The following is a 57,229-nucleotide window of genomic DNA, read 5'->3' on the forward strand; positions in this document are numbered from 1 at the left end:
GACGATCGAATGAAGTCGCCTCGCGATGCCCTTCGTGCCGGTCGCTGCCATGGTCGGTCTCCCGATGTCCGGTGTGCGTTCACCAACCCGGCCCGCCGCGACGGTGAACCGGGCACAAGGCGCCCACGCCGGCAGTATGCCGGAAGAGCCTGCGCGCGCCAAGCGCATTTCGCTGGTTTTTGGCCTCAGAACGGCAGACCCTGCTACCTCACGGCATCACCCGGCACGCGAGGTGGGGGGCGGTCTCGGATGTCGGCTGCGGTTGGGGGTTCGGATTCCGCGCCGGCGGCGAAGCGGAGGTCGGTGGGAATGCCGTAGGCGCGTACGCGGAAGGGTGGTTTGAAGAGGGCGAGTTCGTAGGCGTCGCCTGTGCCGCGGGGAGTGATGGGGGCGACGAGGACGCGGACGCGCGGGCCTTGCCAGTCGGGGTCGATGGGGGCTTCGAGGGGGACGGAGATGGAGCCGCCTGGGCCGACGAGGGGGGCGTCGAGGGTGGTGGTGTCGCTCTGGCCTTCGTAGACGCGGAGGGCGAGGTCGGCGGTGGAGTCGTTGAGGAAGGTGAACTGGGGGTGCGACGTGCCGCAGGCGGCGAGGAGGAGAGAGACGGAACCGAGAATCGTCGCGGCGTGGCGCATCATGGGGCCTGCTCCTTGGGCGTGGGGGGGGGCGGCTCGATGCGCATCTCTTCGACGACGGTGCGCCGGAGCGTGACACGCCCGGCGGGGGTGTCGCGGGTCTGCTCCTGCGTTTCGCGGCGGAGGGTTTCGGTCTTCGGCGCGGCGGGGTCGTGGCGGACGCCCTTCCAGACCTCGCCGAGGAACTCGCCGAGGGAGCGCATGAGGGTCTTGCGGGGGGCGCCGGGCATCGGAGAAGGATAGTGCGCAGCGTGCGTGTGCGCGGCTATCGCTTCTTTCCCTTCTTCTTTTCAGGTTCCTCGACGGTGACGCGTGTGCGCATCGACTTTCCGGTCTCGGTGTTGAAGCCGCACTGCACGCAGACGACGCCGCCGGGGGGGATGGGGCTGTTGCACTGGGGGCAGGGCGTGGACTTCACGGCGACGGAGCCTTCGACAAGTCGCGCCATCACGGGGTCCGTGCCGCCGGTCTGCGGTTGGGGGGGCGCTTTCGCGGCGGCCCTGGCCTGCTGCTTCTCGATGCAGGCGCGGCAGGCGTATCGGCCCTGCCTGTCCTTGACGTGCGGACGGGCGGAGCAGTCCTGCTTGCAGATGACGCAGACTTTGGGCTGTCCCTCGGCCATCGCCGGCTCCGGTCGCGTGGGTCAGTGCCCGTGGGTGCGCTTCGCCTCGGCGAGGAGGCGGGGCACGTCGGCGGGCTTGAGGTTCTCGTGGAGGGTGTGGTCGATGAGGGCGGCCGGCGCGGTGCCGCAGGAGCCGAGGCACTCGAGCTCGATGAGGGTGAACTCGCCGTCGTCGGTGGTCTCGCCGACGTCGATGCCGAGGGCTTCGCGGACGGCGTCGGTGATGGCCTGCTGGCCGCAGAACTCGCAGGCGATGGACCGGCAGACGGCGACGACGTGCCTGCCCTTGGGTCGGAGCCAGTACTCCTCGTAGAAACTGGCGGTGTCGAGGACTTCGGCGGGGGAGAGGCCGAGGTGGCGGGCGATCTCCATCATCGCCTGGTGGGGGATCCAGCCGTAGCGCTCCTGCACCATGTGAAGCGCGGGAAGGAGCGCGCCGGCCTTGCGCTCGTAGCGCGGGAGGATGCGCTCGTCGAGATCGCGGCGCATGTCGGCGGTCAGATACGGCTCGTCGCGGCGTTCGACCTGCGCGCCGGCGGAGTCCTTGGTGATCCACGCCATCGTCAGCGGCCCTCGTCGGTCGGTGCGCTCGCCTGCCGGCCGCCCGGCGGGGTGCCGGGGCTGAACCGTAGGCCGCCGACGGTGGGGTGCGCCGTAAAGGGTGAGCCTGCAAGAGGCTGCGTCCGCTGCACGCTGCCGGCGGAGGCGTTCGGGGCGCGCTCGACGACGGAGTCGGGGAATGGGGGCGGCGTGTCGGTCTTGCCCCAGGTGACGCAGGAGACCGGCTCGCCCTTGGCGTCCAGGAGCACGACCCAGTCGCCGTCGTTGGCGAGGCCGGTGCTCTTCGAGGTGTTGCTCATGGTGAAGACCCATGCGCCGTCGAAGTCGTCGTGGGGCTTGTCGGGGGCCTTGGTGGAGTCGCCGACGGGGCCGGTCCAGGTCTGATTCACGCCGTTGAAGACGACGACGACGGCGCGAGGGGGGAGTTCGAACCTGGGGAAGACGAAGGAGACCTGGTTGCTGCCGGGGGGGTTTCGGTCGTTGATGGTGTAGCCGTCGAGGCGGATGGGCTTGTCGTGCGGGTTGTAGAGTTCGACGAACTCGTCGCCGAGGGCGTCGCGGAGGCCGTCGCGGTTGGCGTCGCCCTCCGGCCCGCGCGGGACGGCGTAGAGGACTTCGGTGATGATGGGGTGGAGCGGCGCGCCGGCGGGAGTGCGCGCGGGCTGCTGCTGCGGCTGCTGCGCCTGGGCGGGCACGAGCAAGGCGATGAGCGCGAGTGGGAGCATCGGGTTCTCCTTCGGCGATCAGTCCGGGATCACGGTGAAGCGAGGCGAGCCGTAGGTCGCGTCGCCGTCGGCGACGACTTCGATGCGCTGGTAGCCGCGGCGGACGTAGAACTTGCTCGGCGGGAGTCCTGCCTCGTCGGCCTGCACAACATAGAGGCGCATGGGGTCGGTCCACGGGGCTTCGACGGGGCCGAGGGCCGCGCTCTCGCCGGGGGCGAGTCGCGTCGAGGCGAGGCGGACCGGCTCGTCGACGAGGCGGTCCTGCGAGAGCCAGGCGGTGATCGGGACACTCATGCGGTTGGTGAGGTCCACGGTGTAGGTGGTGTTGCAGGCGCCGAGCGTGAGCGCGCCCGCGGCGGCGACGCCCGAGCACGCCGCGAGGCGCGTGGCGAACCGTGGGAATGCACGTCGCGGCATGGTCGGCTCTCCTGCCCTCCGGCGCGGCGGGCGTGCCGCGGGCGGGAGGGCAGGATACTCACTCCGGGGAGGTTCCCGCCAGTTCGGCCTTGAGCCATTCCTTGGCGGCTTCCCAGTCTCGCTTGACGGTGCGGGGGGAGCAGTCCATGGCTTCGGCGATCTGCTCGATGCGCAGGCCGACGAAGAAGCGGAGCATGACGACGCGGAAGATGCGCGCGTCGGTGCGTTCGAGTTTGTCGAGGGCCTCGTTGAGGGCGAGGAGTTCGCCGGCGGACTCGGGGCGCGAGGAGAAGCCGGTGTCGAGCGGGACGCGCTTTCGCCCCCCCCCGTGCTTGAGGGCGTGGCGCCGCCGGGCGTCGTCGATGAGGATGCGTCGCATGGTCTGGGCGACGGCGGCGAAGAAGTGGCCTCGGCTCTCCCACTCGGCCTCGGGCGTGGAGAGGACCTTGAGGTAGGCCTCGTGGACGAGGGCGGTCGGCTGGAGGATGCCGCTGGCGCGCTCGAACTTCATCTGGGAGTGGGCGTACCGGCGCAGGTCGGCGTAGAGGCGGTCGAACATCTCTTCGGAGCGGGCGCGCGCGGCATCGGCGGGATCGCGGCCGTCCGACGGCGGCAGCGGTGCGGTAGTCCCCTCCATGCCCTGCAACCTTAGCCCCCCGCGGCACTCGGCGCGGCGCGGACGAGCGGCGAGCGTGCGGGGGGTACGATGCACGCACGGGACGCGGGGTGCGCCCGGGCATTTGCACACGGGGATCGCATGGGGCGGGCTGACGCACGGGCAGGCATGGCGCTTCGGATGGTCGTCGCGCTGGTGGCGTGGTGCGTGGTCGGGCTGCCGGTGATGGCGCAGCCGACGCCGCCGCCCGAGGCGCCGCGGCTCGACGAGGTGGAGCGTCGCCTTGCGGCGGTGGGCGAACGGACGGACCTGCCGGAGTCGGCGCGGGTGGAGCTGGCGGGGCTGCTGCAGCAGACGATCGAGGCGTTGCGTGCGGCGCAGGGGTTCGAGGTGCAGATCGCGGAGTATGACCGGCTGATCGCGGAGTCGCCAGCGTTGCTGGAGCGCATCCGTGCGGAGCTGGCGGAGCCGGCGCCCGCGCCGGTGGTGGACCTGCCGGCGGGGGCGACGGTGCAGGACGCGGAGCAGCGGCTCGCGGAGTCGCAGGCGGAACTGGCCGCGGCGCGGGAGGAACTGGCGCGGCTGGAGGCGGAGCCTGAGCGTCGCTCGCAGCGGCGGACGGAGATCGCGCAGCTGGTGGCGCAGGGGCGGGCGAGGCTGGCGGAACTGGACGAGCGGATCAGCCTCGCGCCCGCGCCGGCGGACGAGGTCGAGCGAGCGCGGCTGGACCTGCTGCTGGCGCAGCGGCGCGCGCTGGCGTCGGAGATCACGAGTTACGAGAAGGAGCGTGGGCGGTACGACGCGCGGCGCGAGGTGCTGCCGGAGCAGCGCAACCGTGCGGCGCGCCGTGTCGCCACGCTCGAGGCGACGGTTGCGGCGTGGCAGGCGGAGGCGCAGGAGCGGCGGCGCAGGCAGGCCGAGGAGCAGGCGCGCGAGGCGCAGCGGCTTCGGCGCGAGGCGGCCGCGCTGACGCCGGCGCTGCGCGAGCTGGCGGAGCAGAACCAGGAGATCGCGGACGCGAGGACGGGTCGGGACGGCATCGCGGAGCGGCTGGCCAAGGCGAGGGCGGAGCTCAATGCGTTGCCGCAGGAGATCGTGCGGTTGCAGCGCGAGTTCGCGTCGGTGAGCCGGAAGGTGGACGCGGCGGGGCTGACGAGCGCGGTGGGTCAGTTGCTGCGTCGGCAGTTGGAGCGGCTTCCGGACGAGTCGCTGCTGCGGCAGCGGTCGCGTGAGCGTCGGGCGGCGGTGGCGGACAGCCAGGTGCGTCTGCTGCAGGCCGAGGAACTGGCGGCGAGCGTGCGCGACGAGGACGCGTTCATCGCGGACCTGATCGCGGGGCTGTCGCCCCCGCCCGGGGAGGCGGAGGCGCAGGCGATCCGGGAGTTGGCGCGGGAGCTGCTGGCGCAGCGTCGGGCGTTGCTGGCCGCGCTGACGGACGACCACGAGTTGTACGTGGAGCGGATCGCGCCGGAGCTGGACGCGCTGAGCAGGCAACTGCTGCTGGCGACGGAGCAGTTCCGGGGGTACGTGGAGCGGCGCATCCTGTGGCTGCGGAGCGTTCGGGGGGGGGCATTGCCTGACCCTGTGCAGGCGGCGCAGGCGGCGCGGTGGCTGGTGGCGTCGCCGGATTGGCCGGAGGCGGTGCGGCGTGCGTGGGTCCGGTCGGCGACGGACACGCTGGCGTCGGGGCTGTCGGCGCTGCTGCTGGTGATGCTTGGGGGCGCGTCGCCGTGGGCGTCGCGTCGGCTGGCGAAGCTGGCGGAGTCGTGCCGGCGTTTCACGACGGACTCGTACCGGCTGACGATCAGGGCGCTGGGGTTGACCGCGTTGAAGGCCGCGCCGGTTCCGGCGGCGTTGCTGCTGCTGGGGTGGTGGATCGCGGCGCCGACGGACCAGGTGGAGATCGCGCGTGCGGCGGGACCGGCGTTGCGGCGCGCGGGGTACGTGCTGTTCGCGCTGCTGATGGCGTGGCACGCGTTGAAGCCGAACGGTCTTGCGGAGGCGCACTTCCGGTGGCCCTCGGCGACGGTGCGGCGAGTGCGCCGGCACATGCTCTGGTTCCTGTGCGCGGCGGGGCCGATCGTGTTCGTGGTGGGCACGATCGACCGGCAGACGGTGAGCGAGGCGTGGAACGAATCGCTGGGCCGGATGGCGTTCATCGCGGGGCTGGTGGCCCTGGCGGCGGTCGTCCAGAGGCTCTTCCGTCCGTCGGGGCCGATCGGCGTCTACTTCACGACGAGCAACCGTGGCGGCTGGATGGACCGGCTGAAGTGGGTGTGGTACCCGTTGCTGGTGGGCGCGCCACTCGCGCTGTGCGTGCTGTCGCTGGCGGGGTTCCACTACACGGCCCACGAGCTGGCGGTGCGGCTGGTCGATTCGATCCTGCTGCTGCTGGTCCTGGTGCTGGTGTACGCGATGCTGCTGCGCTGGTTGTTCGTGGAGCGCCGGCGGCTGGCGATCGCGCGGGCGAAGGAGCGGCGCGCCGCGGCGCAGGAACAGGCGGAGAGCGGCGTCGAGGCGGTCCCGCTGGCCGACGAGCGCGAGCTCGAAGTGCCGGTGATCGACGCGCAGACGCGGCAGTTGATCCGGGCGGTGGTCGCGGTGTCGGTGGTGCTGGGGTTGTACTCGGTGTGGGCTGGGACGCTCCCGGCGTTGCGCGTGCTGGACCGCGTGCAGGTGTGGCCGACGGTGCGGATGCTGGACTCGATGTACGTGGACGACGTGTCCGCGCTGGTCGCTCCCGTCGCGGTGGATGCCGCGCCCGCGGCGCCCGCGGCTGCTGCGCCCGGGTCGGCTGGGGCGGGTGCATCTTCGCCGAGCATCCCCGGCGTGCCGCCGCTGACGCCGACGCGGGGCGCTTCGGAGAGCGAGTCCGGGGCGGCGATTCCGGCCTCGGTGACGCTGGCGGACCTCGGCGCGGCGGCGCTGCTGATCCTGCTGACGACGGTGCTGGCCCGCAACGTTCCGGGCCTGCTGGAGATCACGCTGCTCAAGCGGCTGCCGATGGACGCCGGCTCGCGGTACGCGGTGAGCACGGTTGCCCGCTACCTGATTCTCATCGTGGGAGTGACGGCGGTGTGCACCGCGCTGGGGATCGGGTGGTCGAAGGTTCAGTGGCTTGCGGCCGCGCTGACGTTCGGGCTGGCGTTCGGGCTGCAGGAGATCTTCGCGAACTTCATCTCGGGCCTGATCATCCTGGCCGAGCGGCCCGTGCGCGTGGGCGACGTCGTGACGATCGGGAACGTGTCGGGGACGGTCGCGCGCATTCGGATGCGAGCGACGACCATCCTCGACTGGGACCGGAAGGAGCTGATCGTTCCGAACAAGGCGTTCATCACGGACCAGATCATCAACTGGTCGCTGTCGGACCCGACGCTGCGGCTGACGACGACGATCGGCGTGGCGTACGGGTCGGACACCGCGCTGGTCGAGCGCACGCTGCTCGCGGTCGCGAACGCGAACGAGAACGTGCTGAAGGACCCCGCGCCGACGGTCGTCTTCCAGCGCTTCGGCGAGAGCAGCCTGGACTTCGAGTTGCGCGTCTTCCTGCCGGCGATCGACCGGCTGGTGCCGACGCGACACCAGCTGCACCTGGCGATCGACGCGGCCTTCCGTGCGGCGGGGATCGAGATCGCCTTCCCGCAGCGCGACCTGCACATCCGATCGGTCGATGGCGTGTTCACGGTGGCCCAGGACGGCTCGGTGCGTCGCGCGGCGGGCGGCGATGCGTCATGATCGCGGGGCGCGCTCGGGCGGGTCGTCGTCGGGCAGCATCCGCGCGGCTGGGGTTTCGAGGTCGTCGAACTGACCCTGGCGCGCGGCCCGGATGAACGCCCACACACCGAGCGCGGCGAGCGCGATCGCCAGCGGGAGAACGAGGTAGATCACGCTCATGCGTCGCCCCCGAAGGTCCGCGACCGGTAGGAGAGGAAGACGACGGTGAGGGAACTGAGGGGCATGAGCACGGCGGCGAGGAGCGAGGAGATCAGCCCTGCCATGCAGAGCGCGACGGCGACGGCGTTGTAGGCGAGCGAGGCGGCGAGGTTGCGCCGGATGACGCCGACGGTGCGGCGCGAGCCGCGGCAGAGTTCGACGATGGGCGCGAGGCCGGGGGTGCGGAGGTAGGCGTCGGCGGCGGCGAGGCTGGCCTCCGCGCCGCCGCTGACGGCGACGCCGACGGTTGCACGGGCGAGCGCGGCGGCGTCGTTGACGCCGTCGCCGACCATGACGACATGGCCGCGGGCGAGTTCTTCCTCGACGACGCGGAGTTTGTGCTCGGGAGTTGCACCGCCGAGGCAGTCGCGTTCTTCAAGCCCGAGCGAGCGACCGACGGCGCGGACGACCTCCGGGTGGTCGCCGGAGAGGAGGCGCACGCGCCAGCCGTCGGCGCGGAGCGCGTCGATGGAGGCTCGGGCGTCCTCGCGGAGGGGATCGCCGAGGGCGGCGAGCGCGACGGCGCGGCCGTCCACGGCGACGAGGACGGGCGAGAGCGCGTCGGCGGTCGCTCGTTGGATCGCGTCGGTGAGCCATGCGGGCCGATCGGTGATGAACGCGACGGAGCCGACCTCGACGCGGCGTCCGCACACCGTGCCGAGAACGCCTGAGCCGAGAGTCTGCGAGACGCCGCTCGCCGCCGTGGCGATCTCGTCGCCGGCGTGCGCGATGATGGCACGCGCGACGGGGTGCGAGGAGTCTCGCTCGACGGCGGCGGCGAGGGCGAGGGCGTCGGAGTCGCCCTCCCAGCGGACGACGGCGAGCCGGCCCTGGGTGACGGTGCCGGTCTTGTCGAGGAGCATGACGCCCGGTCGGGCGAGGCGTTCGATGGCGGCCCCCCCCTTGATGAGGATGCCGCGGCGCGAGGCCCGCCCGACGGCCGCGGTGATCGCGAGGGGGGTGGCGAGTCCGAGCGCGCACGGGCACGTGACGATGAGCAGCGCGAGGGCGGACTCCATCGCCCTTGCGGGGTCGTGGCGCACCCAGAGGGAGAAGGTGATCGCGGCGAGCGTGGTGACGACGAGGACGAACCACCCCGCGATGCGGTCGGTGAGGGCGACGATGGGGGCGCGGCGTCGTGCGGCGTCCTCGACGCCGGCCATCAGGCGGCCGACGCGGGTTTCAGCGCCGGTCGCCTGCACGCGCACGAGCACGCGGCCGGCGAGGCTGGTGGTCGCGGCGTGGACGCGGTCGCCGGGTCCGGCGGCGATGGGGCGTGACTCGCCGGTGAGGAGGGAGGCGTCGATCTCGGTGCGGCCGGATTCGATGACACCGTCGGCCGGGAAGGCTTCCTCGGCGCGGACCTCGACGGTGTCGCCGGGGCGGAGGCTCGCTGCGCTGACGCGGCGCGAAGTGCCGTCGGGGCCTACAAGGCGCGCCCAGGCGGGGGCGAGCGAGTAGAGGAGTTCGACGGCGTCGGCCGCGGAGCGCTGCTGGCGGTGCTGGAGCCATCGTCCGGAAAGGAGGAGAAAGACGAGCACGGTGAGCGCGTCGAAATAGACGTCGCCCTCGCCGCGCAGGACGTTGACGACGCCGACGAGGCCCGCGGCGGCGAGGCCAATGGCGATTGGCAGGTCGAGGCGCGGGGCGCGTGCCCGGATGGAGGCGATCGCGCCGCGGAAGAAGACGCGGCCGGGCCAGGCGAGCGAGAGGAGGCCCAGGCCGAGGCTCGTCCATCGGAAGAACTGGCGGAACTCGGCCTCGATGCCGCTGACCATGCCGCTGTAGAGGGCGAGCGCGAGGAGCATGCAGTTGCCGGCGATCGCGCCGGCGACGGCGATGCGGACGAGAAAGCGGCGGTCCTCGCGCCTGGCGGCCTCGCGCGATCGCGCGTCGCGTGCGGGGTGCGGGGCGTAGCCGAGGCGGTCAAGCGTGCGGGCGATTTCGCCGAGGCGCACGCGGGACGGATCCCACGCGACGCGCACGAGTGAGCGGCCGAGGTCGAGGCGCGCCTCGGCGACGCCGGGCAGGAGGCGCGGGAGGCGTTCGACGAGCCAGACGCAGGCCGCGCAGTGGACGCCCTCGAGGAAGAGTTCCGCGGTGCGCAGGCCGCCGTGGCGTTCGCGGACGAAGGCGCGGGTGAAGGCGTCGTCGTCGAACTCCTCGTAGTGTGCGCCGGTGGAGCGTGCGGGGCCGCCGGTTGCTTGTGCGAGCGATTCGCGCAGGGCGTAGTAGCGTTCGAGGCCGCAGCCGTGGATGACTGCGTAGACGGTGCGGCATGCCTCGCAGCAGAACTGGCGCTGGGCGTCCGGCTCGACCAGCCCGGCGGGGACAGGGAGGTGGCAGTGTGCGCAGTGCGGTGCGGGCGCGCTCGCCGCTTTCACGGTCTCGCGTTCGGCGATCGCCGGGGTCACGGCTCGTCCCCCGACTCAGCGCAGCACGGCAGGTCTTGATGGTCCGTGGCGCGTACGTGGTCGATCGCACCCGCGACGCCGACGACATTCGTGTCGCTTGTGTGCATCGTGGGCAGTGTGACGCGACCAAGGACGGAACCGAGGCCGACGGCGACGAGCAGCATCGGCATGAGGACGGGGAGGCGGCGTCCGAGCGGGCCGGTGATGGTGCGCACGCCGACGCCGACGGCGACCATCATCGGGAGGGTGCCGAGCCAGAACGCGCCCATCGCTGCGGCGCCGAGGAAGGAGTCGCCCGTGCCGGCGGCGGCGATGACGAAGGCGTAGAGCCAGCCGCAGGGGAGGAGCGTGGTGAGGAGTCCGATCGCGCTCGCACGGGCGATTGGCGGCAGGGCGAACGCGCCGCGGTGGGCCGTGGTGAGGATGCGCCGGAGGGGCGCGGGCGGTTTGAACCACGGGACGCGCACGCCTCGGAGGTGGAGGAGTTGGCCGACGCCGAAGACGACCATGAGCGTGCCTGCGAGCGCTGCGGCTGCGCGCTGCACACCGACGGCCGACGCGCCGAGGTCGAGGGCGGAGCCGGCGAATCCGGCGATCGCGCCGAGGGTGAGGTAGGTCGCCAGCCGTCCGCCGTTGTACGCGGCGTGGAGGAGGGAACGCGGCACGGTCCTGGCGTCGTCCGCGCCGACGGCGAGGGCGACGAACGCGCCGCACATGCCCGCGCAGTGAGCGCTGCCGAGCAGGCTGGCGGCGAGCACCGCGCCGATGAGGGCAAGGCTCATCGTGGTTGCCCTCCCGCGACGCGCACCTCGGCGGAACCGATGAAGGCTTCGCCCGCGCGCCGGACTTCGTATCGGACTTCCCAGGCGCCGGCACGCGCGATCGGCGCTGGGCCGACGAGCACGCCCGGCGCGGACTCGGTGAGGGTTGCGACGATGCGTTGCGACGAGCGTGCGTGGTGGAACATCTCGACGCTCGCGGCGGCTCCTTCGATCGGGCGACCGTCGGCGTCGAGGGCGGTCAGGCGCACCTCGCGGTTGCCGAGCGGGTCCGGCGAGGCCGAGACCTCGACCTCGATTCGCCAGCCGAGTTCCTCGTTGCGGGAGGCCTGCGCGCGGCGTTCGTCCCAGCGGAGGGCCTTGTCGTAGTAGTCCGGCTCGACGGCGAAGGAGGGGTCGGTGAGCGCGACGAAGGCGGTGACGCCGGCGAAGCAGAGGCTGATGGAGATGAGGGCGACGACCATGCCGGGCCAGAAGAGCCGGGCGGGGATGCCGCCGACGCGGCCGTCGTCGCGGTTGGTGGCGTGTGCGCTCATCGCCTGGTTCCTGCCTCTCTGCCTGCGCTGAAGAAGGGGAATGCGGTCTCGGTGGTGTAGCCGTCGGTGCCCGTGACGCGGAGGGTGATGTCGGTCCGGCGTTGCGTGACGGCGTCGGCGGGCAGGACGATGGAGACGGCCTCGCTCCGCAGCGCGCCGGCCGCGACGCGGAGAGGGCTTTCGACGGCGATGACGCGCGCACCCTCAACGCCCGGCACGCCGACCTCGTAGCCGACTTCAGCCCGGGTGCGGTTCCGCACGCGGACGATCGCCTGGTTCGAGACCTCGCCTGTCGGCAGGACGTTGAACGGCAGGCCCGGCCCTCGCAGGACGGTGACGTCCGCGGCCTCGATGCGCGAGAGTGAGACGAGGATGCCCGCGACGACCGCAGTGAGGAGGCACGGGTAGATGAGCAGGCGTGGGCGGAATCGCCGGGCGCGTTCGCCCTCGATGCCGGCCTGCGAGCCGTAGCGGATCAGCCCTCGGGGTCGGCCGAGGCGTTCCATGACTTCGTCGCAGGCGTCGATGCACTGGGTGCAGTGGATGCACTCCATCTGGAGGCCGTCGCGGATGTCGATGCCGGTGGGGCAGGTGGCGACGCACTTGAAGCAATCGACGCAGTCGCCCGTGGTGCGTTCGGCGGGCTTGCCGTTCGCGCTGACGACGGGGAGGGCGATGGTGGTCGCGGCGCGTTTCGCCTTGCCGCGCGGCTCGCCGCGCCTCGGGTCGTACGCGACGACGAGCGAACGTCGGTCGAGGAGGACGGACTGGAATCGGCCGTAGGGGCAGGCGACGATGCAGGTCTGCTCGCGGAAGAAGCAGAAGTCGAACATCATCAGGGCGGTGACGGAGGCCATGATGAGGAAGGAGGCGGGGTGCTCGGCTGGCGATCGGCGGACCCATCGCGCGAGTTCCTCGACGCCGACGAAGTAGGCGAGGAAGGTGTGCGCGAGGAACATGGAAACGAGGAGATAGACCGCGTACTTGGCGGGGGTGCGCCACGCGCCGCGCTTGCGTGTGCGTCCCGGCTCGCCCTCGAAGAAGCGCTCGATGGGGCGGTAGACGAACTCCATGTAGACGGTCTGTGGGCAGGCCCACCCGCACCAGACGCGTCCGAAGAGGGCGGTGAGCAGGAAGACCGTAAGGAAGACGCCGACGACGAAGAGGGCGAGGAGCAGCGTGTCGGTCGGGTAGAAGAGGCCGCCGAAGAGGGAGAACTCGCGGCGTGCGACGTCGAGCAGGATGACGGGCCTGTTGTTGATCTTCAGATAGGGCAGGAGCGTGAAGAGGCCGATGAGGAGCCATGCGGCGGCCCTGCGCCTGCGCCAGAAGCGTCCGCGCGACGGCTTGGGCTTCAGCCAGCGTCGGCTCCCGTCGGCGTTGAGGGTCGAGAGCACCCGCTCATGCTGTCGATCGACGGCGGTCATCGGACTCTCCCCGGAACTCTCGCCGCCCCCTTACGGCGTGCTTCCCTCGATGCTTGGCCATGGCGGGATGGCGTCTCCCTCTGGGCCTCGCGGGCCTGGGAGGTTCTGGCCGCGCAGGCGCGCGACGTAGGACGCCACGAGGATCATTTCGTTGGTTGAGAGGCGCTTGTCCCAGGCGGGCATGGCGCCTGCGGCCGCGCCGTTGGCGACGACGCCGTAGACGTCTTCGACGCGTTTGACCCACTTGTAGTGGTCGTCGGTGAGGTTGGGTCCGACGAGTCCCTCGCCGCGCTGGCCGTGGCACTGGGCGCAGTTGGCGGTGTAGACGCCGGAGGCGACGGCGCGCCAGCGGTCGTCGGTGGTGACGGTGAGCAGCGTGTGCTGGTCGGGGGTCAGTTCGCCGAGGTCGGCGAAGAGGCGTTTGAACTCGCGCGTGACGGCGGCCTGGTGCGCCTCGTGGACCGTGTACGCCATGGGGCTGAAGTGCCAGAAGGTGAAATAGACGATCGAGAACAGGACGGTGCCGATGAAGATGGCGTGCCACCAGCCCGGCGTCGGGTTGTCGTACTCCCGGATGCCGTCGTACTCGTGCTCCATCAGCCGGTCTTGGTGGCTCATCGGTTCTCTCCGGGTCCGGGGTCGTCGAGGGGGATGAAGGCGTGGCGGCGCATCTCGTCGCGTGGTCGCGTGAGGACGCGCAGCGCGACGAGGACGAACGCGCCGAAGAAGATGACGAGGCCGGCCTCGGCCCAGACGGCGAGCCCCGCGTTGCCGACGACGTCCGAGAGGCTCACGGCGCGGCTCCTTCCTCGGGGTCGCGTGAGATATCGGTGCCGAGCCGCTGGAGGTACGCGATGAGCGCGATGACCTTCTTCGTCTGCATGCCCTCGGGGCCGCCCTGCTGGACGAGCTCTTCGGCGATGCGAGAGGCCTGCTCGCGCGCCATGGCCGGGGCGCGCTGCACCGCCTCGCCGTAGGGCACGCCGAGCATCGCCATTGCGTCCACGCGGGCCTGGATGCCCTCGAAGTCGATCTCGGCCTCGAGCAGCCAGGGGTAGCGGGGCATGACGGACTGCGGGACGAGCTGCTGCGGGTTCTCGAAGTGGAGCAGGTGCCAGAGGTGCGACTGCTTGCCGCCCACGCGGGCGAGGTCCGGCCCGATGCGCCTGCTGCCCCACTGGAAGGGTCGGTCGTAGACGAACTCGCCGGGCTTGCTGTACTCGCCGTAGCGCTTGGTCTCGGCGAAGATGGGGCGGATCATCTGCGAGTGGCAGTTGTAGCAGCCCTCGGAGACGTAGATGTCGCGCCCGGCGAGTTCGAGGGGCGTGTACGGGCGCACGGACGCGATCGTCGGCACGTTCGAGCGGATGAGGAACGTCGGGATGATCTCGAAGAGCGACGCGACCACGACCGCGATGACGACCCAGACCGTGAAGCGCAGCGGCATTCGCTCCCAGCGCCGGTGCCACGCGCCCTGCATGAAGCGGTCGATGGCGTGCCCGGCGGCGATCACGTTCGTCAGGCGCTGCGGGGGGGGAGGCTCGTCCTGGTAGTCGCGGGTGAGGCGCGGGGCGTGCTGCACCGCGTCCTCGTAGACGGCGGGGCGTGCCTTCCAGGTCATCAGGACGTTGACGGCCATCATCACGAAGCCGGCGATGAAGAGCAGGCCGCCGGCGACCCGGATCCAGTAGAAGGGCATGAGGCGGGCGACGGTCTCGGCGAAGTCGGGGTAGGCGAGTCGGCCGGTCTCGTCAAAGGCGCGCCACATGAGTCCCTGGGTGATGCCGGCCGTGTACATGGAGATGACGTAGAGGAGGATGCCGACGGTGCCGGTCCAGAAGTGGGCGGTGGCGAGGCGTCTGGACCAGAGTTCGGCGCGGAAGAGTCGGGGGGCGAGCCAGTAGATCATGCCGAAGGTCATGAAGCCGTTCCAGCCGAGGGCGCCGGAGTGGACGTGGGCGATGGTCCAGTCGGTGTAGTGGCTGAGGGCGTTGACGCTCTTGATGCTGAGCATGGGGCCTTCGAATGTGGCCATCATGTAGAAGGTGATGCCGACGACGAAGAACTTGAGGACGGGGTCGGTGGTGACCTTGTTCCACGCGCCGCGGAGGGTGAGCAGGCCGTTGATGCCCCCGCCCCAGCTGGGCATCCAGAGCATGAGGGAGAAGAGCATCCCGAGGCTGCTGGCCCAGGCGGGCAGGGCGGTGTAGTGGAGGTGGTGCGGCCCGGCCCAGATGTAGATGAAGACGAGCGACCAGAAGTGGACGATGCTGAGCCGGTACGAGAAGACGGGGCGGTTGGCGGCCTTGGGCATGAAGTAGTACATGAGGCCGAGGAAGGGGGTTGTGAGGAAGAAGGCGACGGCGTTGTGCCCGTACCACCACTGCATGAAGGCGTCCTGCACGCCGGCGTAGAGCGGGTAGCTCTTCAGCAGCAGGGCGGCGGAGGGCATCTCGCCGGACCTGATCCAGTGCGTCAGGCCGACGGGCAGCCAGAGGTTGTTGAAGACGTGGAGGAGGGCGACGGTGACGATGGTGGCGATGTAGAACCAGAGGGCGACGTACATGTGCCGCTCGCGTCGGCGGGCGAGCGTGCCGAAGAAGTTCACGCCGAAAAAGCCGACCCAGACGACGGCGATCGCCAGGTCGATGGGCCACTCGAGTTCGGCGTACTCCTTGCTCTGCGTGATGCCCAGGGGCAAGGTGAGTGCCGCGGCGACGATGATGAGTTGCCAGCCCCAGAAGTGGAGCGCGCTGAGCATGTCGCTGAACATGCGGGCCTTGCAGAGGCGCTGCGTCGAGTAGTAGACGGCGGCGAAGATGGCGTTGCCCGCGAAGGCGAAGATCGCGGCGTTGGTGTGCAACGGGCGCAGGCGGCCGAAGGTGAGCCAGGGCAGGCCGAGGTTCAGGGCCGGCAGGGCGAGTTGGACGGCGAGGATCAGGCCGACGAGCGTGGCGACCAGCCCCCAGACGATGGTGGCGAGCATGAACTTGCGGACGATGGCATCGTCATAGACGAACGACTCCATGATGCCCGCGTGGCCTGCCCCATCGGCTGGCCCCCGATCCGCACTGGCCGTCTCGCTCATACAAACAAACCCCTTTCGGATGGGGATGATTGGCAATCCCCCCGAAATCTCGGTGCAGGGAGGCCGATACAGCGGATATACTTATCGTCAAATGCGATATAGTCAACCGGTGTTGTCCGCGATTTGAGCGAGGTTCTGTCCTGAGGCGGTGCGATCTCGCGATGCTCTCCAGAACGACCGAATACGCGCTGCGAGCCGTGCTTTACCTGGCCAAGTCGGGCGGGAGGCCGCACACGACGCAGGCGATCGCCGAGGCGGTGCAGGTGCCGGAGGGGTATCTGGCGAAGGTTCTGAGCACGCTGGCGAAGGCTGGGGTGCTGCATGCGCAGCGCGGGCCGTCGGGTGGGTTCACGCTCGCGCGGCCTCCGGAGCGGGTGACAATGCTGGACGTTGTGGATGCGTTGGACGCGTTGCCTGAGATCAAGGAGTGTCCGCTTCGGCTTCCGGAGCACACGCCGGTGTTGTGCCCGCTGCATCGTCGGCTGGACGAGATGGTGACGACGATGCGTCGCACGCTGGCGGCGACGACGGTGGCGGAGCTGCTGGCGGAGTCGTTGGAGCCGCGCGGATGCGAGTTTCCGCCGCTGGCGAGGCCGACGGTGCGTGGTCGGGTGTGATCAGGCGGAGCGTGTGTTCCAGGGCATCCTGGCGAGGAGCGCGGCCATGCCGCAGGTGTTGGTGACGCCGGCGAAGACCAGCCCCGCGCCGACGAAGGCGCTGAGCAGGTAGAACCAGGGCGAGACGAGATAGCCGAGCGCCGCGCCCGCGACGACGAGCGAGCCGGCGGTGATCTGGACCTGCCGCTGGATGCTGATGGTCGCGCCCGGGGATCGTTCGACGGGGAGTCCCGCCTTTTTCCACGCCTCGATGCCGCCCTCGAGTTGCGTGACTTCGGGCCACCCGCAGGCGAGGAGGCGTGTGGCGGCGTCGGTGGATCGCTTGCCGCTGCGGCAATGGAGGACGACGCGCTTGCCGTCGGGCGTGGGGACTCGTGCTGGATCGAAGGAGGAGAGCGGGACGCAGATGGAGCCGCGGAGGTGCGCCTCGCGGTGCTCGTCCGGCTCGCGGACGTCGACCACGACGGCCTCGCCGCGCTCGACCCACGAGCGGAGGGTCTGCGCGTCGACGTTTCGGATCGAACCCGGGCGTGCTTCCGGCTGTGCCGTCGTCATGGTTCGGCTCCTTGTTGGTTGTATGGCGCGAGATTGTTGGCCGGTTGGGCGGTCCAGTCTCGGATGGCGTGGGGGGCTTCACGGTAGAGGACGAACGCGGCCATGGCGAGGAGGAAGAGTCCGAAGGTTTTGCGGAGCGTGGTCTGCTTGAGGCGTCCCGCGATCGCGCTGCCCGCGAAGGTTCCGGCCGCGCCGACGGCGATGAACAGGCCGATGGTCGTCCAGTCGGTTTCGATGCCGAGTGTGGGGAGGACGCGCTGGTGCTTGACGAATCCGACGGCGCAGTTCATGACGATGACAGCGAGGCTGGTGCCGACGGCGTGCCCCATGGGGAGTTGCATGAGCAGGACCATGGCGGGAACGATGAGGAACCCTCCACCGACGCCGACGAAGCCGGTCAGCGCGCCGACGGCGAGGCCCGCGGCGACGGTGAGAGCGGCGGCGCGGAGGCCGCGCCTCGGTTCCGTCCCCGGGGCCGGCACTCGCGAGGCGATGCCGACGCCGCGGACCATGAGCGTGGCGGCGACGAGCATGACGCCGGCGAAGATGGTGAGTTGCACCGCGCCGCTGACGTACTTGGAGCCGAACGCACCGAGGAACGACCCGATCATGCCCGGGAGGCCGAAGAGGATCGCGCTGTTCCATCGGACCGCGCCGCGGCGTGCGTGCAGGGCGGCGCCCGCGGCGGCGATGCCGCCGACGATGGCGAGCGACTCGGCGATGGCGGCCTTCTCGGGTCGGCCGAGGAGGTAGACGAGGACGGGGACGGTGAGGATGGACCCGCCCGAGCCGAGCAGCCCGAGGCTGACGCCGACCGCGAGCGCGCCGAGCAGTGCGTAGATCACGCGTTCATCTCGGGGCCATCCGGCCCGGGGTGATGGTCTCGCCGCCGGACTTTTCCCATGCGCTCATGCCGCCCGCGAGGTTGGTCACGTCGTGGCCGAGTCGCTGGAGGAAGGAGCAGGCGGAAGCGGAGCGCACGCCCCCGGCGCAGTGGACGACCATCGGCCCGCGGGGGAGTTCGTCGAGGCGTGCCGGGAGGCGTGTGTGCGCGACGTTGACCGCGCCGGCGATCGCGCGGGTCTCATGCTCCGCGGCGCGGCGGACGTCGAGCACGGCGCGGCTGTTGATCTCGCCGGAGTGCAGCCACTCGCGTAGTGTCGGCGCATCGATTTCCGGTGTCGTTGCGAGGTTGCGCAGGCCGGCGAGGTCTTCCGGCACGACCCATCCCTCGACGCGGTCCAGGCCGATGCGGACGAGGTCGCGGGTCAGCTCCTCGACGCGGCCAGGCTCGCAGACGAGCACGATCGGTTCCTCGGGCTTGATGTACGAGCCGGTGACCATGGGGAACTGGCTGTTGGTGGGCGTCCACATCGAGCCTGCGAGGTGGCCGTCTCGGAAGGCGGGCCAGGGGCGCACGTCGATGACCGCGGTCGAGCGGCCGTCGATGCGAGAGAGTTCGTCGGTGGTGAGCCTGCACGGCCTGGGGACTTCGCCGAGGAAGGGAACGCCGTCGCGGTTCTGGACCTTCATGCGTGCGAAGTAGAGGGGCGGCTCGGGCTGTCCTTCGAGGATGAACTCGACGAACTTCGACTCGTCGCCCGCGAAACTCAGGGCCGGGTTGAATCGGCGTTCGTAGCCGACGGTGCTCTGGGGGACCGCACCGAGGGCCTTGCCGCACGCGCTACCCGCGCCGTGCGCGGGCCAGACCTGGAGGTAGTCGGGCAAGGCGGTGAACTTGCGGAGCGATGCGAAGAGGGTGTGCGCGGAGGCTTCCTTGACGCCTGCGACACCGGCGGCGGTTTCGAGCAGGTCGGGCCGGCCGAGGTCGCCGACGAAGACGAAGTCGCCGGTGAGGATGCCCATGGGTTCGGACGCGCCGCCGCCGTGGTCGGTGACAAGGAAGCAGAGGTGCTCTGGGGTGTGGCCGGGGGTGTGGAGGGCGCGCAGTTCGATGTTGCCTACGCGGAAGGATGAGCCGTCTTTGAGCAGCACGGCGTCGTAGCGGCCGCCGCCCCGCTTGCTGTCGAGCCAGCCGTACTTCCAGTCGGGTCCGCCCTCGTCGGAGAGGTAGAGGCGTGCCCCGGTGCGTTCGGCCATCTCGCGTGAGCCGGAAAGGAAGTCGGCGTGGATGTGGGTCTCCGTGACGGCGGTGATCCGCAGGCCGTTGGCCCGCGCGAGCGCGACGTAACGGTCCACGTCGCGCTCGGGATCGACGACGACGGCTTCGCCGGTGCGCTGACAGCCGATGACGTAGGCGGCCTGCGCAAGTTTCTCGTCATAGACCATTCGCATGAACATGCCGCGCTCCTCTCGTCGCCCTGGGACGAAGTGTTCGGCGGGGGCGGGGCCTTGCACGCCCCATCTCCTTCCCATTTCGCCGGCCGCGCCCCGGACGCTCAGCGTTGGAACAGGGTAGGTACCATCCTCACCAACCGGCCCCGGAGGCGTTCGATGGCGCTCGGCATTCTCGGCGGCGGACAACTCGGCCGGATGATCGCGCTGGCCGCGCACCCGCTGGGCGTGCGCTGCCGGTTCCTCGACCCCGCGCCGGACGCGTGCGCCGCTTCGGTGGGCGAGCACCTGGTCGCCCCGTTCGACGACGAGGGCGCGCTGGCGCGCCTGGCGGAGGGCGCGGAGGCGGTGACGTGGGAGTTCGAGAACGTGCCGGTGGCCGCGCTTCACCGGCTCGGCGGGCGTGTGCCCGTGCGGCCGGGGCCGACGAGCCTGGCCGTTTCGCAGGACCGCTTCGAGGAGAAGCAGGCGTTCGAGCAGGCGGGCTACGCTGTCGCGCCCTACCACGCGGCGTCGTCGCTCGAGGAGGTGCGCGTGGCGGTCGAGCGTGTCGGCGCGCCGGGCCTGCTCAAGACCCGCACGGGGGGCTATGACGGACGCGGGCAGGCGCGCGTGGATTCGCCGGACGATGCCGAACGCGCGTGGCGGGCGTTGGGGGGCGCACCGGCGATCTACGAGCGGCGCATCGCGTTCCGGCGCGAACTCGCGTTGGTCGGGACGCGGGCGGAAGACGGGACCATCGTGTTCTACGCGCCCGTGGAGACGGTCCACCGCGAGGGCATCCTGCACACGGCCCGCGCCCCCGCGCCGGACATCGATCGCGCCACGCTGCTGCGGGCGGAGCGGCACGCGGCCGCGCTGCTCGAATCGCTCGGGCACGTGGGCACGTTCGCCATCGAGCTCTTCGACGACGGCGAGGCGCTTCTGGCGAGCGAGATGGCTGCCCGCGTCCACAACAGCGGGCACTGGACGATCGAGGGGGCGGAGACGAGCCAGTTCGAGAACCACGTCCGGGCGGCGCTCGGGATGCCGCTGGGCGAAACGGCGACGCGGGGGCACGCCGTCACGGTCAACCTCGTCGGCGAGACGCCTGCGAGCGAGGACGTGCTCGCCATTCCCGGCGCGCACCTGCACCTCTACGGCAAGCAGCCTCGCCCGCGCCGGAAACTCGGGCACGTGACGCTGCGGGCGGACACGACGGACGAACTCGAAGACCGCCTCGCGCGCCTGCTGCGATTGCTCCGGCTCTGACGCTCCGGGTCGGGCGACCCACCCTCGTCCTTCTTCCCGGGCGAGACGTTGCAGGCCCGTCCGCCAACTCTTCCGCGTCTTCAGCCGACCGCGACGCGCGCCCCGTCGGCCGCCTTGACCACCATCCACCGCGCGCGCGCGCCGACGCGCAGCCGGTACTTATCGACGATGGCGCTGCCCGCCGCTTCGACGTGGCGCGGCTCGACGAGGGCGACGACGCACCCGCCGAAGCCGCCGCCGGTCATGCGCGCGCCGAAGACGCCCTGCGTCGTGGCGGCGATCTCGACGAGGGCATCGACCTCGGAGCACGAGACCTCGTAGTCGTCGCGGAGACTGGCGTGGGATTCGAGCATGAGCCGACCGACGCCTGGGGCGTCGCCCGCTTCGAGCAGGCGGGCGGCTTCGAGCGTCCGGGCGTTCTCGCGGAGGACGTGGAGGGCGCGCCGGCGGAGCGTCGGCTCCAAACGCGCCCGCTCGATCGCTTCTTCCGTGGCGTCGCGGAGCGAGCGCACCGCCGCATCGTGCTGCGCCAACTCGGCGACGGCGCGCTCACACTCGCGGCGGCGTTTCGCGTACTCGCCGGACGCGAGTTCGTGGCGCACGCCCGAGTCCACGACGAGGACGCTCACCCGGGCCTGATCGATCGGCACGGGACGGACTTCGACGGTGCGGCAGTCGATGAGCAGGGCGTGGCCGCGCCGTCCGAAGACGGACGCGAGCTGGTCCATCATGCCGCAGGGCACGCGGGCGAACTCGTGCTCGGCCCGCTGGCAGAGGCGGGCGAGCGACATGGGGTCGAGCGTTTCGCCGGCGAGCGAGCAGAGCGCAACGGCGAAGGCGACCTCGACGGCAGCGGAACTGCTCAGCCCGCCGCCAGGGGGCACGCTGGAGGCGAGTGCGGCGTCGAACATGGGGACGCCGACGCCGCGCGCCCGCAGGAGGGAGACGACGCCCTCGGCGTAGCGCGCCCAGGGGGGGGTTGAGGCGTTGCGACCGCGGCCCTCGAAGGAAGCGGCCTCGCCGCCGCGGTCCAGCGCGACGACGCGGCAGCGGCCCTCGGTGTTCGGTGCGACGGCGACCGCCGCCGAGCGGTCGATCGCCATGGGCAGGACGAAGCCGTCGTTGTAGTCGGTGTGCTCGCCGATGAGGTTGACGCGGCCGGGCGCGCGCGCGAGGGCGGCGGGTTCGCGCCCGAACGCCGCGCGCAGGCCGGCCCGCGCTCGCTCGGCCGGTTCACCGGGCGTGTCCTGAGGATCAGTAACCTTGGGCATCGCGTGCCGCCGCCGCCTCGACGACCCCGTCATCCATCACGTAGAGACCGACGAGGAAGTCGTTGACGAGGTACGGGTCCACGGAGAAGGCGCCGCGGATGGAGCCGTAGTTGATCGCCTGACGGGTGAGGTCGAGCGGGACGCCGAGTTTCACTTCGACGGCGTCGTAGGGCGTTGGGGGGACGCCGATGCAGCAGCCGTCCCACTGGTTCAGCATGAGGAGGCACTCGCTGGCGGCGTCGGCGACGAAGGGGAAGGCGATGAAGCCGGTGATGCGGACCTGCTTGCCGTTGAGGAGCGCGGCCCACTCGGGCAGTTCGAGTTTGCCCTGCTTGGGGCGGTAGACGCGCGAGGCGGAGATGAGCATCTCCCAGCTGATTTCATAGGGCTTCTCGACGGTGCCCTCGCCCGTGACGACGTGCTTTCCCCCGATGAGGAAGGAGCCGTCCTCGCGCCGCTCGACCGCGTCGGGGCGAACTTCCGGCTCGGCCGGCGCGGCGTCCCCCGTCGGCGGCTTCCGCGGAGTCAGGTCCTCGCGGGTCGTTACGGCGACGGCAGGCGAAGGCGCTTCGGGTGGCGTGTTCGTTTCGTCGGCGGCCGCCACGGCATCGTTCGTTGCTTCCGGCGCGGCGACTTCCACGACAAGGACTTCCGAGACCTCCGCGACCGCGTGCTCCTCAGCGACGACCTCGATCGGCGGTTCGACCACGGTCGCCTCCGCATCGGGTGCCTCCGCGGACACGGCGAGGGCTTCTTGTTGTGCCTGGGGCGTGGGAGTGGCGTTCTCAATATCGGCATCCCGCGTCGAGGACGCATCGGGCGATGTCGCGCGGTCCTGGACTTCCGGCGCCGGGCGCGCAGCGGTCTCGGCGACCTTTGCTCCGCCGCTCGCGGCAGGGCGATCGCGCATGAAGAGGACCGCGCCGCCGGCCAGGAACAACGCCGCCATCAACGCCCAGAAGACCCGCATCGTCGCCTCCTGTTCCGCCTTGAGATACTCCCCCGCGGCACGGCCCGTTGCGTCCCAATCGTAGGTTCGTTCGTGGATTCTTCCTCTCGAAGGAGCCGTGACCGTCAGGGGGCGGTTTCTCCCCTCGGATCAGCCGATCGGCCGCAGGTTGCGGGCGACGCTGGTCCGATACGCCATGACGGCGGGGACGAGGCCAGCGAGCGAGGCGAGAAGGACGGTGGCGGCGGCCATGACGATCATCCAGTCGAGGGGGAGCGAGGGCTGGACGACGAGGCCGAGGCGCTCCTTCATCGCGCCCGCGGCGGCCTGTGCGCCGATGAGTCCCAGGCCGAGTCCGGCGGCAGCGCCGAGCGCGCCGAGCACGGCCGACTCGGTGAGCACGAGTCCGAAGATGCGGGGCCGGCTGGCGCCGAGGACGCGCAGGACGGCGATCTGGCGCCGGCGCTGCTCCATGGAGTTGTAGAGCGCGAGCATGATGCCGATGCCGCTGGAGACCATGACGACAGCCGCCATCGCCAGCAGCACCTGGTCCACGTTCGAGACGATGGCGAAGAGCCTGTCGATCTCGGCCTTCGGCTCGGCGACGACGATGGAGGGGTCGCGGCGGAGTTCGCTCGCCACCACCGGCACGAGCGGGGAGGTCGCGGCTCCCCCCCTGGTGATGCAGCGGAGGTAGATGCCCGTCACCAGGCGGTCGGCGTCGGTCAGGTCCGCCTCGGTCGGGCGCGGGGAGTTCGGGTCTTCGGCGCGTCGGCGGTCGTGGGCGTGGATGATCCACGAGGCACGGAGATCGGAGAAGAGGGCGCGGTCGTGCGCGCTGCCGGTCGGTTCGAGGATGCCGGCGACGCGGTAGGTGAAGTCGTAGTGGACGTGGGCGGGCGCGCCGCCGGCGCGGGCGTCGCTGCGGCCGTGGGTGAGGTGGATTTCGTCGCCGACGCGCAGACCGGTCGCGCGGGCCGCCCGCGCCCCGAGCACAAGGTCGAACGGCCCTTCGAAGTACGTGCCCTGGGACAGGCGCCACGGCTCGCCGGGCGCGGGGGTGAAGTGCGTGAAGAACTGGGGCGTGGTCGCCAGGACGGGGAGGCCCTGGAAGGAATCGCCCTGCTGGTTGGGGATGGCCCACTCGACGCGGCCGTCGTCGGCGATCTGCTGGAATCGCTGCCAGGGGATCGGGCGTGCCGGCGCGTTGGCGTAGAAGACGCCGTTGAGGACGGAGACGAGCGGGCTGGCGTCCGCGCTGATGATGAGGTGCATGTTGCCGGAGCCGCGCTCGAACGCCTGCCGGCCCGCGTCGCGCAGGCTGAGGAGGACGAACATCAGCCCGACGGCAACAGCGACCGTGACGACCGTGGTCACGGTGGAGAACATGCGCCCGGTGAGGCTTCGGCAGATGATGGTCAGGTCGCTCATGGCCATCGTGCGTGATCCTCTTGAACGCGAAAGCCGCGGTGGTCGCGGCGTGCTTCGGAGTCTTTTCCCCGGCCCTGCGCTTCGTGCGTTTTTCGCCCTTCGCGTTCGATCTCTTCGATCATGTCCGCACCGCCGCTGAGAGTTCATCCCATGAGGCCCGTCGCTCGAAGCGTTCGGCCATCGAGGGGTCGTGGCTGACGCACAGCAGGGCCGCGCCTGCGTCGCGGCAGGCGTGCTGGATCAGGTCCATCGCGTTGGCGGCGTTCTCGGGGTCGAGGCTGGCGGTCGGCTCGTCGGCGAGCACGAGCGCGGGGCCGCAGGCGACCGCCCGCGCCACCGCGACGCGCTGCTGCTGCCCGACGCTCAACTCCTCGGGTCTGGCGTTCACCCGCTCGACGCCGAGGCGTTGGAGCAGCGTGCCGGCGCGTTCGCGGTGCTCGACCCTGGGGACGGTCGAGAACATGAGGGCGGCCATGACGTTTTCGAGCGCGCTGAAGCCGTGGAGGAGGTTGAAGGTCTGGAAGATCATGCCGATGGCTCGGCCGCGGAAGAGGTCGCGCCTGGCGCCGTGGAGGTCGTGCACGACCTGACCGTCGACGACGACGCGGCCTGCGTTCGGCTCCATGAGCCCGGCGATGAGCATGAGGAGGGTGCTCTTGCCGCGTCCGGAGCCGCCGGTGAGGAGCATCTGCTCGCCGGGTGCGAGGACGAGCGACCCCACGTCCACGACAGCCGGCCCGCCCGTCCCGTACGCGAACCGCAGGCCGTCGATCCGCAGGGCAGGTGTTTCACCCATCGACCGGAGTCTCCCGTTGCAGAGGGGGTGATCGTAGACTAGGACGAACAAGTCGCCGCGGATGAGGACGGAAGCACCCGGATCGGGAGTGAAGTCCCAAGCCAAGCCTGCTCCAACCGTGTTCATCCGTGGCGAGGTTCCTTTCGGTGCAGCAGGGGTGAAACGTCACCGGAGTCGAGCATGAGCATGGTCATTGCCGCAGTCGGGAGCCTGGTCATGGCCGCGCAGCCTGCGGGCGCTTCGGGGTATCGTCTCGAGCCGGTGCCGTTCACGAGCGTTCACGTCGCGGACGGGTTCTGGTCGCCGCGGCTGGAGACGAACCGTGTCGTGACGATCCCGTTCGCGTTCGAGCAGTGCGAGGCGACGGGTCGGCTGGCGAACTTCGACCGTGCGTCCGGGGCGCCCGGCGAGCACGAGGGCTTCTTCTTCAACGATTCGGACGTGTACAAGGTGATCGAGGGAGCGTCGTACTCGCTGGCGATCCACCCGGACGCGGAACTGGAAGCCTACCTCGACGCGCTGGTCGAGCGCATCGCGGCGGCGCAGCTGCCGGACGGCTACCTCAACACGTACTACACGCTCAAGGAGCCGGGCAAGCGCTGGACGAACCTGCGGGTGATGCACGAGCTGTATTGCGCGGGGCACCTGTTCGAGGCGGCGGTGGCGCACCACCAGGCGACGGGCAAGCGCACGCTGCTGGACGTGGCGACGCGATTCGCGGACCACATCGACGCGACGTTCGGGCCCGGCAAGCTGGGCGGCACGCCGGGGCACCAGGAGATCGAGATCGGGCTGATGCGGCTGGCGCGGCATACGGGGGAGAAGCGGTACGCGGAGCTGGCGCGGTACTTCCTTGAATCGCGCGGTCGTGGCGAGGGGCGCGCCGAGCCGCTCTACGGTCCGTACGCGCAGGACCACCAGCCGGTGGCGCGGCAGCGCGAGGCGGTCGGGCACGCGGTGCGCGCCGGGTACCAGTACGCGGCGATGGCGGACGCTGCGGCGTACCTGGGCATGGACGACTACCTGCCCGCGCTGGACTCGCTGTGGACGGACGTGGTGTCGTCGAAGATGTACGTGACGGGGGGACTCGGGGCGCGCCGGTCGGGCGAGGCGTTCGGCGAGGCGTTCGAGTTGCCGAACGACTCGGCGTACGCCGAGACCTGCGCCGCGATCGCGGGCGCGCTGTGGGCGCACCGGATGGCGCTGCTGCACGCCGACGCACGCTACGCCGACGTGCTGGAGCGCATCATCTACAACGCGTTCCTCGCGGGCGTGTCGCTCTCGGGCGACCGCTTCTTCTATCCGAACCCGCTCGCCTGCGACGGGCACACGAACTTCAACCAGGGCACGCCCGACCGCGCCCCGTGGTTCGCGTGCGCCTGCTGTCCGGTGAACGTCGCGCGGTTCATCCCGTCGATCCCCGGCTACGTCTACGCCACGTCAAGGGACGCGGTGTTCGTGAACCTCTACATGGGCGGGACGGCCGAGGTGCGCGTGGGCGGCACGCCGGCGAGCATCACGCAGCAGACGGACTACCCGTGGGACGGCGTGATCCGCCTGACGATCAGCCCGGAGCGCGAGAGCGAGTTCACGGTCATGCTGCGGTTCCCGGGCTGGGTGTACGACAGGCCCGTGCCGAGCGACCTGTACCGCTACGCGGACGAGCGGGAGGGCGTTCCCGAGTTGCTGGTGAACAACTCGACGACACCGATATCGCTCGACCGCGGATACGTGCCGATCCGGCGGGTCTGGAGGTCGGGTGACACGATCGAACTGCGCCTGCCCATGCCGGTTCGGCGCGTGGTGGCCGACGAGCGGGTCGGGCCGAACCGAGGGCGGGTCGCGCTGGAGCGGGGGCCGATCGTCTACTGCGTCGAGGGCGCGGACAACGAGGGGCGTGCGCTGCACCTCGTGCTGCCGGACGATGCTCCGCTGAGCGTGCAGCCGCGCCGCGACCTGCTCGGCGGGGTCGTTGCGATTACGGCTCCCGCGCGCATCGCGTACTACGACGAGGCGACCGACACCATCGCGACGCGCGAGCACGCGCTCACCGCGATTCCCTACTACGCCTGGAACCACCGCGGCCCGAACGAGATGGCGGTATGGATCGCCCGGGAGGCGGGCGTCGTGCCGAAGCCGCTCAAGCCCACGATCGCCTCGACGGCGCGGGCGTCGGCCTCGCACACGTGGTCGTCGGACACGGTGCGCGCGTTGAACGACCAGGCGGAGCCGAAGCACTCGAACGACGGCTCGATCCAGCGGCATACGTGGTGGCCGCGGCGCGGGAGCACGGAGTGGGTGCAGTACGACTTCCCGCGCGCCGCGACGGTTTGCGCCGTGGAGGTGTACTGGTTTGACGACACGGGGATGGGGCAGTGCCGACCGCCGCGGTCGTGGCGGTTGCTCTACCGCGAGGACGGGCGGTGGAAGCCGGTCGAGGCGACGACCCCATACGCCGCCCAGACCGACCGCTGGAACACGGTGGAGTTCCGGCCGGTGACGACGGACGGGCTGCGGCTCGAGGCGGACCTGCAGCCGGAGTTCTCCGCGGGCATTCTTGAATGGCGGGTTCGGTGATGAGCCGAGAGGACGAGCCACGACTGTCAGGGAGCGGTTTGCGTTCTTTCCGCTCCGCGCATCCTCTCGGATTTCGGCTTGACATGCCCGCCGGTTTGTGCAACACTACAGCCGTCCATGAGCACCCCAAGCCTCGGTTTGCAGCACCATCCCCATCACCATCGCGTCCCCCACGCGAACCGGTGACGGTGCCGCCGAACTGAGGCCCGCCGATCGACGCCGGTTCCCCCCGGCGTCGATTCCTTTTTGGCGGGATCGGCGTCGGAGGGACGGCAGACAAGGAGCCGCCCGTGACCGAGACCGCCGCCGGTGACCCCCCCCCCACAACCCTCCGCCTGGGTCTGCCCAAGGGCCGGATGCACGACGGAGTTCTCGCGCTGCTCGCGGACGCGGGCATCCGCGTGGCCGTCTCGCCGCGCGGGTATCGGCCCGTCGTCTCGCTGCCGGCGGTGGAGGCGAAGATTCTCAAGCCGCAGAACGTGGTCGAGATGCTGCACGCCGGGACGCGCGACCTTGGCTTCGCGGGGGCGGACTGGGTGGCGGAACTCGGCGCGGACATCGTCGAAGTGCTGGACACGAGCCTCGACCCGGTGCGGCTGGTGGCGGCCGCGCCGCGGGCGATTCTTGAGGACGGGCGGTTGCCGGCGCGGCGGCTGGTCGTCGCGGCGGAGTACGAGCGACTGGCGACGCGCTGGATCGCCGCTCGCGGGCTCGACGCGGCGTTCGTGCGCTCGTATGGGGCGACGGAGGTCTTTCCGCCGGAGGACGCCGACTGCATCATCGACGTGACGGCGACCGGCTCGACGCTCCAGGCGAACGACCTCGTGATCGTGGACGAGGTGATGCGCTCCTCGACGCGGCTGTACGCGAGCCGGTCGGCATGGGACGACCCGGCGCGTCGCGGGCGGATCGACGACCTCGCGCTGCTGCTGCGGAGCGTGCTGGACGCGCGCCGGCGGGTCATGCTGGAGCTGAACGTGCCGCGCGAGAGGCTCGAAGAGGTGTGCGCCGCGCTCCCGTGCATGAGGGAGCCGACGATCTCGCCGCTGCACGCGGACTCGGGGTACGCGGTGAAGGCGGCCGTGCCCCGTGCGGACCTGCCGCACCTGATCCCGGCGTTGCGAGCGCGCGGGGGGACGGACATCGTGATCTCGCCGATCGCGCAGGTGGTGCCGTGAGCGATTCGCCGCGACCAGCACCGGCCGCTCGTGTCCGCGCCGTCGCACCGTATGCGCCGCCCGCCGCTGCTTCACGTCCACGGTCCGCTGTCCACAGTCCGCTGTGGCTGCACGCGAACGAGGGGCGCGCGCCGGACGCGGCGATTCTCGATCGCCTTCGCGCCCTCGACGCGGAGACGCTGCGTCGCTACGCGAAGCCGACCGCGCTCGAAGCGATTCTCGCGGCGCACTTCGGCGTCGAGCCGGAGCGGGTCGTGGTGACCGCGGGCGCGGACGACGCGCTCGAACGGCTGTGCCGGGCGATGCTGGAGCCGGGTCGTACGGCCGTGCTGACCGATCCCACCTTCGAGATGCTGCCGCGGTACGTGCGGCTGGCGGGCGGGTTGCCGGTGGAGGTGCCGTGGCTCGACAGGGCGTTTCCGGCGGAGGAGTTCGAGCGTGCGATCGACGCGAGGACCCGGGCGGCGTTCATCGTGTCGCCGAACAACCCGACCGGGGCGGCCGTTTCCCCCGCCGACATGCTGGGCATTGCGGGGCGCAACCCCTCGTGCCTCGTCGTGGCCGACCTGGCGTACGTCGAGTTCGCGGACGAGGATCCGACGGCCGAGTTGCTCCGGCTGCCGAACGCGGTCGTGACGCGCACGTTCAGCAAGGCGTGGGGCCTGGCGGGGCTGCGCGTGGGCTACGCGATCGGCCCGGCGGAAGCGATCGGGTGGCTGCGGACCGTCGGGCATCCGTTCCCGACGTCGGGCGTGAGCCTCGCGCTGGCGGCGGCTGCGCTGGAGGCCGATCAGGCCGGCACGAGCGCGGCTCCGGTCGATGGGGGCGGACGCGCCGCCGTCGCAGGGGAACTTTGTGCTTGCGCGGTTCACGGACGCCTGGGCGGTCGCGGATGCGCTGGGCGAGCGGGGGATCCGCGTCCGGCGCTTCGAGCGGGGCACGCCGCTGGGCGATCGGCTGCGCATCACCTGCCCGGGGAACAAAGAGGAGTTCGAGCGGCTTGTCGGGGCTTTGGGAGAGATTCTCCGATGAACGCTGAGTGCACGGGGATGAACGCGGAGGGCGCGGAGGGCAACGATGATCCGCGCAGCGTGTCCGCGGGGTGTGCACTCCGCGAGACCTCGGCGTGTTCTGAGTTTGAGCTTGCTGAAGGAACCTGTCGATGAGCCGCACCGCCACGATCCATCGGAAGACGCGCGAGACAGAGATCGCCGTGACGCTGAGCCTCGACGGTGTCGGTGCGGTCACGGTGTCTACCGGCGTCGGGTTTCTCGACCACCTGCTGACGGCGCTGGCCACGCACGCGGGTTTCGACCTGTCGCTGACCTGCACGGGCGACCTGCACGTGGACGACCACCATACGGCGGAGGACTGCGCGATCGCGATTGGGCAGGCGATCGACGCCGCGCTCGGCGACCGCACCGGCATCGCGCGGTTCGGGTCGGCGTATGCCCCGCTGGACGAAGCGCTGGCGCGGGGGGTGGTTGATCTGGTCACGCGGGCGCATGCGACGGTGAACCTGCCGCTGAACTACGACCGCATCGGCGGGCTGGCGTGCGAGAACATCCCGCACGTGCTGGCGTCGCTGGCGACGGCGGCGCGTCTGTGCCTGCACGCGGACCTGATCCGCGGGGAGAACGACCACCACAAGGCCGAGGCGACCTTCAAGGCGGCCGCCCTCGCGCTGCGGCAGGCCGTCACCCGCACGGGGGCGGCCGGCGCGCCGAGCACGAAGGGTGTGATGTGAGGGGAAAGCGACGAAGAGGCGAAGACGCCGATCGTATGGGCATATCCCGGATGACGACACGTTTGCGGTCCTTGGTATCTTCGCGTTCGTTCGAGTGAGCCATCCATGAGCGAAGTCGTCGTCATCCGCACGGGCACAGCGAACCTCGCCTCCGTTCTTGCTGCGCTGGGGCGCGCGGGTGTCGATGCTCGTGTGTCTGACGACCCGCGCGACGCGGAGCATGCCCAGCGGCTTGTGCTGCCGGGCGTCGGCTCGTTCGGCGCGGGTATGCACGCGTTGAACGCGCACGGCCTCGTCGAACCTCTCCGGCGGCGGATCATCGAAGGCCGACCGACGCTCGCCGTCTGCCTCGGGCTGCAGCTGCTCGCCGAGTCGAGCGAGGAGTCGCCTGGCGTGCGCGGGCTGGGGGTCATCCCGGCGAGCGTCACCCGCTTTCCCGATTCCGTCCGCGTGCCGCAGATCGGCTGGAACCGCGTGTTCGCCGGGCCTGGATGCGCGCTGCTGGAGTCGGGGTGCGCGTACTACGCGAACTCGTACCGTCTGGAAGCCCCCCCCTCGGGCTGGGCGTGCGCGACGAGCGATCACGCCGGCCCGTTCGTCGGCGCGATGGAGCGCGGGCGCGCGCTGGCCTGCCAGTTCCACCCCGAACTGTCGGGGCCTTGGGGGCGAGCGCTCGTCGAACGGTGGTTGTGCGCGGGCACGGGGGCGCGGCGGCCCTGCGCGTTGCATGGGGCGATCGGTCGCACGCCCTTCCCGCGCGTGATCCCTTGTCTCGACGTGCGCGACGGGCGGATCGTGAAGGGCGTTCGGTTCGCCGACCTGCGCGACGCGGGCGACCCGGCGGAGCGGGCCGCGCTCTACGAGGCGCAGGGCGCGGACGAGATCGTCATTCTCGACGTCTCGGCGACGCCCGAGGGTCGCAAGACGGCCTCGGAGACGGTGCGCCGCGTGCGTGCGGCGCTGAGCATCCCGCTGACCGTCGGCGGGGGCGTGCGCACGCCGGAGGACGCGGCCGCGCTGCTCGACGCCGGGGCGGACAAGGTGAGCGTGAACACCGCGGCCGTGGAGCGCCCCGCGCTGGTCGCGGACCTCGCCGGGCGGTTCGGCGCCCAGTGCACGGTGCTCGCCATCGACGCGGCGAGGAGGCGGAACGCAGAGGGCGCAGAGAGGGAGCCGGGTTCAGAGTCCGATCTTCCAAGCGGCGGTTCTGCTCCGCGTTCTCTGCGTTCTACTTCTTCGTCCTCGGTGTTCTCCTGGGAGGTGGTGACGCGCTCGGGCACGCGCCGGACGGGCGTTGACGCCGTTGATTGGGCGCGGCGTGCGTGCGAACTCGGCGCGGGCGAGGTGCTGCTGACGAGTTTCGACCGCGACGGCACGCGCGAGGGCTACGACCTCGACCTGCTGCGGTCGGTCAGCGTGGCCGTGCCCGTGCCGGTGATCGCCAGCGGTGGCGCGGACACGCCCGAGCACCTGAAGCACGCGCTCGAGGCTGGCGCGGACGCGGTGCTGGCGGCGTCGATCTTCCACGACGGGGAGCACACGGTCGATGGCGTGAAGCAAGCCCTGGCCGCGCTGGGCGTGGCGTTGCGTCCGGCCGGATGAGAGCGGTTACAGCCGCTCGTAGATGGGGAGCGTGCCGACGAGCGGTCGGCAGTAGTCGATGAAGGCCTGACTGATGTTATTGTGTCCGTCGATGAACTCGGGCGGCATGTGTCGCGTCTTGGCGGCGACCGTGCCCAGGTCCAGCCTGCGGAAGCGGGCGGCGTAGGGCTGGGCGGAGCCGATGGGGCTGACGCGTTCGACGGCGACGGTGCCGTCGAGGTCGCCGCTGGCGGCGAGTTCGGCGGCGAATCGGCCGACGCCGCGGGCCTCGCTCGCGTCAACGGGCGAGGCGTCGGGCCAGCATCGCTGGATGTAGCCGAAGGTGTCGGCGCGGACGCGCGGGGGCTTGCCGCCGGCGGGGGTAAGTTTGGCCTTGAGGAGATCGGCGAGGGCGTCGCCGAGCGCGCCCGAGCCGGAGAGTTGGACGTTCCCGTGCGCGTCCACCTGTGCTCCCCGGATGAGCGTGGCGCCGATGGGCCGCCCCTCGCCGTCGCAGATGCCCTCGCTGACGGCGACGTGGCAGCGGCCCTTGGCGTCGTAGACCTCGGCGACGTCCTGCACGAATCGCTCGGTGTCGAAGGGGACTTCGGGCACGTAGATGAGTTGCGGGCCGTCGGTGGACGGCTCGAAGGGCCGATCGGCGCGTCGGGCGAGCGCGCTGGCGGCGGTGAGGAAGCCGGCGTGCCGGCCCATGATGACGTTGATCTTGATGCCGGGCAGGGAGATGTTGTCGAGGAAGTCGGCCATGCAGGCCATGGCGACGAAGCGGGCCGCGGAGGGGAATCCGGGCGTGTGGTCGCTGCCGACGAGGTCGTTGTCCACGGTTTTCGGGACGTGGAAGCATCGCAGTTCGTAGCCGGCCTTGTTGCTGACCTCGTTGACGATTCGGCAGGTGTCGCTGGAGTCGTTGCCGCCGATGTAGAAGAAGTAGCGAGCGCCGTGCTTCGCGCAGGCCTCGAAGATGCGTTTGCAGTAGGGTTCGTCGGGCTTGTCGCGGGTGGAGCCGAGGGCGGCGGAGGGCGTGACGGCAAGGCGTTCGAGGCGCGGGCGGTCGAAGTCGGTGAGGTCGACGAGGTCGCCCGTGGTGAGGCCGCGCACGCCGTGGCGCATCCCGAGGATTCGCCGGACGGGGTTGCCGGGCCGGCCCGCCCCCGCGGCGAGCAGGCCCTGCACGACGCCGACGAGAGACTGGTTGATGACGGCGGTCGGCCCGCCGGACTGGCCGATCACCGCGTTGCCTTCCGCGAGCCTCGTCATCGCTGCTCCTGTCGCCGATCTTCGTTTGCTTCGGTCAGGCCGGCGGGGATGGCATCTCGCCCGCCGTTCGATCGATGATACCCCGCGGTTGCAACCATCCCCTCCGAGCGCGTTACCCTGTCCTTGCCATGACACGCACACTCCTGCCGTCGCTCGTTTCGGTCGCGTTCGCCGCGACCGTGCTCGCCCAGCCCGCCACGAACAACCCGCTCGACCCGCAGCCGAACAGCCCGCGGAAGGTCGAGCCGTCGTACCACGCGCTGGTGGGCGCGACGGTTCACGTCCGGCCCGGGGCCTCGATCGAGCGCGGGGCGGTGGTGATCCGCGACGGGCGGATCGTCGCGGTGGAGGACATCGCGGGTCGGGAGTACGCCGCGCCCGCGGGCGCGCTGGTCTGGGACTGCGAGGGGCTGCACGTCTACTCGGGGTTCATCGATGCGCACGCGGAGGTGGATGCGCCGCTGCCGCCGATCGACGGGCCGGGGGTCCACTGGAACCGCAAGGTCACGCCGCAGCGGTCCGCGCTCGAAGGTCGCGGGCTGCCGGAGGCGGAGGCGAAGCGGCTGCGCGATCTCGGCTTCGCGGCGGCGGCGATCGCGCCGAAGGGGGGCATCTTCGCGGGTCAGGCTGCGCTGGTCAGCCTGGCGCCCCCCCCTTCCGATCCCTCGGACGGCCGTCCGCCCGTCTACCGCGAGCGCGTCTATCACACGCTCTCGTTCGAGACGGCGGGGGGCGGGAACCTCGGTGAGTTCTCCAACTACCCCAACTCGCAGATGGGCGCGATCGCGTTGATTCGACAGACCCTCAGCGACGCCGACTGGCTCGAATCACTCACGCTCCAGAGCAGCGAGACCGCCCGTGACGCCGCGATCGCGCCGTCGTGCCTCAAGACGCTGACGAAGACGAGTTTCGACCATCTCCCGCTCGCATTCCGCACGCGCGACGAGCTCGACGCGATCCGCGCGGTGAAGATCGCCCGCGAGTTCGAGCGCCGGCCGGTCATCATCGGCAGCGGTGTCGAGTTCCGGCGTCTGGACGCCATCGCGGCGTACGACCCGCAGCGCGAGCACGTGCCCACGATCATCGTGCCCCTGACCTTCCCCAAGACCCCCGACGTGAAATCCGCCGGCGCGGCCGACAGCGTGAACCTGCGCGACCTGATGACGTGGGAGCAGGCCCCCACCAACCCCCGGCGGCTGGACGCGGCCGGCGTGCACGTCTCGCTCACCGCGAGCGGGCTTCGGCGGGGCGAGAAGTTCGAGGACAACCTGAACAAGGCGCTCGAAGTCGGCGGGCTGACGCCCGAGCGCGCCCTCGCCATGCTCACGACCAACCCGGCCGGGACGCTCGGCGTGAGCGAGGTGCTCGGCACGGTCGAGCGAGGGAAGATCGCCAACCTCATCGTCACTGACAAGCCGCTCTTCGACCACAAGAACAAGGCGACGATCCGCGACCTCTGGATCGACGGCCGCCGGCACGAGATCAACCCTCGCAAGCCCCCCATCGCGGGGACGTGGGCGTATTCGTTCGGCGCCGGCGCCGAGCCTGCGGGCACGCTTGTCGTCGAGCAGGACGACAAGGGGAAGATCAGCGTCAAGCTCCCCGGCGCGGAGGGCGAGAAGCCGACGGCCGCCCGCGACGTGAAACTCGATGGCGACCGGCTCACCTATCTCGTCGATCTCCCCGACGGTGGTGTGGTGATGGTCACGCTGACGCTCGTGGGCGACCGTCTCTTCGGTTCGCTGCTCACGCCGGTGGGCGCGCGGGTGCAGTTGACGGCCGAGCGGGCCGACGCGGAGCCTGCGGGCGACGCGGCGGATGAGGGCGAGGCGGCGAAGCAGGCCGAGGACGAAGCGCCCGCACTTCCTCCCGAGGACCTGCCGGGCTATCCGTTCGGAGCGTACGCGGTGAAGGAACTGCCGCCCCAGCGGGCCGTCGTGCTGCGCAACGCCACCATCTGGACGTGCGGTCCGCAGGGCGTGATCGAGCGGGGATGGGTGTTCATCAAGGACGGCATGATCGAGCGAGTGGGCGTCGGCGGCCCGCCCTCGACCGCGGGCGACGTGCTGGTGATCGACCTCGAGGGCAAGCACGTGACGCCTGGGCTGATCGACGCGCACTCGCACACGGGCATCTCGCGGGGCGTGAACGAGTCGGGGCAGGCCGTCACCGCCGAGGTGCGCATCGGCGACGTCACGAATCCCGACGCGATCAACTGGTATCGGCAGCTCGCGGGCGGCACGACGACGGTGAACTCGATGCACGGCTCGGCGAACCCGATCGGCGGCCAGACGCAGACCAACAAAATCCGCTGGGGCGTGCCGCACCCCGACGACATGCACATGCAGGGCGCAAAGCCGGGCATCAAGTTCGCGCTCGGCGAGAACGTCAAGCAGTCCAACTGGGGCGAGCGGAACACGACCCGCTACCCCCAGACGCGCATGGGCGTCGAGACGATCATCCGCGACCGGTTCATGGCGGCGCGGGAGTACGCGGCGGCGAGCGGCAAGCGCCGCGACCTCGAACTCGAAGCGATGGCCGAGATTCTGGCGGGCGAGCGGCTGGTGCACTGCCACTCGTACCGGCAGGACGAGATTCTCATGCTCTGCCGCGTTGCGGCGGACTTCGGCTTCACGATCGGCACCTTCCAGCACGGCCTGGAGGTGTACAAGGTCGCGGAAGCGGTGAAGGACCACGCGATCGGGGCGTCGCTCTTCTCCGACTGGTGGGCGTACAAGGTCGAGGTGCAGGACGCGATCCCGCACGCCGGCCCGCTGCAGGCCGCGGTGGGCGTGCTGACGTCGTACAACTCCGACTCGGACGAACTGGCGCGGCGCATGAACGTCGAGGCCGCCAAGGCGCTGCGTTACTCCACGCTCTCCGATTCCGGTGCCTTCGCCCTTGCGCCCGAGCAGGCTCTCCACTTCGTCACGATCAACCCCGCCATCCAACTGGGCATCGCCGATCGCGTCGGCTCGATCGAGAAGGGCAAGGACGCGGACCTGGTCGTCTGGTCGGGCGATCCGCTCTCGGCGTTCTCGCGGGCAGAGTCGGTGTGGATCGACGGGCGTGAGCACTTCTCTCTCGCCCGCGACGCGGAACTGCGCGAGCGGAACGCGGCGCACCGCGCGCGGATCGTCCAGAAGATACTCGCCGAGGGCGCGAAGAAGAAGCCCGACAAGAAGGACGGGGAGCAGAAAGAGAACGGCGAGGCCGAGGAGAAGCCGCCCGAATCGCTCCGCGAGCGGATGCTGGTCGAAGCGCGCCGCCGCCACTACCTCAGCCTGTATCTTCGCGGCATCGACCCGGCCGACCACCGCTGCGGCGATTGCGGCATCACCGAAACCGAACTCGGAGGCGCACGATGAGAACACCATGCGTCAACGCTGTCGCCTGCTTCGTCGCGGTCCTCATCTCCTGGTCCCTTGATCCATCTATCCCCCCTGCCTCCGCGCAGGATCTGGGCGTGAAGGCCCCGCCGCAGACGCGCCCGGTGTACGTTCACAACGCAACCATCCACACGGTCTCCGGCGACACCATCGAAGCGGGCGGCATCGTGTTCGATGACGGCGTTATCACGGCGGTGCTGCCCGCGGGCATGACGCCGGCCTTCGCGCCCGGCTCGCACCCGATCGAGATCGACGCCGAAGGGCTGCACGTGTACCCGGGGCTGGTCGCGCCGTACACGCAGCTCGGCCTGACTGAGATTCAGGCGGTGCGGGCGACGCTCGACTTCCGCGAGGTCGGCACGATCGCGCCGGAAGTCCGCGCCGCGGTGGCGATCAACCCGGACTCGACGCTCCTGCCGGTGACGCGCTCGTCCGGCATCCTCACGGCGGGGGTGTTTCCGGGCACGACGTACGAGATATTCGGCGACGCCGGGCCGCGCGGCCTGATCCCGGGGCGTGCGTCCGTCATCAGGCTCGACGGCTGGACATGGGAGGATCTTGCCATCCTGGACGACGCGGGGCTGGTCGTGAACTTTCCGCTGACGCGGCCGGTCGTCGCGTGGTGGATGGACGAGCCCCCGGATGGTCAGAGCGAGAACATCCAGCGTGCGATGGCTGCGCTTGAGGACGCCTTCCGCAACGCCGCCGCCTACCGCAACGCCCGCGCGGCGACCCCGGACCACCCGATCGACCTGCGTTACGAGGCGATGCAGCGGGCCTTGCCCTCGGCCGCCGTCGCTCAACTTCCCACGTTCTTCATCGCCCACGACGTGGACCAGATCACGGGCGCACTCGCGTTCGCGGAGCGGCACGGGCTGCGCCCGGTCATCGTCGGCGCTCGCGACGCCGACCGCTGCACCGACCAACTCAAGGCGGCGGGTGCGGCGGTGGTCATCGAGTCCTCGTACCGGATGCCGAAGCGCGACGACTCGCCCTACGACGAGTTGTTCACGCTCCCGCAGCGGCTGGAGGCGGCGGGCGTGGCGTGGTGCTTCGCCTCGGGAGAGGAAACCGCTCATGAGCGCAACCTGCCGTACGCGGCGGCGATGGCCGTGGCCTACGGCCTGCCGCCGGAGACCGCGCTGCGCGCCGTCACGCTCAGTGCCGCGGACATCCTCGGGGTCGGCGACCGCCTCGGCTCGCTGGACGTGGGCAAGGCGGCGACGCTGATCATCACCGACGGGCACCCGCTGGAGGTGACCACCCGCGTCCACCTGGCCTTCATCGACGGCCGAGCGATCGACCTGGAGAACAAGCACACCGCCCTGGCCCGCAAGTACCTGGAGAAATACCGGCAGCTGGGGCTGGTAGGTGGGGAGTAAGGCTGGCGCGCGACCTTCGGCTGAGCATCAGCCCGCTGGATTCTCGGGCCTGCGCGAGTTCACGCCGGGATGCGGAACCGTGCCCCGGAGCATCCGAATGGGCCTTCCTCGGCCTTCACGGTCGAGAGTCCGCATTTCCCCCGGAACACAGGGAACCCGCGTCCGTTTCGCGGGTCTAACCCTGACCGCACGGACCCTCCCCGAGCGAACCCCCCATGAGTCCATACACCATGTCAAGGTCTCCGACCTCGCCGCTTCGGAACTACCCCTCCGAACAGCCCGACGGCCGGGGCAGGAACCCGTTCCACAACGGTTCTTCCCGTCTGCCGGATTGGGCTTCCGGTGCCGCCGCCTGCTGGGAGGCGCTGGTTCAGGATGCCCGGGCACTGGTCTCGGTCGTGGACGAGGCGGGGCGGTACCACTTCATCAATGCGCCGCTCGCGGGTCTGCTGGGGCTGTCGGACCCGCAGGCGGCCCTCGGCCGGACGATGCACGAGTTCCTTCCCAAGCCTTTCGCGGACGAGCGGCTTGGGTACATCCGGCGCGTGGCGGATTCCAATGCCGCGGTCACGATCGAGGGTATCTGGGCTGGGCGCTGGGTGCGCTCGACGATCCGTCCCATCACCCCCGGCGACGACGGGCTTCGGCGCGTGCTGCTCGTGACCGTTCCGGTCGCGGGGGATGAGACCACGGCCGACCGCTCGCCGGCCATCCGTCAGAAGGTGGACGACCTCGGCCCGCTTGCGTCGCTCACGCGGCGCGAGCTGGACGTGCTGCGGCTCATCGGTCGCGGACTGTCCACGGCCGAGATCGCCGCGAAGTTGTTCCGTTCTGTGAAGACGATCGAGGGTCACCGGGTCTCGCTGGGCAACAAACTCAAGGCTTCCAACCGCGTCGAACTGGCCCGGATCGCCATCCGCGCCGGGCTGGTCACGCTCGACGACGAGGCGGACGACGGCATCTCGTCCGACGACGGCGCGAAGTAGGCATCCCGCGTCCTGGCGCGTGGGGCGCGGTAGTCTGGCGGTAGCATGCGCCGGGCCGTCTTCCTCGACCGCGATGACACGCTGATCGACAACGCCGGCGACCTCGCCGACCCATCACGGGTGCGCCTGCTGCCCGGGTCTCTCGTGGCCTGCGAGCGACTTGCCGGCGCGGGGTACACGCTCGTCGTGGTCTCGAACCAGGGCGTGGTCGCCCGGGGGGGAGGATCGTTGCGCGACGTCGAGGCGACGAACGACCGTGTGCGCGCGCTCCTGACACGGCCGCACGCGAGCCGGCCGCTGGTCGAGGCGTTCTACTTCTGCCCGTTTCATCCTGAAGGGACGGTCGGGCGGTTCGCGTCCGAGCATCCGTGGCGCAAGCCCGCGCCGGGGATGATTCTCGTCGCCGCGGGCGAGCTCGGCATCGATCTTGCCTGCTCGTGGTTCGTGGGCGACGCGGAGCGGGACATCCGGGCGGCGATCGCCGCGGGCATCCCCCCCCCTTGTGCCCTGCTGATCGGCGCCGCCCGCCCGCTGCCCGATCTCGCGGCAGCCGCCGACCGGATCCTGGCGAACGGTTGAGCGGAGCGTGGTCGTGCCGGATCGGGTCGGCTCTGCCCGCGTGGGTCAGCGCCTTCCCAAGCCCCGTGCTCCATACCCTTTGCTCGCCCATGTCCCAGGCCACGGCCACTCCCCTCCGGCTGCTCGTCGTGCTCCCATCGTGGCTCGGCGACGTGGTGATGGCCACGCCCGCGTTACGGCTGCTGCGCGACCGGCTGCGCGGCTCGTTCATCGCGGGCCTGGTGCGCCCGGAGATGCGCGGCGTGCTGTCGGGAACGGACCTGCTCGACGAGATGCACGCCGACCGCAAAGGGGGCGTGATGGGGCCGAAGCACGTCGCGGCACGGCTGCGGCCGCGCAGGTACGACTCCGCGCTCCTGCTGACCAACTCGTTCTCCAGCGCGCTGGCGGCGCGCGTCGCCGGGATCCCGCGACGGATCGGGTACGATCGTGATGCGCGAGGTCTGCTGCTCACGCACCCGATCCGCGCGCTGGAGCGAGACGGCAGCACAGCGCTGCGGCGGCGCTGGGCGCCGGTCCCGGCCGTGCGCTACTACCTCGACGCCGCGTGCGAGTTGCTGCGGTGTGCCGGCATCGATCCGCCGCCGATGCCCGATGAGCCGGCAGCGCTGCCGACGGGCATCGTGCTCGAACTCGCCACGACGCCGGAGGAGGAGCACGCGGCTGACGTGCTTCTGGAGCGCGCCGGCCTTGCCCCGGATGCGCCGTTCGTCGTCGTCAATCCCGGCGGCAACGACCCCGCGAAGCGCTGGCCCGCCGATCGCTACGCCCGCCTCGCCCGGCGTCTGGCGAGCACCCACGGCCTCGCGGCGCTGGTGAATGGTTCGCCCGTGGAACGCGACCTCGCCGCGGAGGTCTGCCGTGCCGCGGGTTCCGGCGCGGTCGCGCTGCCGGAACTCGGCGTGAGCATCGGCTCGCTGAAGGCGATCGTGCGGCGGGCGCGGCTGATGGTGACGAACGACACCGGCCCGCGACACCTCGCGGCGGCGTTCGGCACGCCCCTCGTCTCGCTCTTCGGCCCGACCGACCACCGCTGGACGACCATTCCGACACGCCCGCTGCCGAGCGGGCACCACTCGGAGGTCATCCTTCTCGCCGACCCGACGCTCCCCGCGGGTGAACTCGCCAACGACCACCCAGACCGGTGCAGGATCGACCGCATCGAGTACGGCGCGGTGTGCGAGGCAGTGGAGCGGTTGCTTTCACTCAACGAGCCGCGACCGTAAGAGTGCGGCACGGGCTTGCGTCGGTCTCTGTTTCGAGAGCCACTTGCTGGCACGCGCGGCTTGTTCCATGCATCAACAACAACGGCCGCCCCGAAAGACTCGGAGCGGCCGTCCGTGTGCGCTGGATGTCTCGTTCGATCACGCGGCCTTGCGGACGCGGCGGCGGGCCGTCGAGGACGACGACCACGCGGCGAACGCCGGGGCGGTCGATGCCGACGTCCGGCGGCGTGTGGCGCGCTTGGCGGCGGGGCGCTTGGTCGCGGCCCGCTTGGCGGTGGTGCGCTTGGCCTTGGTGCGGCGGGTAGCGCGCTTGGCGGCGGGGCGCTTGGTCGCGGTCCGGCGGGCGGTGGTGCGCTTGGCCGCGGTCCGGCGGGCGGTGCGCTTGGCGGTGCGGCGCTTGGTCGCCGTGTGGCGGGCGGTGCGCCTGGTCGTCCTGCTGGTCCTGCGGGTTCTGGTCGCCATGTGCTGTTCTCCTGGCTCGTGTTCCGTGCTTCGGCTGGTCCCCGGGGGAGCGACGCGCCCCGCCTCTCGGGTCGCCATCAGGCCGGGCGACGGGGGCGAAACGCCCACCGCACCCGGCGCCGCGGCCCGAACGAGAACCGTCGGCGGACTTGCCCATCGACACTTCAAACCCCCGGCATGAGAATTTGCTCCCGGATTCGGCCGACATTCGCACCGACGCCCCGCTTTTTTCTCGCCAACAATCACCTTCACGCCACGCAGGAGCCGCCTCGTGACCCCCACAGAACAGCCGTGGACGCCCGATTCCTGGCGATCCAGGCCCGCGCAGCACGGCTTCGACTATCCCGACGCGGGCGCGCTGGAGGCCGCGATCACCAAGCTCCGCTCGCTCCCCCCCCTTGTGACCTCGTTCGAGATCGAGCGGCTCAAGGCCCTGCTCGCTGAAGCCCAGGAGGGGCGGCGGTTCCTGCTCCAGGGGGGCGACTGCGCCGAGACGCTCGCGGACTGCCGGCCGGAGACCATCACCAGCAAGCTCAAGATCCTGCTGCAGATGTCGCTGGTGCTGGTGCACGGGCTGAACAAACGGAGTCGCGCGACGGACCGAACGGTCCGCGCACGCTCCCTTCGTACTTCGGCGACCTCATCAACGCCGCGGACTTTGACGAGCGCGCCCGCACGCCGGACCCGCACCTGATGGTGAGGGGCTACCAGCACGCGGCGATGACGCTGAACTTCATCCGCTCGCTGCTGGAGGGCGGGTTCGCCGACGTGCACCACCCCGAGTACTGGGACCTCTCGTTCCTGCACCACGCCGACCTGCCCCCGGAGCGCAAGGCCGATTACGAGCGCGTGAGCGCGAGTCTGGCCCAGGCGCTGAAGTTCATGGAGGCGCTGGGCGAGGCCCGCATCGAGGAGCTCACGCGCGTCGAGTTCTACACGAGCCACGAGGGGCTGAACCTGCTCTATGAGAGCGCGCAGACCCGGCGGGTGCCGCGGCGGACGGGCTGGTACGACCTGACCACGCACATGCCCTGGATCGGCGACCGGACCCGCGCCCTCGGCGGCGCGCACGTCGAGTTCTTCCGCGGCGTGGCGAACCCGGTGGCCGTGAAGCTGGGGCACGGCACCAGGCCCGGCGACGCGGTCGCCATCGCCCGCGCGCTCAATCCCGCGGATGAGCCGGGCAAACTCGCCCTCATCACTCGCATGGGCGCGCACCGCGTGCGCGAGACCCTGCCGCCGATCCTCGACGCGGTCCGGCGCGAGGGCGTGCGCGTGCTGTGGGTCTGCGACCCGATGCACGGCAACACGACGACGACCTCGACGGGGGTGAAGACGCGCTCCTTCGATGCCATCGCCGAGGAACTGGAGCGGACCATCGACGCCCACCGCGATGCCGGCACCATGCTCGGCGGGGTGCACTTCGAACTGACGGGCGAGGACGTGACCGAATGCCTCGGCGGCGCGGCCGGGGTGACCGAGGAGGCCCTGACCCGCAACTACGCCTCCCCCTGCGACCCCCGGCTGAACTACCAGCAGTCGCTGGAACTCGCGTTCCGTCTCCGCGCCCGTCTCGCGGGAACGTGATCCCGGCACTGGTGCCTCCCCCTCTCGGGGCGGGCCATTCGGGCGTCATCTCTCCGTCCTCTGGTCTCCTTCATCAAGTCGCGCACTGGAAAGGCCGATCCACCCCTTGGGCCACGTCGCCCGTGTGGAGGCCTCCGTGCCACGCCAGAGAACGACCGGTACTACCCCCGAGCGTCTGGCTTCGGGCGCGGAGGGCGCGACCCGCACGCGGCGTGCCGCCTCACGCCCCGACGAACGACGGACGCCCCCCCCCACGGTCAAACCCGCGCCCGCTCGCCCGAGGCTTCGGCTTGTCCGCGAGACCATCGACCCCGACGCGCCGATCCCGTTCAACAGGCGCACGTCCGATCGTGGTCCCGCGGTGGGAGAAGCGATCGCGACCTTTACGGGTCCGCACGGGTTTGCCGCGCTGGCTCGCGTGCGTCTGCGAGACAGGAGTGCGGGCGGGCTTGGCGTGCGCTGCCCGCTGGCCGTCGAGCCGGGCGCGATCGCCACGCTGACGCCCGTGCAGGCCGGTGGCATGCCCGAGTCGGCGCTCGTGGTTCGCTGCACGGGCCGGGCGGGGGCGTACCACCTCGGTCTGCGGCGGCTGTGCATGCCGGCCGCCTGACCGCATCCCTCAGGGGTGGTGCCCTTCAGACTCCCTTCGCCCGCTTCAACTCCGCAACCGTCGCTCTGAAGCGTTCCGCCATCGCGTCCAGGGCGGCGGGGATGACGCGCACGCCGCCCACGACCTCGATGAAGTTCACGTCGCCGTTCCAGCGCGGCACGAGGTGCACGTGGAGGTGCTGCGGCACGCCCGCTCCCGCGGCGCGTCCCTGGTTGATCCCGATGTTGACGCCCTGCGGCTCGAGCGTGCGTTGGAGCAGGTCCGCGGCCAGTTCGGTCAGTCGCCACAGCGAGGCCCGCTGGGCCGGTTCATAGTCGAGCAGTGTCGGTCTCGCCTCGCCCAGCGCGACGAGAAGGTGGCCGTTGGCGTAGGGGAAGGCGTTGAGGAGGATGATGCCGTCGGCGTCGCGGTAGACCACGTGGTTTCGCCGGTCGCTCGCGGGGTCGCGCCAGCGGTCGAGGAGGAAGGAGCCGGCCCCCGGCGCGGGGGGGCCTGCGGCGCGCTCGCGTGCTTCGAGGGCCTCGAGGTATTCCAGCCGCCAGGGCGCGTGCAGCCCTCGTCGTCCCGTGGTGCCTTCGTCGGCCATGCCGCAACGCTACAGCCGGGCCGCACGCGCCGCCACTGCGGATACACTCCGCCCACAAAGGAGTTCCCGATGTTCAACAGCATCAAGGCGGGCGGCACGGGTCGCGCCGCTGCGCTTGTCCTCGCCCATTTCAAGGGGCAGCCCCTCGACGGCGCCTCGAAGAAGCGTGATGCCGACGGCTCGGCCGCCGCCGCGCTGAAGCGGGGCGAGGCGACCGGCGACCTCGGTCGCGTCGTCGAGGCGTTTCCGACGGGTCGCGGGGCGCACGGCCGCGTGCTTGTCGTCGGCCTGGGGGCGAAGGACTCGTTCGACGCGGACGCGCTGCGGACGGCGGCGGCGGCGGTCGCGCGCCGCCTGGCGGTGACGCGCGATCCTTCGGCCGAGATCGACGTACAGGGGGCGCTGTCGGGCGTGCGCCTCGACGCCGAGCGGGCAGGGTCGGCGTTCGGGGAGGGGCTTGGTCTCGTCGCCTGGAACGCCGACATCCTGAAGGGCGCGGCGGGCATCAGCAACAACGGCCGACCGAAGCCAACGCTGACGGTGCGTTCGGCGCACGCGGCGTTTAACCGCGGATTGAAGCGCGGCCTCGCGCTCGCGGAGGGCGCGAACCTCACGCGCACGCTGAGCCAGACGCCGCCGAACCTCGCCACGCCGATGTGGATGGCCGAGCAGGCGCGAAAACTCGCCCGCAAGACGGGCATGTCCTGCACGGTGATCTCGGGCAGGCGGCTGAAGGACGAGCGGCTGACGGGCATCGCGACGGTCGGGGCGGCGAGCGAGAACAAACCGTGCCTGATCCGGCTCGAATACCGGCCGAAGGGGGGGCGAGCGGGCGGCAAGCCGGTGGTCCTGATCGGCAAGACGATGTGCTACGACTCGGGCGGGCTGAGCCTCAAGATCAACAACACGATGGCTGGCATGAAGCGTGACAAGGACGGCGGGTGCGCGGTGCTCGGCGCGATGCACGCGATCGCCACCACCATCAGGCCGAAGCGCCGCGTCGTCGCCCTGCTCGCGGCGGCGGAGAACTCGATCAGTGACGAGGCGTACCGGCCCGACGACGTGCTGACGTTCCGCAACGGCGTGACAGTGGAGGTGACGAACACCGACGCCGAGGGGAGGCTGGTGCTCGCGGACGCGCTCTGCTGGGCGTGCGAGCGAGAGAACCCGGAGTGCATCATCGACCTGGCCACGCTGACGGGCGGCGTCGTGATCGCGCTCGGCTCGACCTTCGCGGGCCTGTGGTGCGACGACGACGCGCTGCGTGCCCGCATCGAGGCGGCGAGCGCGGCGAGCGGCGAGCGCGTGTGGCGGCTCCCCCACCATGCCGAGTACCGCGACATGATGAAGTCCACGGTCGCGGACATCCTGAACAGCAACCCCAACCGCAAGGCCCACCCGATCCAGGGCGCGGCGTTCCTGTCGTACTTCGTCGAGAAGGGCGTGCCGTGGGCGCACATCGACATCGCGGGCGTGCACGTCGCGGACTCGGACAAGGGGCCGTTCGTCGCCGGTCCCACGGGGTGGGGGGCGCGGCTGCTGGCGGAGTTCCTGGACGGTCGCTGACTCGGTGCGCTCCGCGGGGTCGGCGCGGGGCGTCGGCCGGGAGAGAGACGGGCTATCGTGTGCCCGCGGCGCGAGCGCGGGGGCCGGCCGCGCCCCTCTGCAACGGCGCGTGAGGAGGTCTGCCGTGCGAGATCGGTACGTCGAACTGGCTCTGCCGTACATCCCGCGCCTGCTGCAACTGATCGATCGCAACCCGTACAGCCCGACGTACGGGTCGTTCGATCGCGCGTTCTGGCACTACCGGACGATGGACTTTCCGTGCGGGATGGCGCAGGAGATGGTTCTGCCGCTCGCGCTCGTGTACGCCCGCCGCTACCCGGGCAACCGGTTCTTCGGCGTGGAGCGAGTGCGTGAACTGGCCGAGGCGGCGGTGCGGTACATGGTCCCCTCGTCGCACGCGGACGGGACGTGCGACGACTACTTCCCGTTCGAGCGAGCGATGGGCGCGCTGGTGTTCAGCCTGTACTCGGCGTCGGAGACCTACCAGCTGCTGGGCATGGACGACACCGCGGTGGTGGACCTGTTTCTGAAGCGCGTGCGCCACCTCGCGCACGAGAACGAGACGGGTCGGCTGAGCAACCACCAGGCGCTGGCCGCGCTGGCGGCGTACAACGTCTACCTCATCACGGGCGACGACGTGGCTCGTCGCGTGGCCGAGGACCGGATCGCGCTCACGCTCGGCTGGCAGCACGAGGAGGGGTGGTTCCAGGAGTACGAGGGCGCGGACCCCGGCTACCACACCTGCACGATCGACTTCCTCGCCAAGTTGATGCAGAAGATGCGGCAGGGCGGGCACGCCGACCGCGCCGACGATCTGATCGACCCGCTGGTGCGCGCCGTCGGCTTCGCGTGGCACTTCATGCACCCGGACGGGAGTTACGGCGGGGAGTACGGCAGCCGCAACACCTACCACTTCTACCCGCACGGGTTCGAGGTCATGGCGCCGCACACCGAGAAGGCCGGCCAGATCGCGGACGCCTTCCTGGCGGGCGTGCCGGGGGACAAACGCTACCACAACGACGACGACCGCATGACAGCCCACTACGTCTACGACTTCCTCCAGGCGTGGGAGGACTACCACCGGCCGCGTCCCGCGCCGATCAACGACGCTCGGAGCGAGCCGGCGACGGTCTGGATGCCGGGCGCGAAGATCGCCGTCTCGTGGAACGGGCGTGAGACCGAGCCGACGGGCGGGCGGTATACGGTCGCCAATCTCAGCAAGGGGGGGGTGCTCAAGGTCTTCGACGCGCACGGTCCGATCGCCTCGGACACGGGGCTGATCGGGGAGACGGCGGACGGGCGTGTCGTCGTGACCCATCTCGTGCAGCACGATTTGATCGTTCGGGCCGACCCCGGGACGGGCGTCTTCGAGGTCGAGGGGGACTTCTGCTACCGCCGGCGCAACCAGATGACGGTGCTCAAGCAGTTGATCCTGAGAGCGTGGGTGCTGACGATCGGCCGGTTCAACGCGAACCTGACGCGGAGCCTGGTGCAGAAAGTGGCGATCACCGGCAAGCCCAAGGCACCGTACCGCTTCGCCCGGCGCGTCGAGATCGCGGGCGACCGGGTGGTGGTGACGGACCGATTCCCCGCGGACATGCCGCTGCGGCGTCTGAGCGTTGGTTCGGACGCGACGAGCATCTACGTGGCGAACAGCAACGTGTACCAGGAATCGGTGCTGTGCCCGTGGCGTCACGCGGACCCGGCGTCGCTGCCCGTGGAGGGGGGATGGCGGGTGTGGCGTCGGGAGTACGCGCGGAGTAGGCCCCCGGGGGAGTCTGCCGGGGTTCCCGAGGTGTCGATCCGGTCCGGCGCGATGGAGGCCGTCTCGTGAGCAACCCGACGGCCGGCGCTCCGTCCGCACCGCGACCGCAGGGCGAGGCCCCCCCCGCGGGGGTGATGGACGCCAGTTACGCGGCGGATCGCCGGTCCAAGCCGCACTTGGAGTTCAGGTACAAGTCGCGCGCGCTCAATGCAGCCGACGCGTACCGGCGTTTCGGGCCGGGCGTTGACTCGCCGCGGGTGCTGGACCTGGGCGCGGCCGAGGGCGTCACGATGGCGGAGACGCACAGGCTGCTCGGCGCGCGCGAGTCGATCGGGGTGGAGTACGCGCAGGACCTGATCGACGCGGCGGGCGCGCTCCCACCCGGCTGCCGCCTCGTGCGCGGCGACGTGACGCGGCCGCACGAGGCAGTCGAGGAAGGGACGTTCGACCTCGTGACAGCGCTGGCGATTCTCGAGCACCTGCGCGAGCCGGTGGCGCTCATGGAGCAGGCGTCGCGCGCGTTGCGCCCGGGGGGGATCGTCGTCGCCTCGTGCCCCGCCGGGACGTGGGACACCATCAGCGGCGCGCTGCGGCTGCACAAGGACGAGCATCACGAGGACCAGATCGGGCGGGAGTCGTTCGCGTCGCTGGCCGGCGCGGCGGGCCTGACGCCCGTGCACTACCGTCGCTTCATGTTCGCGCCGGTCGGCTTCCTGCCGTACCTGCGAGTGCCCGTTTCTCCGCGGTTTGCCGACGCCATCGATCGCGTGCTGAGGCCGCTCGTCGTGTTCAACCCCTTCTTCGTGAACCAGTTGTTTGTCGCGCGCAAGCCATGATCGGCGGCGGCAGCGCAGCGCGGACCGAGCATGACCTCGATGAACGAACACGACGGTGGCGGTGGAGTCCGCGCTCGTTCGCGCCGCGTGCTGCTCGCGGCGATCCCGCTGGCGGGAATGACGGTCGCTCTCGTGCTGCTCGCGGCGACGCTCGACGCTCGGCAGGTCGTCGCTTCGGTGGCGTCGGCGTCCCCTCCGTGGATCGCCGCGGGCGCGTCGCTCTGCCTGCTGAGCACGCTCATCGGCTCGCTCCGCCTGAGCCTCTTTCTTCGTGCGGCCGGGATGAGTCGCCCGCTGCGTCGGTGCTGGTCGGCGGTGATGGCGGGGCTGACGCTGAACGCCTTTCTGCCCGCGCGCGGGGGCGACCTGGCCAAGGGCGTGTTCCTCGCCGATGCGCCGGGGGAGCGTGCGGCGCTCCTGGGGATCGTGCTGGTCGAGAGGGTCTTTGACGTGTTCGTGCTCGGCGCGCTCGGGACGCTCTCTGCGATCGCGCTTGCGCAGTGGCACGCGGCCGCGCTCGCCGGGGCGCTGATGGCCGCGCCGGTCGGGGCGTTCGCGGCGCTGCGCTTCGCGCACCGGACTCCGGTGATGCGGTCGTTCTTCGAGCGGATGGGGCACGGGGCGCGCTCGATCACTGCGCGGCCGTGGTGCGCCGCGGGCGCGGGGGGGGTCGCGGCGATCGCGTGGCTCAACAACACCGCGATTCTCTGGTGCCTGCTTCGCGCGACGGGTACGGCGGTCGAGCCGCTGCGCGCGGTGGGCGCCGGCGCGCTGGCGATCTTTGTCGGGCTGCTTCCCGTCTCGGTGAGCGGGATCGGGACGCGGGACGCCGCGCTGGCCGCATTGCTGCGCGGCGTAGCCGAGCCGGAGGCGGTGGTCGCGGCCGCGATGCTCTACACCGTGCTCGGGTACTGGATGCTCGCGGCGATCGGTGCGCTCACGCTGAGGGCCGAGCTCGCCCGTGCCCTGTGGGCGCGTCGCGATCGCGCTTAGTCGGTGTGGCCGCGGTCGCTCCCTGTTCCGGCAGGCGCTCGGCGCAGCGGCCTGACCTCGACCTGGGGCACGGGCGTCTGGGTTCGAGGGGTCGGCGGCGCGGAGGAGCGCCCGTCGCCGTCGTGCCCGGCGCGGAGGCGCACGTGCGCGGGCGAGCCGACCATGCGTGCGTTGATGAGGTCGCCGATCAGTCCGAGTCCGAAGAGGATCAGCCCGGTCGAGAGCAGGCCGGTGGTGGACACGTTCGGCACGGTCCCGAAGGCCAGCTTCCCGATGACGCCGACGACCACCGCGAGAACGATCAGGGCGGCGGCGACCGAGCCGAAGACGGGGAGCGGCTTGAAGTACATCACGGTGCGGAAGACGAGGGAGAAGAAGCCGAGGGTGTCACGGATGGGGCGGATGGAGCTCTTGCCCACGCGCGGGTGGTAGTCGATGGGCACGTAGGCGACGCTCGCGCCGTCGGTGTGGAGGGCGAGGGTGATGGTGGTGGTGAAGCTGAAGGCGTTGGGCAGCATCGACCAGTAGCGTTCGACGTGGATGCGTCGGATGGCGCGCAGGCCGGAGTTGATGTCCTTGATGTCGGCGCGGGACATCCAGCGTGCGTAGCGCAGCAAGGCCCACTTGGCGGGGCGCCGCGCCAGCGGGATGCGGACCGACGCTCCCGTCCGCGCCCCGACCACCATGTCGTGCTCGTCGAGCAGGGCGACGAGTTCGGGGATGCGGTCGTTGGGGTAGGTGCCGTCCGCGTCGGTGATGACGATCCGCTCGAACCTGGCCTGCGCCACGCCGCGCTTGAGGGTCGCGCCGTAGCCGGCGTTGACCGGGTTGTGGTAGACGCGCAGGCGGGGGTATTCCGCCACGAGGCGGTCGAGGATGGGGCCGGTCGCGTCGCGCGAGCCGTCGTTGACGAAGATCATCTCGGACTCGCACCCGAGGCGCGAGAGTGCGTCGTTGACCTGGCGCACGGTGTCGGCGACGGCCCCCTGCTCGTTGTAGCAGGGCACGACCACGGAGACGCCGGGCGCGACGGTCGGGTTGGGCGGGTGCGGGGCGTGGTGCATGCCGGGATCGTCCCAGGACGCCGATCGACGCCCGGATGTGCGGCGATGATAGGCGAAAGCCGTGCTCGGCGCGCGGGGAACGCCGGGACGCCGTCACAAACAGACACCAAATGCCGACTTCTCGCCGGTTGCGCGTCTCGGTGTCGTGCTGGAGCGGTGTCGGCGGGCGCGTGGGCATCGGCGGCGCACGGGGGCGCGGATACACTCGCCCCTGCGCCGATGACGCCTCCGCTTGTCACTCTGGCTTCCGCCCCCGCGCCGTGGTCGGCGTTGCTCAGCCCGGCGCGACTGGCGCGAGACCTGTGGCGGCATCGAGAGCTGATCCGGCAGTTCACGGTCCGTGAACTCGCGTCGCGCTCCAAGGGGACGCTGCTGGGCGTGGCGTGGGAGGTGCTCAAGCCGCTGGCCACGATCCTGGTGTTCACGTTCGTGTTCTCGGTCGTGCTGCGGGTGCGGTGGCAGGCGGCGGGGATCGAGTCGGAGACGGCGGGTTTCGTGGTGATGATGCTGTGCGCGATGATCCCGTTCAACGTCTTCTCGCAGGCGGTGCTGGCCGCGCCGACGCTCGTGCTGAGCCGCCCGAACCTGGTGAAGAAGGTGGTCTTTCCGCTGGAGGTGCTCGGGGTGTCGGCGACGCTCGCCTCGCTGGTGACGGCGCTGATCTTCGCCGTGCTGGTGCTGATCCTGCTGCTGCTGACGACGGGGCGTGTGCCGCCGACGGCGGCGCTGCTGCCGGTCACGATCGTGCCGGTGGTGATGCTGACGCTGGGCGTGACGTGGTTCCTGGCGTCGCTGGGCGTGTTCCTGCGCGACATCGGGCAGTTGCTGAACGTGGTCGTGAGCAACATCCTGTTCTTCTCCGCGCCGATCTTCTACCCGATCGAGGCGGTGCCGGAGCATCTGCGCTTCATCCCCTACCTGAACCCGATGACGTACCCGGTGCTCGACGCCCGGCGGGTGCTGGTGCTGGGCGAGGCGCCGGACTGGCCCGTTCTTGCCGCGTTCACTGTCGCGTGCGCGGTCGTGATGCAGGCGGGGTACGCGTGGTTCGTGAAGAGCAGGCGTGGGCTGGCGGACGTGATCTGAAGCATGACGGGGCGTAACGGATGAGCGCGTCAGGGCCGGCCATCGCCGTCGAGAACCTCGGCAAGTGCTACCACATGTACGCGCGGCCCGAGGACCGCCTGAAGCAGGCGGCCTTCCGCTGGAGCCGCCGCTTCTACGCCGAGTTCTGGGCGTTGCGCGAGGTGAGTTTCGAGGTGCAGCGGGGCGAGTCGTTCGGGATCGTCGGCCGCAACGGTTCGGGCAAGAGCACCCTGCTGCAGATCGTCGCGGGCACGACCGCGCCCACCGAGGGCGTGGTGCGTCGTGCGGGTCGCGTCGCCGCGCTGCTGGAGCTGGGGAGCGGGTTCGACCCGGAGTTCACGGGCCGGGAGAACGTCTACCTCAACGGCGCGATCCTCGGGCTGACGCGCCGGCAGATCGACGAGCGCTTCGACGCGATCGCCGGCTTTGCCGACATCGGGCAGTTCATCGACCAGCCCGTGAAGACGTACAGCTCGGGGATGCTGGTGCGGCTGGCGTTCGCGGTGCAGGTGCAGGTCGAGCCGGACATCCTGATCGTGGACGAGGCCCTCGCGGTCGGAGACAACCTCTTCCAGAAGCGGTGCTACCAGCGGCTGCACGAGTTGCGCGAGCGGGGGGTGACGCTGCTGTTCGTCTCGCACGACCAGGAGACGATCCGCACGCTGACCAGCCGGGCGCTCCTGCTTCACGCCGGACGGGTGCGTGCGATTGGCCCCTCGTCGGAGGTTCTGCTCGACTATCGCCGGCTGCTGCACGAGGAGGAAAGGCGCTGGATGCGGACCGAGGCGGCGGCGCACCCCCCCCGTTCGCAGGAGCGGCCCGTGGGGGAGAGCGAGCCGGACGACGGGGACGATCGTGCCCGACGATCGTTCGGCGACCTGGACGCGGAGATTCTCGGGGTGCAGGTGCTGGACGGCGCGGGCGAGCCGTGCGCGGCGTTCAGGCCCGGTGACACGCTCGTGATCCGGGTTCGATACCGAGTGAACCGCGAGATGACAGGCATCAGCGTGGGCGTGCGCATCCGCGACAAGCAGGGCGTCAAGGTATACTCGTGGGGTACGCTGAACCAGGACATGGCCATCTGGACCGGGCGGGCGCGGGGCGACGTGCTCTGGGACCGTCGGCTCCCCGCGGGACACACCGAGGAGATCGACTTCGTCTGCGACTGCCCGCTCGGCGCCAACTTCTACGAGGTGCAGGCGTCGGTGAGCGAGGAGCGCGACCGGCACTACAACGACCAGCGCATCCTTCACTGGATCGACGAGGCGGCCTTCTTCAGCGTCCTCGTCGACCGATACGAGTACTTTTTCGGCGGCGTCGCCGACCTGCGGATGAGGGCGCATGTCAGGCACTGATTACGCGGCGATCTACGACCAGTACTGGTCCCGCGCCGACCGGTGGGGATCGTCCTCCTTCGAGAACGCCACCGAGCTGGCCCTGCGCGTCCTGGTGACCTGCGGCGGCGGAACCGTTCTGGACGCGGGGTGCGGCATGGGCGCGCTCGTCCTCGCCCTGCTGCGCGAGGGCGTGGATGCGCGGGGCGTGGACTGCGCGCGCCGCGTCGTCGAGCACGGCAACGCCCTCGCGCCGGGGCGGTTCACCGAAGGCAGCGTCCTCGACCTGCCCTTCCCCGACGGCGCGTTCGACACCGTGGTCTGCGCCGACGTGCTCGAGCATCTCGCCCCCGACGACGCCGAACTCGCGATCACGGAACTCGCCCGCGTCGCCCGGTCGAACCTCTTCATCACGGTCGCCACGGCCGCCGACCGCGACGGGACGTGGCACCTCACCGTGCGGCCGCGGGGCTGGTGGGAGGCGCGTTTCATCGAGGCCGGTGTCCGCAAGCACCCGCTGATGCAGCGCGTCGTTCCCTATGGGCGTGGCGAGACCGTGGTCGGCCAGGCCACGCTCGTGTTCGAGAAGATTCCGCCGCGTGCGCTCGAGGCGTACCCGCTCGCCTGGCTCGCGCGAGAACGCGACCTGCACATGGACATGCTGCGTGAGGCCGGGGTTCGGTCAGAGGCCCACATCGCTCGTTACACCCTCGCGGCGTCGTATGTCAGGCCGGGGGATACGGTCCTCGACGCGGCGTGCGGCATGGGGTACGGCGCGCACGTGCTCGCCACGGCGGGGAGGCCGGCGCGGGTGATCGGCATCGACGCCAGCGCCGCGGCGGTCGAGTACGCGGCGGCCAACTTCGGCGTGCCGGTGGCGGCGTCGAACGGCGTGCGCCCGGCCGTCGAGTTCCACAAGTCCGACGCGGCCGACCTCTCCGCGATCGACGACCGTTCTATCGATCTCGTCGCGTCGTTCGAGACGCTGGAGCACGTCGCCCAGCCCGAGCGGTTCCTCGACGAGGTGCGGCGCGTGCTGCGGCCAGGCGGGCGCCTCGTGGTCAGCGTTCCGAACCGATGGGCGGACGAGACCGGCCACGACCCCAACCCGCACCACCTGCACGTCTATGACTGGGAGACGCTGGCGCGGCAGGTCGGGTCGCGTTTTCTGCCGGAGCACACCTACGCGCAGGACGCCGACGGCGGCGTACACCGCTCGGGCGTCTTCCCTGCGCTCGCCGAGGCGCCCCTTGACGCCGACCCCCCCCCCGGCGACCCGGAGTGGTGGGTGCTGGTCGCCATGGCCGATCCGATCGGTGCGGACCGCGACGGCTACACGGAGTCGGCGTACCCGGACTATCACGACCTCGACGGGTACAACCTCACCGCGTTCGAGCGCGACTACCACAACCCGTGGCTGGTGCGCGCGATGGTGTCGATCGGGGCGCGCACGGAGCACCCCGCGCTGCTGCGGCGCCTCGCCGAGCGAACGCTCGAAACCGCGCCGGCGGGCAGCGCGGACCACGGCGCCGCGCTGTGCGTGCTCGGCTACCGGCTGCTCGAACGCGGCGACGCCGGGGAGGTCGCCGCCCTGCTCGCACGGATCGATGAGTACCACGACAGGGCGGACGGCACGCCGCACGCCTGGCGATGGCGGATCAGCAACCAGTATCTCGCGGGGTTGCTCCTGCTGCGAACGGGGGACCGCGAGAGGGCGCGGCGTGCGTTCCTCGTGTGCGCCGACCTCGACCCGGTTCGCTTTGCGCCGCTGCTGGCGACGAAGACCGTCGATGCGCTCTTCCGCGCGGGCCTGCTCAGCGCGAGCGACGGCCGCGCGAGCGAGGCGCGCAAGGCGTGGACGCGCGGTGTGGAGGAAGCACGGCGAGTCCTGGCGGGCGACTGGACCAACGTCGTCGGCCGGACGGACCGTCCGGTCTCGTTCGGGCTGCGCGAAGCGGCACAGGTGCTCGACATGGCGGTCCGCTGCGGCGACGGGCTGGAGATGATCGAGGAGTGGGAGGCGAGGCCCGGCGTTGCGTGGGAGCGAGCCGCCACACTCAACTGGTCCAGCCAGCTGGCGTGGACGCGGCGGCTCGAGCGAGCCAAGGCGTGGCTGGAACGAGAGTTGGCGTGGTGGCGGGCTGAATCCGAGCGGCGCGACCAGGTCGTGCGCGAGCGCGAAGGCGAGGTCCGTCGGCTCGAGGAAGCCCGCGACTGGGAGCGTTCCCAGCAGGAAGCGTGGCGGAAGATCGCTGACGAGCGAGACGCCGCGCTGCGCCAGCAGTCCGACTGGATCGCGCGGCTCGAACAGGCGCGCGACTGGGCGGAAAGCCAGCGCGCCGGCTGGGAGCGGGAGGCGGAGCGTCTGCGCGAGGCGGCCGAGGAGTCGGCGCGCTGGGCCGAGGACCGCCGGCGGGCCGCCGAGTGGCTCGAACAGGAAGTTGAGCGCGCCCGGGCCTGGGCGACGGAACTCGAGCGAGCGCGGGCGTGGTCCGACGATCAGCGCACCGTGTGGGAGCGAAAGTGCGCGGAGGCCGAGGCGTGCATCGGGGAACTGCGTGCCTGGATCGCGGAGTTGGACCGGAAGCGGGAGCGCGCGGACGAGGAGCACGCGGCGGAGTCCGATCGGCTCCATGCCTTGACTGAAAGTCAGCGGGTTCTGATAATCGGTCTCGAAGCGGAGCGGGAGCGGCTGCGCGACGAAGCGCGTCGCCTGAGCGAGCGGGTCCGCGTGATGCGCTCGGAACTGGAGCGGCTTTCGAGCCTCCGGGGTCTGCTGCGGGCCGGCGCCAGGAAGGTTCTGCGTCGTGCCGTCGTGGACCCGGGCGTCCTGAACCCTCTCGACGCCTCCCCGTCTCCCGACCGTCCGGCCGACGGCGCGTCGGCGTGAGGCGCACGGGATCCGCGCTCCGGATCGGCGAAGGGTGGATGTTCGGCGAGGTTGAAAGGCGGGCGATGATCGATCCCAACCGTCCCGATTTCGAGAGCACGCCGGCATCCTCGTGCCGCGCGGGTTTCGACTACCGCCCCGAGGGCGAGCCGGGGCCGCCGGCCGTGAGCATCGTGACGCCGTTCTTCAACACCCCCCCCTCGGTGTTCGATCAGACGGCGCGGACAGTCTTCCGGCAGTCGCTCCAGAACTTCGAGTGGATCATCATCAACGACGGTTCCAGCGACCGGGACGCGCTCGCGGGGCTGGGCCGGTTCCGTGCGGCGGACCCGCGTGTCCGCGTGCTGGACCTTCCCCGCAACAGCGGGCCGAGCGCGGCGCGCAACGCGGGCTTCGCGGCGGCGCGGGCGGACCTGGTCTTCCAGCTCGACGCCGACGACCTCATCGAGCCGACCGCGCTGGAGAAACTCGCCTGGTTCCTGCATTCCAACACGCAGTTCTCGTTCGCGCACGGGTTCGAAGTCGGGTTCGACGCGCAGCGGTACCTCTACCCGCTCGGGTTCAACAACGGTCCCGCGTTTCTCCGCGAGTGTCTCTGCGGCGGGCACGCGGTGATGGTGCGGCGCGACGCCCACGCCCGGGTCGGCGGGTACGACGAGTCCATCCGGGGGGGGATGGAGGACTGGGAGTTCTGGCTTCGGTGCGCCGACGCGGGGATGTGGGGCGCGACCGTGCCTGAATACCTCAGCTGGTACCGTCGCCGCGAGAACCACGGCGCGGCGTGGGAGAACTGGGACGGCGCGGAGCGGCAGCAGCGTTTCGCGCGCTTCCTGCGGGAGCGCTACCCGGGCCTGTACGCCGGGCGGTTCCCGGCGCCGGAACCGCGCCCGCCGCTGCCCTACGAGAGCGTCCGTGAGCGCTCGCCGTTCGCCAATCCGCTCGCGCGCACCGCGCCGCGCGTGCTGATGCTCCTGCCGTGGCTTCGCATGGGCGGCGCGGACCGCTGGAACCTGGACCTGACGCGGTTGCTGACGCGGCGCGGGTACGAGGTGACGATCTGCACGACGCTCGAACACGAGGATCCGTGGCTGTCGGCCTTCGCGGAGTTCACGCCCGACATCTTCTCGCTGCATCGGATCGCGCGCCTCGCGGACCATCCCGCGGTGGTTCGGCACCTGGTCGAGTCGCGCCGGCCTGACGCCGTGCTCATCAGCAACAGCGAGTTCGGGTACCGCCTGCTGCCCTTTCTGCGCGCCCACTGTCCCGGGCCGGCCTACCTCGACTACAACCACATGGAGGAGGAGTACTGGAACAACGGCGGGCATCCCAGGAGCGGGGCGGGCTGGCAGAGCCTGCTCGACCTGAGCGTCGTCTCCTCCGACCACCTGCGAGGCTGGATGGCATCGCGCGGCGCGGAGCGGGAACGGATCGAGGTCTGCTATACCAGCGTTGACTCGGACGTCTGGCGTCCGATGCAGGACGAGAGGCGGCGCGTCCGCCGGGAACTCGGCATCGCCGAGGGCCGGTGCGTCATCCTCTTTTCGGGCAGGCTGTGCGCCCAGAAGCAGCCACGCGTGCTCGCGGGCGCGATCGCGCGTCTGGCCGCGCG

47 protein-coding genes and 2 pseudogenes (1 of these 49 cut by a window edge) are annotated in these 57,229 nt (G+C 70.9%); 23 read left to right on the forward strand and 26 right to left on the reverse strand.

The genetic code is table 11. The annotated features are described in order from the left end of the window. Positions 1 to 421: 421 nt before the first annotated feature. The 7 genes and pseudogenes from FBT69_10775 to FBT69_10805 all read right to left on the reverse strand — a co-directional run bounded on the left by FBT69_10775 (position 422) and on the right by FBT69_10805 (position 3,597). Positions 422 to 553, reverse strand: a pseudogene (locus FBT69_10775) (cellulose-binding protein). An 81-nt stretch (positions 554 to 634) separates the two neighbouring features. Further along, the gene (locus FBT69_10780) at positions 635 to 865 is read right to left on the reverse strand and encodes a hypothetical protein (protein ID MDL1905275.1); all 231 of its coding nucleotides are present in this window, start codon (positions 863 to 865) and stop codon (positions 635 to 637) included. A gap of 35 nt (positions 866 to 900) precedes the next feature. Continuing rightward, positions 901 to 1,257: a hypothetical protein gene (locus FBT69_10785; protein MDL1905276.1), complete on the reverse strand. Its 357-nt coding sequence runs from the start codon at positions 1,255 to 1,257 to the stop codon at positions 901 to 903. A 21-nt stretch (positions 1,258 to 1,278) separates the two neighbouring features. Continuing rightward, entirely contained in the window at positions 1,279 to 2,130 is an 852-nt protein-coding gene (nuoE, locus tag FBT69_10790) for an NADH-quinone oxidoreductase subunit NuoE (protein MDL1905277.1), read from the reverse strand. Continuing rightward, on the reverse strand, positions 1,821 to 2,543 hold the full coding sequence (locus FBT69_10795) for a lamin tail domain-containing protein (protein ID MDL1905278.1): 723 nt from the start codon (positions 2,541 to 2,543) through the stop codon (positions 1,821 to 1,823). Before FBT69_10795 ends, nuoE begins: the two co-directional genes overlap by 310 nt. Positions 2,544 to 2,561: 18 nt before the next feature. Next, positions 2,562 to 2,960: a hypothetical protein gene (locus FBT69_10800; GenBank protein ID MDL1905279.1), complete on the reverse strand. Its 399-nt coding sequence runs from the start codon at positions 2,958 to 2,960 to the stop codon at positions 2,562 to 2,564. A gap of 58 nt (positions 2,961 to 3,018) precedes the next feature. Next, complete coding sequence (locus FBT69_10805; protein ID MDL1905280.1) at positions 3,019 to 3,597, reverse strand: sigma-70 family RNA polymerase sigma factor; 579 nt, start codon at positions 3,595 to 3,597, stop codon at positions 3,019 to 3,021. 69 nt (positions 3,598 to 3,666) lie between these two features. Between FBT69_10805 and FBT69_10810 the strand changes: the two genes are divergently transcribed. Continuing rightward, a complete protein-coding gene (locus FBT69_10810) occupies positions 3,667 to 7,311 on the forward strand; it encodes a mechanosensitive ion channel (protein MDL1905281.1) in 3,645 nt (1,214 codons plus the stop codon). On the opposite strand, the gene ccoS is transcribed toward FBT69_10810, so the two are convergent. Genes ccoS through ccoN form a run of 8 tightly spaced genes read right to left on the reverse strand, consistent with a single transcriptional unit; the run spans position 7,306 to position 15,753 of the window. Next, positions 7,306 to 7,470 carry a cbb3-type cytochrome oxidase assembly protein CcoS gene (gene ccoS / locus FBT69_10815; GenBank protein MDL1905282.1) on the reverse strand — a complete coding sequence of 55 codons (165 nt, stop codon included), beginning with the start codon at positions 7,468 to 7,470 and terminating at the stop codon, positions 7,306 to 7,308. The two genes, FBT69_10810 and ccoS, sit on opposite strands and share 6 nt — an antisense overlap. Continuing rightward, on the reverse strand, positions 7,467 to 9,923 hold the full coding sequence (gene cadA / locus FBT69_10820; GenBank protein ID MDL1905283.1) for a cadmium-translocating P-type ATPase: 2,457 nt from the start codon (positions 9,921 to 9,923) through the stop codon (positions 7,467 to 7,469). The genes ccoS and cadA overlap by 4 nt, the downstream gene beginning before the upstream one ends. After that, entirely contained in the window at positions 9,920 to 10,705 is a 786-nt protein-coding gene (locus FBT69_10825) for a sulfite exporter TauE/SafE family protein (protein ID MDL1905284.1), read from the reverse strand. The genes cadA and FBT69_10825 overlap by 4 nt, the downstream gene beginning before the upstream one ends. Then, positions 10,702 to 11,238: a hypothetical protein gene (locus FBT69_10830; GenBank protein ID MDL1905285.1), complete on the reverse strand. Its 537-nt coding sequence runs from the start codon at positions 11,236 to 11,238 to the stop codon at positions 10,702 to 10,704. The genes FBT69_10825 and FBT69_10830 overlap by 4 nt, the downstream gene beginning before the upstream one ends. Then, positions 11,235 to 12,665, reverse strand: a complete 1,431-nt coding sequence (ccoG, locus tag FBT69_10835; protein MDL1905286.1) for a cytochrome c oxidase accessory protein CcoG — start codon at positions 12,663 to 12,665, stop codon at positions 11,235 to 11,237. Before ccoG ends, FBT69_10830 begins: the two co-directional genes overlap by 4 nt. A 30-nt stretch (positions 12,666 to 12,695) precedes the next feature. After that, a complete protein-coding gene (locus FBT69_10840) occupies positions 12,696 to 13,283 on the reverse strand; it encodes a c-type cytochrome (GenBank protein MDL1905287.1) in 588 nt (195 codons plus the stop codon). Then, complete coding sequence (locus tag FBT69_10845; GenBank protein MDL1905288.1) at positions 13,280 to 13,459, reverse strand: hypothetical protein; 180 nt, start codon at positions 13,457 to 13,459, stop codon at positions 13,280 to 13,282. Before FBT69_10845 ends, FBT69_10840 begins: the two co-directional genes overlap by 4 nt. Then, positions 13,456 to 15,753 carry a cytochrome-c oxidase, cbb3-type subunit I gene (gene ccoN, locus FBT69_10850; GenBank protein MDL1905289.1) on the reverse strand — a complete coding sequence of 766 codons (2,298 nt, stop codon included), beginning with the start codon at positions 15,751 to 15,753 and terminating at the stop codon, positions 13,456 to 13,458. The genes FBT69_10845 and ccoN overlap by 4 nt, the downstream gene beginning before the upstream one ends. 161 nt (positions 15,754 to 15,914) lie before the next feature. Between ccoN and FBT69_10855 the strand changes: the two genes are divergently transcribed. Then, a complete protein-coding gene (locus FBT69_10855) occupies positions 15,915 to 16,370 on the forward strand; it encodes an Rrf2 family transcriptional regulator (GenBank protein ID MDL1905290.1) in 456 nt (151 codons plus the stop codon). Here the strand turns inward: FBT69_10855 and FBT69_10860 are convergent, their stop codons facing one another. From FBT69_10860 to FBT69_10870, 3 genes are read right to left on the reverse strand one after another with little or no spacing between them, the layout of a single operon-like run. Further along, complete coding sequence (locus tag FBT69_10860) at positions 16,371 to 16,925, reverse strand: rhodanese-like domain-containing protein (GenBank protein MDL1905291.1); 555 nt, start codon at positions 16,923 to 16,925, stop codon at positions 16,371 to 16,373. Next, on the reverse strand, positions 16,922 to 17,770 hold the full coding sequence (locus tag FBT69_10865; GenBank protein ID MDL1905292.1) for a sulfite exporter TauE/SafE family protein: 849 nt from the start codon (positions 17,768 to 17,770) through the stop codon (positions 16,922 to 16,924). Before FBT69_10865 ends, FBT69_10860 begins: the two co-directional genes overlap by 4 nt. A 4-nt stretch (positions 17,771 to 17,774) precedes the next feature. Beyond that, positions 17,775 to 19,226: an MBL fold metallo-hydrolase gene (locus FBT69_10870; GenBank protein ID MDL1905293.1), complete on the reverse strand. Its 1,452-nt coding sequence runs from the start codon at positions 19,224 to 19,226 to the stop codon at positions 17,775 to 17,777. Between the two features lie 153 nt (positions 19,227 to 19,379). Between FBT69_10870 and FBT69_10875 the strand changes: the two genes are divergently transcribed. Next, positions 19,380 to 20,471: a 5-(carboxyamino)imidazole ribonucleotide synthase gene (locus tag FBT69_10875; GenBank protein MDL1905294.1), complete on the forward strand. Its 1,092-nt coding sequence runs from the start codon at positions 19,380 to 19,382 to the stop codon at positions 20,469 to 20,471. 80 nt (positions 20,472 to 20,551) lie between these two features. On the opposite strand, the gene galK is transcribed toward FBT69_10875, so the two are convergent. The 4 genes from galK to FBT69_10895 form a co-directional block, all read right to left on the reverse strand. Next, entirely contained in the window at positions 20,552 to 21,775 is a 1,224-nt protein-coding gene (galK, locus tag FBT69_10880; GenBank protein MDL1905295.1) for a galactokinase, read from the reverse strand. Next, on the reverse strand, positions 21,726 to 22,712 hold the full coding sequence (locus FBT69_10885) for a hypothetical protein (GenBank protein MDL1905296.1): 987 nt from the start codon (positions 22,710 to 22,712) through the stop codon (positions 21,726 to 21,728). The genes galK and FBT69_10885 overlap by 50 nt, the downstream gene beginning before the upstream one ends. Positions 22,713 to 22,841: 129 nt before the next feature. Then, entirely contained in the window at positions 22,842 to 24,269 is a 1,428-nt protein-coding gene (locus FBT69_10890) for an ABC transporter permease (GenBank protein MDL1905297.1), read from the reverse strand. After that, a complete protein-coding gene (locus FBT69_10895; GenBank protein MDL1905298.1) occupies positions 24,241 to 25,044 on the reverse strand; it encodes an ABC transporter ATP-binding protein in 804 nt (267 codons plus the stop codon). The genes FBT69_10890 and FBT69_10895 overlap by 29 nt, the downstream gene beginning before the upstream one ends. A gap of 54 nt (positions 25,045 to 25,098) precedes the next feature. Between FBT69_10895 and FBT69_10900 the strand changes: the two genes are divergently transcribed. The 5 genes from FBT69_10900 to hisF all read left to right on the forward strand — a co-directional run bounded on the left by FBT69_10900 (position 25,099) and on the right by hisF (position 32,022). Continuing rightward, the gene (locus FBT69_10900) at positions 25,099 to 27,495 is read left to right on the forward strand and encodes a glycoside hydrolase family 127 protein (GenBank protein MDL1905299.1); all 2,397 of its coding nucleotides are present in this window, start codon (positions 25,099 to 25,101) and stop codon (positions 27,493 to 27,495) included. A gap of 356 nt (positions 27,496 to 27,851) precedes the next feature. Further along, a complete protein-coding gene (gene hisG, locus FBT69_10905; protein MDL1905300.1) occupies positions 27,852 to 28,673 on the forward strand; it encodes an ATP phosphoribosyltransferase in 822 nt (273 codons plus the stop codon). Next, on the forward strand, positions 28,670 to 29,839 hold the full coding sequence (locus FBT69_10910; GenBank protein MDL1905301.1) for a histidinol-phosphate aminotransferase family protein: 1,170 nt from the start codon (positions 28,670 to 28,672) through the stop codon (positions 29,837 to 29,839). Before hisG ends, FBT69_10910 begins: the two co-directional genes overlap by 4 nt. Further along, entirely contained in the window at positions 29,836 to 30,420 is a 585-nt protein-coding gene (gene hisB, locus FBT69_10915) for an imidazoleglycerol-phosphate dehydratase HisB (GenBank protein MDL1905302.1), read from the forward strand. The genes FBT69_10910 and hisB overlap by 4 nt, the downstream gene beginning before the upstream one ends. 105 nt (positions 30,421 to 30,525) lie before the next feature. Then, positions 30,526 to 32,022, forward strand: coding sequence for an imidazole glycerol phosphate synthase subunit HisF (gene hisF / locus FBT69_10920; protein ID MDL1905303.1), 1,497 nt, complete (start codon positions 30,526 to 30,528; stop codon positions 32,020 to 32,022). Positions 32,023 to 32,028: 6 nt separating this feature from the next. Here the strand turns inward: hisF and FBT69_10925 are convergent, their stop codons facing one another. Continuing rightward, positions 32,029 to 33,279: a diphosphate--fructose-6-phosphate 1-phosphotransferase gene (locus tag FBT69_10925; GenBank protein MDL1905304.1), complete on the reverse strand. Its 1,251-nt coding sequence runs from the start codon at positions 33,277 to 33,279 to the stop codon at positions 32,029 to 32,031. Between the two features lie 74 nt (positions 33,280 to 33,353). Here FBT69_10925 and FBT69_10930 point away from each other — a divergent pair, with 74 nt between their 5' ends. The 5 genes from FBT69_10930 to FBT69_10950 all read left to right on the forward strand — a co-directional run bounded on the left by FBT69_10930 (position 33,354) and on the right by FBT69_10950 (position 40,841). Then, positions 33,354 to 36,647, forward strand: coding sequence for a hypothetical protein (locus tag FBT69_10930; GenBank protein ID MDL1905305.1), 3,294 nt, complete (start codon positions 33,354 to 33,356; stop codon positions 36,645 to 36,647). Beyond that, positions 36,644 to 38,050, forward strand: coding sequence for a hypothetical protein (locus FBT69_10935; protein ID MDL1905306.1), 1,407 nt, complete (start codon positions 36,644 to 36,646; stop codon positions 38,048 to 38,050). Before FBT69_10930 ends, FBT69_10935 begins: the two co-directional genes overlap by 4 nt. Positions 38,051 to 38,265: 215 nt before the next feature. Then, positions 38,266 to 39,036 (forward strand): hypothetical protein, encoded by a 771-nt coding sequence (locus tag FBT69_10940; GenBank protein MDL1905307.1) that lies wholly within the window; start codon positions 38,266 to 38,268, stop codon positions 39,034 to 39,036. Positions 39,037 to 39,081: 45 nt separating this feature from the next. Next, complete coding sequence (locus FBT69_10945; GenBank protein MDL1905308.1) at positions 39,082 to 39,615, forward strand: HAD-IIIA family hydrolase; 534 nt, start codon at positions 39,082 to 39,084, stop codon at positions 39,613 to 39,615. Between the two features lie 89 nt (positions 39,616 to 39,704). After that, complete coding sequence (locus tag FBT69_10950) at positions 39,705 to 40,841, forward strand: glycosyltransferase family 9 protein (protein ID MDL1905309.1); 1,137 nt, start codon at positions 39,705 to 39,707, stop codon at positions 40,839 to 40,841. A gap of 138 nt (positions 40,842 to 40,979) precedes the next feature. Here FBT69_10950 and FBT69_10955 read toward each other — a convergent pair whose 3' ends face one another. Beyond that, complete coding sequence (locus FBT69_10955; protein ID MDL1905310.1) at positions 40,980 to 41,303, reverse strand: hypothetical protein; 324 nt, start codon at positions 41,301 to 41,303, stop codon at positions 40,980 to 40,982. A gap of 271 nt (positions 41,304 to 41,574) precedes the next feature. Here FBT69_10955 and FBT69_10960 point away from each other — a divergent pair. After that, positions 41,575 to 42,890 (forward strand): annotated as a pseudogene (locus FBT69_10960) (3-deoxy-7-phosphoheptulonate synthase). Between the two features lie 136 nt (positions 42,891 to 43,026). Beyond that, entirely contained in the window at positions 43,027 to 43,500 is a 474-nt protein-coding gene (locus FBT69_10965) for a hypothetical protein (protein ID MDL1905311.1), read from the forward strand. A 25-nt stretch (positions 43,501 to 43,525) separates the two neighbouring features. Here FBT69_10965 and FBT69_10970 read toward each other — a convergent pair whose 3' ends face one another. Then, positions 43,526 to 44,086: an HIT domain-containing protein gene (locus FBT69_10970; GenBank protein ID MDL1905312.1), complete on the reverse strand. Its 561-nt coding sequence runs from the start codon at positions 44,084 to 44,086 to the stop codon at positions 43,526 to 43,528. A 69-nt stretch (positions 44,087 to 44,155) separates the two neighbouring features. Between FBT69_10970 and FBT69_10975 the strand changes: the two genes are divergently transcribed. The 4 genes from FBT69_10975 (at position 44,156) to FBT69_10990 (ending at position 49,246) form a co-directional block, all read left to right on the forward strand. Next, positions 44,156 to 45,652 (forward strand): leucyl aminopeptidase family protein, encoded by a 1,497-nt coding sequence (locus FBT69_10975; protein ID MDL1905313.1) that lies wholly within the window; start codon positions 44,156 to 44,158, stop codon positions 45,650 to 45,652. A 124-nt stretch (positions 45,653 to 45,776) separates the two neighbouring features. After that, positions 45,777 to 47,486, forward strand: coding sequence for a hypothetical protein (locus FBT69_10980; protein MDL1905314.1), 1,710 nt, complete (start codon positions 45,777 to 45,779; stop codon positions 47,484 to 47,486). Continuing rightward, positions 47,483 to 48,253 (forward strand): class I SAM-dependent methyltransferase, encoded by a 771-nt coding sequence (locus FBT69_10985; protein ID MDL1905315.1) that lies wholly within the window; start codon positions 47,483 to 47,485, stop codon positions 48,251 to 48,253. Before FBT69_10980 ends, FBT69_10985 begins: the two co-directional genes overlap by 4 nt. A 30-nt stretch (positions 48,254 to 48,283) precedes the next feature. Then, the gene (locus tag FBT69_10990; protein ID MDL1905316.1) at positions 48,284 to 49,246 is read left to right on the forward strand and encodes a flippase-like domain-containing protein; all 963 of its coding nucleotides are present in this window, start codon (positions 48,284 to 48,286) and stop codon (positions 49,244 to 49,246) included. Here the strand turns inward: FBT69_10990 and FBT69_10995 are convergent. Further along, positions 49,243 to 50,310 carry a glycosyltransferase family 2 protein gene (locus FBT69_10995; protein ID MDL1905317.1) on the reverse strand — a complete coding sequence of 356 codons (1,068 nt, stop codon included), beginning with the start codon at positions 50,308 to 50,310 and terminating at the stop codon, positions 49,243 to 49,245. The two genes, FBT69_10990 and FBT69_10995, sit on opposite strands and share 4 nt — an antisense overlap. Positions 50,311 to 50,355: 45 nt before the next feature. On the opposite strand from FBT69_10995, the gene FBT69_11000 reads away from it, so the two are divergent. The 4 genes in view from FBT69_11000 to FBT69_11015 are tightly spaced (at most 20 nt apart) and all read left to right on the forward strand, a layout consistent with a single transcriptional unit that may run on beyond the window. Beyond that, positions 50,356 to 51,396 (forward strand): ABC transporter permease, encoded by a 1,041-nt coding sequence (locus FBT69_11000; protein ID MDL1905318.1) that lies wholly within the window; start codon positions 50,356 to 50,358, stop codon positions 51,394 to 51,396. 20 nt (positions 51,397 to 51,416) lie between these two features. Next, positions 51,417 to 52,751 (forward strand): ABC transporter ATP-binding protein, encoded by a 1,335-nt coding sequence (locus FBT69_11005; protein ID MDL1905319.1) that lies wholly within the window; start codon positions 51,417 to 51,419, stop codon positions 52,749 to 52,751. After that, a complete protein-coding gene (locus tag FBT69_11010; GenBank protein MDL1905320.1) occupies positions 52,738 to 55,620 on the forward strand; it encodes a methyltransferase domain-containing protein in 2,883 nt (960 codons plus the stop codon). The genes FBT69_11005 and FBT69_11010 overlap by 14 nt, the downstream gene beginning before the upstream one ends. Further along, positions 55,617 to 57,229: the 5' portion of a glycosyltransferase gene (locus FBT69_11015; protein ID MDL1905321.1), read on the forward strand. The gene runs 982 nt beyond the window's last position; 1,613 of the gene's 2,595 nt are visible here — the first part of the coding sequence; its start codon is at positions 55,617 to 55,619; its stop codon lies beyond the right edge, outside the window. Before FBT69_11010 ends, FBT69_11015 begins: the two co-directional genes overlap by 4 nt.

Source organism: Synechococcales cyanobacterium CNB, assembly GCA_030263455.1.
Lineage (GTDB): Bacteria > Planctomycetota > Phycisphaerae > Phycisphaerales > UBA1924 > CAADGN01.

Bases quoted from the DNA above. Each gene is read 5' to 3' on its own strand.
- FBT69_10780 (MDL1905275.1), bottom strand. From the start codon at position 865: ATGCCCGGCGCCCCCCGCAAGACCCTCATGCGCTCCCTCGGCGAGTTC.
- FBT69_10785 (MDL1905276.1), bottom strand. From the start codon at position 1,257: ATGGCCGAGGGACAGCCCAAAGTCTGCGTCATCTGCAAGCAGGACTGC.
- nuoE (MDL1905277.1), bottom strand. From the start codon at position 2,130: ATGGGTCTTCACCATGAGCAACACCTCGAAGAGCACCGGCCTCGCCAA.
- FBT69_10795 (MDL1905278.1), bottom strand. From the start codon at position 2,543: ATGCTCCCACTCGCGCTCATCGCCTTGCTCGTGCCCGCCCAGGCGCAG.
- FBT69_10800 (MDL1905279.1), bottom strand. From the start codon at position 2,960: ATGCCGCGACGTGCATTCCCACGGTTCGCCACGCGCCTCGCGGCGTGC.
- FBT69_10805 (MDL1905280.1), bottom strand. From the start codon at position 3,597: ATGGAGGGGACTACCGCACCGCTGCCGCCGTCGGACGGCCGCGATCCC.
- FBT69_10810 (MDL1905281.1), top strand. From the start codon at position 3,667: ATGCACGCACGGGACGCGGGGTGCGCCCGGGCATTTGCACACGGGGAT.
- ccoS (MDL1905282.1), bottom strand. From the start codon at position 7,470: ATGAGCGTGATCTACCTCGTTCTCCCGCTGGCGATCGCGCTCGCCGCG.
- FBT69_10825 (MDL1905284.1), bottom strand. From the start codon at position 10,705: ATGAGCCTTGCCCTCATCGGCGCGGTGCTCGCCGCCAGCCTGCTCGGC.
- FBT69_10830 (MDL1905285.1), bottom strand. From the start codon at position 11,238: ATGAGCGCACACGCCACCAACCGCGACGACGGCCGCGTCGGCGGCATC.
- ccoG (MDL1905286.1), bottom strand. From the start codon at position 12,665: ATGACCGCCGTCGATCGACAGCATGAGCGGGTGCTCTCGACCCTCAAC.
- FBT69_10840 (MDL1905287.1), bottom strand. From the start codon at position 13,283: ATGAGCCACCAAGACCGGCTGATGGAGCACGAGTACGACGGCATCCGG.
- ccoN (MDL1905289.1), bottom strand. From the start codon at position 15,753: ATGAGCGAGACGGCCAGTGCGGATCGGGGGCCAGCCGATGGGGCAGGC.
- FBT69_10855 (MDL1905290.1), top strand. From the start codon at position 15,915: ATGCTCTCCAGAACGACCGAATACGCGCTGCGAGCCGTGCTTTACCTG.
- FBT69_10860 (MDL1905291.1), bottom strand. From the start codon at position 16,925: ATGACGACGGCACAGCCGGAAGCACGCCCGGGTTCGATCCGAAACGTC.
- FBT69_10870 (MDL1905293.1), bottom strand. From the start codon at position 19,226: ATGTTCATGCGAATGGTCTATGACGAGAAACTTGCGCAGGCCGCCTAC.
- FBT69_10875 (MDL1905294.1), top strand. From the start codon at position 19,380: ATGGCGCTCGGCATTCTCGGCGGCGGACAACTCGGCCGGATGATCGCG.
- galK (MDL1905295.1), bottom strand. From the start codon at position 21,775: ATGACGGGGTCGTCGAGGCGGCGGCGGCACGCGATGCCCAAGGTTACT.
- FBT69_10885 (MDL1905296.1), bottom strand. From the start codon at position 22,712: ATGCGGGTCTTCTGGGCGTTGATGGCGGCGTTGTTCCTGGCCGGCGGC.
- FBT69_10890 (MDL1905297.1), bottom strand. From the start codon at position 24,269: ATGAACTCTCAGCGGCGGTGCGGACATGATCGAAGAGATCGAACGCGA.
- FBT69_10895 (MDL1905298.1), bottom strand. From the start codon at position 25,044: ATGAACACGGTTGGAGCAGGCTTGGCTTGGGACTTCACTCCCGATCCG.
- FBT69_10900 (MDL1905299.1), top strand. From the start codon at position 25,099: ATGAGCATGGTCATTGCCGCAGTCGGGAGCCTGGTCATGGCCGCGCAG.
- hisG (MDL1905300.1), top strand. From the start codon at position 27,852: ATGCACGACGGAGTTCTCGCGCTGCTCGCGGACGCGGGCATCCGCGTG.
- hisB (MDL1905302.1), top strand. From the start codon at position 29,836: ATGAGCCGCACCGCCACGATCCATCGGAAGACGCGCGAGACAGAGATC.
- hisF (MDL1905303.1), top strand. From the start codon at position 30,526: ATGAGCGAAGTCGTCGTCATCCGCACGGGCACAGCGAACCTCGCCTCC.
- FBT69_10925 (MDL1905304.1), bottom strand. From the start codon at position 33,279: ATGACGAGGCTCGCGGAAGGCAACGCGGTGATCGGCCAGTCCGGCGGG.
- FBT69_10930 (MDL1905305.1), top strand. From the start codon at position 33,354: ATGATACCCCGCGGTTGCAACCATCCCCTCCGAGCGCGTTACCCTGTC.
- FBT69_10935 (MDL1905306.1), top strand. From the start codon at position 36,644: ATGAGAACACCATGCGTCAACGCTGTCGCCTGCTTCGTCGCGGTCCTC.
- FBT69_10940 (MDL1905307.1), top strand. From the start codon at position 38,266: ATGAGTCCATACACCATGTCAAGGTCTCCGACCTCGCCGCTTCGGAAC.
- FBT69_10945 (MDL1905308.1), top strand. From the start codon at position 39,082: ATGCGCCGGGCCGTCTTCCTCGACCGCGATGACACGCTGATCGACAAC.
- FBT69_10950 (MDL1905309.1), top strand. From the start codon at position 39,705: ATGTCCCAGGCCACGGCCACTCCCCTCCGGCTGCTCGTCGTGCTCCCA.
- FBT69_10955 (MDL1905310.1), bottom strand. From the start codon at position 41,303: ATGGCGACCAGAACCCGCAGGACCAGCAGGACGACCAGGCGCACCGCC.
- FBT69_10970 (MDL1905312.1), bottom strand. From the start codon at position 44,086: ATGGCCGACGAAGGCACCACGGGACGACGAGGGCTGCACGCGCCCTGG.
- FBT69_10975 (MDL1905313.1), top strand. From the start codon at position 44,156: ATGTTCAACAGCATCAAGGCGGGCGGCACGGGTCGCGCCGCTGCGCTT.
- FBT69_10990 (MDL1905316.1), top strand. From the start codon at position 48,284: ATGACCTCGATGAACGAACACGACGGTGGCGGTGGAGTCCGCGCTCGT.
- FBT69_10995 (MDL1905317.1), bottom strand. From the start codon at position 50,310: ATGCACCACGCCCCGCACCCGCCCAACCCGACCGTCGCGCCCGGCGTC.
- FBT69_11000 (MDL1905318.1), top strand. From the start codon at position 50,356: ATGATAGGCGAAAGCCGTGCTCGGCGCGCGGGGAACGCCGGGACGCCG.
- FBT69_11005 (MDL1905319.1), top strand. From the start codon at position 51,417: ATGAGCGCGTCAGGGCCGGCCATCGCCGTCGAGAACCTCGGCAAGTGC.
- FBT69_11010 (MDL1905320.1), top strand. From the start codon at position 52,738: ATGTCAGGCACTGATTACGCGGCGATCTACGACCAGTACTGGTCCCGC.